Raw genomic sequence first — 44,475 nt, 5'->3', positions numbered from 1 at the left:
TATTAAAATCTAACGAAGCTTGACGGGCTTATTTGGGGCAAAAGGTGTCTAAAAACGTGGTTTGTTCACACAAAGAGCTGCTAATCTTCGTGACAATTTAGGTGGGCAAAGGTTAACTGCGTGATCAACAGGAGGGGGTTACGTCTTCTAACGAATCTAGGCAGCGCTATTAGGCCTTAATCGGATAGTTTGAAAATCTAACGAAGATGAGCAGCCTTATTGGGTCGAAAAGTGGCTCCAAGTGGCGGTTTGTTCACAGATAACGCAATATGGATTCGTTACAAATTCAAAAGTGGCATTTTTGGGGGAATAACGCATCTCGTCTTCGTTACAGTTTTCTGAGTTTCACTTGAATCCGAAATGGATGAAATCCCATATAAAGGTGAGAGTTTTGTGCAAAAATAGCAGGTTGTGCACAAAGTTATACACAGGAGAGCACGAAATGTGCATAACTAAGTAAAAAGCTTGTAAATTCGCCCTTTTTCGGTCTATATTGCTGTGGGGTAAACGTGGATATTATTTTCAACATCTATCTGTGGATAATGTGTATAACGTGGACAAAATTGTGAATTTATTTTTTAAAACAATGAAAATAAATGAAAGTGAGTAAATAAAGCAATTATTTCAATCTATTATAGACAGAATTGACTAACAATTATCCCACTGCTGTGGATAACGCTGTGAATAATTAAATGGCTAATAATTAATAAAATTAATTATAAATACCATAAAAAGTATTTTATTTGCGGTACGCAACACATATTGCGTTAATTACTAATCACTATTTCGGTGAAAAAATATTTTTTGTGCGTTATCTTAGGGAGGAGAGAAATACGCGAAAGAGCCGGGCTGGAATGGAGATAACAAAAAATGATACGAGTTGAACAGGTCAGTAAATTATATAGGGGCAGCAAGGTCGTAGAAAACGTCTCCTTACATGTGAAGGAAGGCGAAATATTTTCCATTATAGGTACCAGCGGCGCAGGAAAAACAGCTTTGATGGAACTATTGCTGGGTCTAAGTCCAATGGATGAAGGCAAAATAACGATATTGGGCTACGATGTACAGACGGAATCTGCAAAAATTAAAAACTTTATTAATTTTTTTATGCGCAGTACTTCGTTAATCGAAAAGATGACCGTTTTCGAAGCATTAAAAACTTTTCAAAGCTTGTATAATCGGAAAAAAGATATACCTGAACTGTTGAATCTGTTTCAATTAAAAACTTTTGCACATAAAGAAGTCAAAAGGCTTTCAGGCGGATTGAGACAATTGACAATGCTGGCAATAGCTGCTGTGAATGATCCGCGTATTATTTTTTTGGATGAACCGACTACCGGCCTTGACGGACAAGCCAAGCGGCAATATTGGAGTCTGCTGAACAGCTTGCGCCAGGCTGGCAAAACAATCGTTATTATTTCTCATGATCTGACAGAGATTCATCAGTACAGCAATCAGGTCGCTGTTATGAAAGCTGGAAAGGTTATGCAATGCGGTTCTCCTTCGCAGCTTATTAAAAATTTGCCGGGAGGCGGTTTGACGATGGAGGCTGTTTATATGCATTACGCTGTTGAAAAAGAAGGGAGGACGCCAATATAGGTGCCGGAGCGTGAGCGAGACAGTAAAAGTTATTCATTGCTTTATTCGCAGCTAATCGCTAAAAGGAACGAAATGCTTGCATCGCTATTTGGAAAATTAAATAGTGACAGGAGGGAGTTTAAAGAAGTAGAGGCTTCAGCTTGCAACAAGAGATAGAAAAGGGTGAGTTCCCATAGTATAATATGGGCACAACTTTCTAAGCGGAGGAACTATGAAAAACAATTTATCCATGCAAATTAGTAGTTATATGCTTAAGTTGGCAGAGCAGTGGTTTACGACCAGCTCAATGTTACAAAATGCGACTGCGTATATTAAGGAAAAAGAAAAAGAAAATTTATTTTTTGGCCAGCTTGTTCTTTGTCACTACTATATGTTTGAAGGGCAGGCGGAAGAGGAACGTATATTTAAAGCAGCGGCAGCGATTGAACTTGCGGTATTGGCGACAGATATACTAGATGATATTCAAGATCAGGATGCGCCTCATAAAATATGGATGAAGTCGCCTGAGCCGGTGGCCCTTCATATCGCGACGTCAATGCTTACGCTATCTCAGCAAGGTTTGCTTGAAAGCGCAAATGGGCCGCTAGTACAAGCAGAGCTTGCTTTATTGATGAATAAGCAGCTTTTGCAGGCAGCTAACGGCCAAATGAGCGATATTTTGAATGAAAGTGCTGATGAGGACGATTATTTGGAAATGGTTAGAGCGAAGTCGGCCTCCTTGCTCGTGCTTGCGAGTATGGCTGGTGTGCTGCTGGCAGGCAAGCCTTGGAATGAACGAGTAGCGCAATACGCTTCTGATCTTGGAATTGCTGCGCAGCTTCGCAATGATTTGAGAGACCTGCTGCGCTGGGATGACAAGAGTGATTTTTTGCAGCGCAAAAGAAGCTTGCTGACGATGTATCTGTTAGAGGATGAGCAGGAAGAGCTGCAGTGGATTCGTGATTATTACGAGGATAAATTGACCGTAAATGATATTGCGGATAAGCGGGAGCAGTTCGAGGAAATTTGCCATCAATCGGGGGCAGTTTTGTATGGATCGGTGATGAGCAGAAAGTACTATGAAAGCTTCAAAGAAATAATAGATGAAGTAAATGTGGACGATTATTGGAGAAATCAGCTTTTAAAGCTGGTCAACGAATAGATTATATACTATAATACCACGCAAAAGCTATTTCGGAAATTACGAAACACGTTTGCGTTTTCCGCTCTATTTATTGTTGATATAGTAGAAATGTACTAATAAACATGTACTATATCAATAGTAGAAGCGGAGGAGTTCAAATGTTAAAGGAAACAATTCGTCAAATGGCAAAGAATGGTGTAAATTTCTCACTAGCTAACGGGGCGCAGCCTCAGCTTGCAGGTGTATCGGCTCTTGAGCAAAAAGCATTACTTGGTGAATTGAAGGACAAACAACATAAGAACAGTGGCTACGCTTTTGTGTGGAACTGATACTATAATTTTTTAAAAGTTTGAAGGGGAAGAGGATTACATGAAATCAACAAGGTTAAACAAAATAAATGTAATCCTTTTCCTGTTTTTAGTTGCAGCAACAGTAACTTATTTGACGGCGGTGATTTTACAAACGCCGTCTATTGGCGTTGTATTGGACAAGCAAGGTCCGGAGCTGTATGTTGTTGACTCCATAGAGCCTGCCGGTCAAGGCTATATGATGAAGATGCACATTGGCGACCGTGTTGTCGAAGTGAATGGAGCGCCTGCTCATTTGTATCATTATGTAACAAAATATTTGTCTATCGAGTATGCAGATAATGTGCTGCTTGAGAAAGCTGACGGAGAACAAGTATTTATCGAGTTCTCAAAGCTATGGTCAGGCGAGCATTCTATGCCGGAGCTGCTTGTACAGCTGTATATACCAGGAATTTCATTGATCTTGTTTTTTGCATTTTCAGTGTTTCTTTATATGAAACGCAGAAACGACCCGGCAGCTATTACCCTTATATTGTTTTTTATTTCAATCGGCATCAGCTATTTTAGCTCTGCTGCATCCTTATTGCGAGATCCAGTTGGAATATCGATTATTTATGTCGTAATCCCGAATATTCCATTACTGTTTATGATATTTATGAATCGCTATGTTAAGCGTTTCGAGGTTGAGTTCATCAGCAACAAAATACTGTATGTTCTTTTTGCAATTATTTCCATCAATAGCTTAGTGAGCCTGTTCTATATATGGACCTCCGTGTTGACGATTGAAACCTTTACTTATATTAAAGGGACATACAGCGCTGTAGTGTTTCTAGGAAATTTGGTGTGTGTCTACAAGCTGGTTGAGCATTTTATCAAGCATCGCCGAACGAAACTGAAATCGTTGTTTACGATTACACTTGTCTCGCATTTGGTAGCCTTTACGCCATTTGCCTCCATGAATCTGCTGCCTCAGCTTATCGGGGCCAAGCAGCTGCTTCCTCCAGCCTTTACCGCATTATTTTTATTTGTGCTGCCTGCGGTATACTTTTATTTAACGACGTCAAATCAATTGTTCGACATTGATTTTATACTTACCAGATTCAAGTATTACACAGCCCTGGCCTTTATCCCGGCCGTTATAGTTGCAGCAGCGGTCACAGTAGCGGTACTGCAGGAAGAAAGAGCAGTATGGCATATTTGGTTTTTGACCTTTGTATTTATATATGTGGGCATGACCTTGTTTTTATATGTAAAAGAACAAATTGACCAGCGCTACCGGCCTAAGCTTTTTAAAGCGATGTACAGCTATCAGGACAGCTTGGATCGTTTTTCCCGCAGCATAGCAAGAGTAATGAATAAGTCGGATTTGGAGACAGTGCTAAAAGGTGAAATTTCCGCCTTGCTGCCTGTCAGCAAAATTCAATTTGTTATGGTAGATTTGACTGAGCATACTGTAACGCCTATTGGCGATAGCCTTGAGGATAGTGTTACAAAGGATTTTTTGTTGAATACGATAGATTCCTTTAGCCTTGGAGAGTTAATCAGCTTGCCGTACGGATTGGGGTTAATAATCGGCAGACAGCGCACGAGAAGCCATATTTTATGGATCGGTGCTAAGACGAATCACACGAGATTCAACTCGGATGAAATACGCTGGCTGAAGACGATATCCAATTATGCCAGCATCGTTTTCGAAAATTTATTTTTAATAGAAGGCTTGATTGAGGACTTGGAAACAGAAGTGCGCAAGGAGCATACAACTTCGCCTTGGGTGCTGCGCCTGTTATTTTGCTTGTCCGAAAACGAACGCCGCAAGCTGGCTGCAGATTTGCATGATTCCGCCTTGCAGGACCAATTGCTTTGGTATCGCAAGCTGGAGGGCGTTATAATGGATTACAAGCTGACGCGAGATTTAAATGTTGAGCTGACCGACATTAAAGAAGGCTTGCTGGACGTTATTCATCAAATTAGAGAAACGTGCAATGAACTGCGCCCGCCGCTGCTAAAAGAAATGGGCATTGTGGAAGCAGTTGAATCGATTATTGAGCATACTCAGATGCGAGTAAATTTTGAAGTCATATTTAAAGCAAAGCCGATTACAGAGCCGATGCATGAAGAAGAGATTACGGCTATTTATCGAATCGTGCAGGAATTGCTCCGCAATGCGGACAAGCACTCACAGGCCAAAGTCGTCATGATGGAACTTGAGGTGCGCAATGGCTTTATTTATTTCCACTACCAGGACGACGGAATTGGCATGGATGTCGAGAATATGGAAGAATCATTCAAGCATATGGGATTATCGGGCATTAAGGAAAGAGTAGCCAGCCTGGAAGGGGAAATTACGTTCTATTCTGAAATGGGCAGAGGTTTGGATATTACAATATTATTTCCTGAAATGTTATCCCACAAGCATTCCGAAAGGGGGATTTCTCGTGATTCGTATCTTATTAGTTGACGATCATCCTTCTGTTGGCGAAGGCACGAAGACGATGATTGAGCAGGACGAGGAGATGAAAGTAACGGTTGTTTTGTCTGCACTGGAAGCTCTTGATATTGTGCAGGTGGAGCACTTTGACCTTATATTATGCGATTTGAACATGCCGGGCATTAGCGGATTGGAGCTGACGAAGCGGTTGCTGCAGCTCGATCAGGAACGCAAAATTATTATTTATTCCGGTTATGAAATCGGTTCGCATTTTAATTTGCTTATTGAATCTGGCGTATCCGGTTTTATTTCCAAAACCGTATCTCGCGAGCAGCTTCATAATTCAATTCGCTGCGCGATGCGTGGTGATGCAGTTATTCCGATTACGCTGCTTAAGCAGCTTCGAAGACAAGAGGTTTCACTTCCTCGGGCAGAGATGTCGGTGGAGGACATTTCAATAAATGAGAAGGAGCTTATGATTTTGCAGGAGGTTGCGGCAGGAATAAGCAATAAGGAGCTGTCGGCACTGCTGCATGTAAGCCAGCGCAATGTAGAATACCAGCTTACCAAAATTTTCGATAAGCTCAATGTACGCTCGCGCTCTGAAGCGATAAGAGAAGCGAAAAGACTTGGTTTAATTACGATGGAGCAATTATAACTGTACTAGGGAGTTCCTCGCGCTGGCTGCGAGGAATTTTTTTGTTGAGGGCCGCTGCAGCCTTAAAAAATAGATATGGCCACACGTTCGCGGACACACATTCCGCTATACAGCTCTAAACGGTGCTTTTCTACGATTTATGGACCAATAACGGAACGCCTGTCACTTTACGGCCTCATAATTGCGATTTTGGGCGTAATAACGGAACGTCTGACCAGAGAGATAGATTTCAGCTAGGGAGGCTGCAACTAGTTCAGCTTATCAGCAAGGCTAACTGTGTACGTTTCAATACGCTCAACCATCATCTCATCCGTTAAATGGGTAATGCCGAGTGCAACCCAGCCCTGATAAACTTCTGGGGGACCAAACAGCATATCAATTAGGGACAAAATATCCCAATAAGGGTCATAGACAAACGAATTGCCGCTTACAAGCTTATATTCGTGCAAAAAACGATCTGCTGCTGCAACGCCGTGCAGCATAACTAAATTAATGCGGCAATGCCCGATATCTATGCCGGCAGGACCAATGCAGCCGCTCGTCCAATCGACAATGCCTGTTATTTTCTCATCGCTCCATAATACATTGGCAGGATGAAAGTCTCGATGAATAAAGCAGGAAGCGACAGATGGTGCCGGCTGTTTTAAACGCTGAAGCAGCTTATGCCATTGCTCCTGCTGCTTGCTCCAAGCAGGCGCTGTGAAGTGAGGAATGTTTTGATATGTTTTATAAGTCCAATAGGATGAAGGAGGTTCAGCCTGGTGCACACCTGCTGCAGCAGCTGCCAGCTGTCCCAGCCAGTCTTCCATTTGACGCGGCTGCAGCAATGGCGTTCCTTCCAGTCTCGTCATTAGCACAGAAGGCTTGCCGCAATGCTCGCCTGCAGCATCACAGGCAATGATTCGCGGGGCAGCAATTTGCCACTTCTCGCATATCTGCAGGGCGGAAGCTTCCTGGAGCGCTGCATCAGGCTGCTCGTTCAGCCAATCTTCATCATCGATCTGCCGCATCACCAGCCGAATAAGCTCGTCATTTGCACGCAGCGTTACTCCATATATGTGAGAGGAAATACCGCCAGGCAGCTGTTCGAGCATTACAATTTGCGTATTACCAGCAATAGGCTGAAGCTGCTGGCATATCCATTGCTTTGTTGCCTCTGAAAGAGTGTTGACTGATCGCTCCATAAACGAAATTCTCCTTTCAATATTACCCTCCAAAAACCTATAAAGGTTAAAATCGGCCGCAAAGACGGACGCTTCTGATTGTCCAGTCCAAACTCTGCTCTCCGTTTTCCTTCCTATTGCTTATGAAAGGTTACCCCAATCAATGAATCGACAGACTTAGCTTGATAGTTAGCCATCAATTAAAGCTTCCCATTGCTCCAAGCAGCTAGTTAATTCAGCCTGCTGCTTGTCAATTTCCTGCTGAATTTCTTGGATTTTTACATAGTCATGAAAGATTTCCGGGTTAGTAAGCTGTATTTGCAGCTCGGCAATCGATTCCTCCAGCTGCGAGATAGAAGCTTCCAGCTGTTCAATTTTACGCTGGCGGCTGCGCTCCTCGCGCTTTGCTTGCTTATCAGCTTCATAGCTGTTTGTCTGTGCTGAAGGGCTAGCAGTCGACATGATCGGCGAAGACTTTGCATTCGCTACGCGCTGCTGCTCAATTTCAAGCGCTGCTTCTTCTAGTTCGCGCTTTTTTTCAAGCATTTCGTCATAATTTCCCAGGAAATGCTCAGTGCCATTTGGCTTCAATTCGACAATACGCTCTGCCATTTTATTGAGGAAGTAACGGTCATGTGAAATAAACAGAAGCGTTCCCTCATAATCGACTAGCGCAGCCTCCAATACTTCCTTGCTGAATAAATCCAAATGGTTAGTCGGCTCATCCAATATTAAAAAATTGGCTTCTGCAAGCATAAGCTTCGCAAGCGATACGCGCGCTTTCTCGCCGCCGCTCAGCGCAGAGATGCGTTTCAGCACATCCTCGCCGCTAAATAGAAAGTTGCCTAATATCGTGCGGATGCGTGCTTCTTCTACATGCGGATAAGCGCTCCACAGCTCTTCCAAAACAGTGTTATTGCGGTTTAAGTGCGTATGCTCTTGGTCGTAGTAGCCGATTTTGACATGGGCGCCAAATTGCAATGTACCTGTTCTTGGCTTGTGCTCGCCGACTATAATTTTGAGCAGCGTTGATTTTCCAATCCCATTGGGACCAATAAGTGCTACAGTTTCTCCTCTTGTCAGCCGGAAGGATACGTGCTCAAAAAGCGGCTTGTCTTCATCATTGAAGCCTATCGACAAATTATCCGCAGTAAGAACTTCTTTTCCAGTCATACGTTCAATTTCAAAGCTGAAGCTCGCCCGTTTAAGATCTGCAAGCGGTCTGTCGACTCTATCCATGCGTTCAAGCGCTTTACGGCGGCTCTGTGCTCTCTTGGTAGTGGAGGCGCGTACAAGGTTGCGCTGAATGAACTGCTCCATTTGAGCAATTTCATCCTGCTGCTTTTCATAGCGCTTCAAATCGGATTCATATTGGGCCGCTTTAAGCTCAATATATCGGCTGTAATTGCCGGTATAGCGTTTTGCAGCATGACGCTCAATCTCAATGATGGTTTGCGTGAGCGCATCGAGAAAATAACGGTCATGAGATACGACCAGAATTGCTCCAGAATAAGCGCGGAAATAATTTTCGAGCCAGGTAAGTGTTTCAATGTCCAAATAATTGGTGGGCTCATCCAGCATCAGCAAATCGGGAGCCTGCAGCAACAGCTTGGCCAGCGCCAGTCTTGTCTTTTGGCCTCCGCTTAATGTTTCAATCAATGTATCTGGCGGGAACTGTCCAAAGCCCATTCCGTGCAGAATGCTTTGAATTTTAGTGTTGACTTCAAAGCCGCCCTGATCACGAAACCAATCAGAACGCTTGGCATAGCGATCAAGAATTTCCTCGTACTTTTTTTCATCGGCATGAAGACGGGGATCAGCGATTTGCTGCTCGAGATCACGAAGCTCCTGCTCAGCAGCTATAAGGTGCTGAAATACAGAACGCATCTCAGCCAATATCGTTTTGTCCGTTTGCAGACCGCTGTTTTGAGCCAAATAGCCCAGCTTTGTTTCCTTGGACTTATGTATGTCTCCAGAATCACAGCTAAGCTCGCCTGCAATAATTTTGAGCAGAGTAGATTTTCCAGCTCCGTTGACACCAACTAATCCTATGCGATCCCGTGCTTGAATTTGAAAAGAAATATTAGTTAATACAGCATTAACGCCGTAGCTTTTTGAAATGTTAGAAACCTGCAGCAGCATCTTTTTAAAAGCCTCCAATATAGTCAATATTGTTCAAAGAACGGCGAAGCCGTTTATCCTGTTGTAATAAATTATAATCTTTACTATGCCGGAAAAATAGTTCTCTTCGTAGTGTACCATAAACTAGCATCTTCATTGGCGAAAGTTGTATAACAATGGTACACTACATATAGATGAAATCATGGCAAAAATGCGGAACGGATGACCAGTTATGGAATCTATACATAATGAGCCGGCTAAGCAGGAGCTGCGACGCTCGATGAGCCGGATGAGAGACAGCCTTGAGCTCGAAAAGCGAAAAGCTGCTGGAATGGCAGCAAGCGGCCATCTTATACAATGGCTTAAGCAGAGAAACAGCACTTCTGTAATGATATATATTGCTTTTCGCAGCGAGCTTGAGCTTACTGAGGCCATGCAATGGAGCTGGGACAACGGCATAAAGGTAATTGCGCCGAGAAGCATTGCTGCAGATCATTCGTTAGAGCTTTATGAAATAAACAGCTTGGAGCAGCTGCAGGCCGGAGCATATGGTATTATGGAGCCTGATCCTGCTGTATCCAGAAAGATAGACTTGTCAGAGCCGCCGGATGTCGTTGTAGCGCCCGGCATCGCTTTTGCTTCCAATGGGGGAAGGCTTGGTTACGGTGGCGGGTATTATGACCGTTTTGCGCAGAAGCTTCGACAAGGCGGCAAGGCGATTGAGACGATTTGGGTGGGGGCTGCATATGAACAGCAGCTTGTCGATCATCTTCCAACCGATAAGCATGACCAGTTTATGGACTGGCTGGTAACAGAGAACGGGATGAGAAGTATATTAATGAAGAAATAATATTAATCTCATTAATCATCTCTCCACGAACATGTTATAGTAGAAGAGATATATATTAAAAAAGATAATTTATCACAAATAAAAAGGCTTAACTAGAAAAAGGATTTATGTTTATTTTATAGAAATATTTATTGAGGATGGGAGGAAAGTGACATGCAGTGGAAGGTTGCTTTGTTAACGGCTAGTGACAAGGGGTCAAGAGGCGAGCGGGAGGATACCAGCGCTCAGGTGATACGGGAGCTTGTTGAGGAAGAACTCGGCGGCGTTATTGTTGACTATCGTATAGTACCTGATGAACAGGACGAAATCATGGCTGCGCTAATAGAGATGACAGAATACTATCAGGCTGATTTAGTGCTGACTACTGGTGGAACAGGTCTTGCTCCTCGTGATATTACGCCAGATGCTACTTTGAAGGTTATTGACAGGGAGGTTCCAGGCCTGGCTGAAGCCATGCGGATAGGCGCTTTGCAAAAATCAAGAAGGGCGATGCTGACAAGAGGAGTGTGCGGCATTAGAGGCACCTCGCTTATTGTAAACTTGCCGGGCAGCCCCAAAGGTGTACATGAAAGTTTGATTGCTATTTTGGACCAGCTGCCGCATGCGCTTAGTATTGTATCTGGCAAGTATGGCGCATTGACGGAGCATATTGATTAATGTATAGTCAAATAATTGTCATACAATGAAGTTTCATGCCATGCTAAGGTTATGTTATTATACTGATAGCTGCAATTAATGATCGTTATCTATTGTTTTATATGGAAGTGACCAAAGTATTATAATAGGTATACGGTATGAGAATAGTTAGCCTGCATTAACAGTGCTAAGGAGGAATAAAGATGGGTGGAATAGGTGCAACAGGGATTATATTGCTTGTGCTGGTAGCGCTCCTGCTTTTCGGTCCGAACAAGCTGCCTGAACTGGGACGAGCTGTAGGCCGCACACTGCGCGAATTTAAATCCGGAGCAAGAGAAATTATGGATGAGGATGACAGCAAGAAACGAGTGGAGGTCAGCCAAACCGAACAAAAAGATAAGGACAATAAGCGGTTGCCGGATTAATCGGGCCCGCTTTTTTATTGAATACAATAGAGGCTATCATAGAGGAACGCGCATGAGGAGGTGAGCCGTTAGCAATGGGGGCAAAGGAAACAAGCAACGCAAAGTCTGCTGCAGAGAGTATTGCCGAAGGGGGACTTATGTCCGTTTTTGATCACTTAGGCGAGCTTCGCAAAAGATTAATTTATATTATTGTTGTATTGGTGCTCGGGCTTGTTATTGGCTTGCTGCTCGCACAGCCGATATACAAATTTTTAATGAGCCAGGATCCTGCCAACACGATTTCACTACATACCTTCTCACTATGGGACGGTATTAGCATGTATATGAAATTCGCGTTTATTATTGCGCTAATCATAACATTGCCATTTACAGTCTATCAGCTATGGTCTTTCGTTAAACCAGCTTTAAGGGAGAATGAGCAGCGCTCAACGCTCAAATACGTGCCGCTTGCATTATTTATGCTTTTGATCGGCTTGGCATTTTCGTATTTTGTCGTTTTTCCGCTGGCATTTAACTTTACCCGTATGGTCGCAGGCCAGCTGGAGCTGGAGGAAACATTCGGTATAGCCCAATATTTTTCATTTATGTTCAATATCATCATTCCAATTTCCTTATTGTTTGAGCTGCCTTTAGCCATTATGTTTTTAACGGCGATTCGCATAGTTAATCCGATTAGATTGCGTAAAATGAGAAGAATTGCTTATTTTGTAATGGTGTTCATAGGCGTGACCATTACACCGCCAGATATTATATCGGACATTTTGGTCGCCATCCCGCTAATCTTATTGTATGAACTAAGCGTATGGCTGTCCGGCATGATCTACAAAAAGCAGCTGGAAGCTGATAAACGCTGGGAAGAAGAGTTTGATCGAACGGCTGGGAGCTAGGTTAGACAGTAGTAAGTGAGTGCGGTAAAAATAAGTCAGATAGAAGCTAAGCCAAAAACGGAGAAGATCGCCAACCGCCATGATAATCAGGCAGGGGAGGCGATCTTTTTATGTATTGCCTGCTTTGCGTATGCTTTTTGAGGCTAACTGTATTTCATGTAGTTAGTTTTAGGTGATTTAGCTTTTTTATGATACTAAGGGGAAAACTCGGGTTGTTGGAAAAGCTCTGTAGCAGCTTAATAGCCCGGATAACAGACCTAAAGCGGTAAGCGGGAAACCATCGATTCGTTGTAGTATTTAATATCCGAGCAAAAGTCGTAATGCCATCTGTTTAGAATTGTAACGGAACTGAGAGGCTCTACTTAACAATAAAAAGGTGTTTTAAAACTGTAACGGAACTGTAAAGCGCTATAGGTGATCTTTTCCCTGTTTTGGTAGTGATTTTGAGTAAATAAGGTTTCTCAGTTCCTTTAGATTTTAGAATAAGCTGATTTCCATACAATAGCGTGTCTAAGGAGGGTGTCGATTAATTGCGATAGGGCAACAAGCAATCGAAAGGGATGCTACTACGATCAAGTTTGGGATTCCGACCGCTGTTGTAGTCCAATTTTTTTGATTAAACAACTCCTGTAAAGGATAAAGTTGGCCTACAAAGGCGGACGCTGCCGCTTCTCCATTCCCAATCTTGCTCTTCGTTCCCCTTTCTTATTACTTATCAATAGTTGCCAACAATTAATCGACACCCACCTAAGTTCTAATGTGGGTTATACCACCTGACCATTTCGTTTACTTAATTTTTTTTTATACAGCTGCAAGTTTCTATCCACTGCGAACATAAATTTGTTCTACAATTTTTTAGAATGTTTAGCGAAACGCAGCATACTTATGTACGAGGCTTGCGTATGGACACAAATTATTGGCGCAATGTTGTGAAAATTAGACTGTAGGACTTGAAATTACATACAAAAATGAGTATTATAAAAATGATTGTTAGCACTACACGCTTACGAGTGCTAACAGAATGAACATAAGCTATATTTTAGAAGGAGGCTATTTTCAATGATCAAACCTTTGGGTGAACGCGTACTAATCGAACCAATCGCGAAAGAAGAAACAACTGCAAGCGGTATTGTATTGCCAGATACAGCAAAAGAAAAGCCGCAAGAAGGTAAAGTTGTAGCCGTTGGCAGCGGTACGCTAAAGGACGGCGTGCGTGTTGCATTGGAAGTAAAAGAAGGCGATCGCGTTCTATTCTCCAAATATGCGGGAACAGAAATCAAGTATGAAGGCAAAGAATACTTGATTATGAAAGAAAGCGACATACACGCAATTTTCGGCTAAGACCGTCTAACGATACTTAATAATTAAAATCAGGAGGTTAACGATAATGGCTAAAGATATTAAATTTAGTGAAGACGCTCGCCAGGCAATGCTGCGCGGTGTTGAAGCTCTGACAAATGCAGTTAAAGTTACGCTTGGTCCTAAAGGACGCAACGTAGTTCTTGAGAAAAAATTCGGCAGCCCGCTCATTACTAATGACGGTGTGTCTATTGCTAAAGAAATCGAACTAGAGGATGCATTCGAAAACATGGGTGCTCAGCTAGTTAAAGAAGTTGCTACAAAAACTAACGATGTTGCTGGCGACGGTACAACTACTGCTACTGTTTTGGCTGGCTCCATGATTCGTGAAGGCTTGAAAAACGTTACTGCAGGCGCAAACCCTATGGTTATCCGCAAAGGTATCGAAAAAGCAGTTAAAGCAGCTCTTGTTGAGCTGAAAGCTATTTCCAAGCCAATCGAAGGCCACCAATCGATCGCTCAGGTTGCTGCTATTTCTTCCGGTGACGATACAGTTGGACAATTGATTGCTGAAGCTATGGAAAAAGTAGGCAACGACGGCGTTATTACAGTGGAAGAGTCCAAAGGCTTTGAAACTGAGCTTGAGGTTGTAGAAGGTATGCAATTCGACCGCGGCTACATTTCTCCATACATGATTACTGATACTGACAAAATGGAAGCGGTACTTGATAACCCGTACATTTTGATTACAGATAAAAAAATTACGAACATCCAAGAAATCTTGCCTGTGCTTGAAAAGGTTGTTCAATCCGGCAAGCAGCTTCTAATCATTGCTGAAGACGTTGAAGGCGAAGCGCAAGCAACTCTTGTTGTGAACAAATTGCGCGGAACATTCACTTGCGTAGCAGTTAAAGCTCCTGGATTTGGCGATCGCCGCAAAGCAATGCTTCAAGATATCGCAGCTCTAACTGGCGGTCAAGTGATTACAGAAGAGCTTGGTCTTGACCTGAAATCAACTGACGTTTCTCAGCTTGGTTCCGCACGTCAAGTTCGTATTACAAAAGAAAACACAATTATTGTTGACGGCAGCGGCGACAAAGCTGATATTACAGCTCGCGTTAAGCAAATCCGTACACAATTGGAAGAAACAACTTCGGATTTCGACCGTGAAAAATTGCAAGAGCGTCTAGCTAAGTTGGCTGGCGGCGTTGCGGTAATCAAGGTTGGTGCGGCAACTGAAACTGAGCTTAAAGAGCGTAAGCTTCGTATTGAAGATGCTCTTAACTCTACTCGTGCTGCTGTTGAAGAAGGTATCGTATCCGGCGGGGGTACAGCTCTAATTAACATTTATGCTGCAGTTAAAGCAGTTGACGCTTCTGGCGACGAGAAAACAGGTGTGAACATCGTTCTTCGTTCACTTGAAGAGCCAGTTCGCACAATCGCAGCTAACGCTGGCGAAGAGGGCTCTGTAATCGTTGACCGTCTGAAAAAAGAACAGCTTGGTATCGGCTATAACGCTGCTACTGGCGAGTGGGTAAACATGATCGATGCAGGTATCGTTGACCCTGCTAAGGTTACTCGTTCCGCTCTTCAAAACGCAGCATCTGTTGCAGCTATGTTCTTGACAACAGAAGCAGTTATCGCTGACAAGCCAGAGAAAAACGCTCCTGCAATGCCTGATATGGGCGGCATGGGTGGAATGGGCGGCATGATGTAATATAGGCTGAAAAGCCTTGATGTTTAAGGGGTTTGGAGAGTGGGGAACAGCAAATCCCCACATTTTCCCTACGTTATGTAAAGTGAATAGAAGCTTCTCATTAGTTGACCAAACTATTGAGAGGCTTTTTTTGTTTTCCTTTATCATGTATTAATAAACTTGTTTAGATGTTTCAGCAAGAATTACAATCATTGCGGTTTATCTTTTACGATTAAGGGTATAGATTGAATAGGAAAATCTATATCCCAAGGGTGTTTCTTTTTTCATATGTTGTTAACCGTATAACCAATTTTCAATGGTGGAAGGATGTATGTTTATGCAAAAAACTGTTTTAATTAATAAACTGGATATTCAACGTTCACATATGTCGTTCATTCTTCCTATTGGTTATAATGACAGAAAAAAGAATGATTTTTCACAAATGTTGGAAAAAAGTGGATATAGCTATTTTCAAATGGATGAAAATTTAAGCGGAATGGACATTTACGGAGAAGGAATTGTAGTTAATGGAAAAGAGCTTGAACAAAACTTTCTTCCTTATGTCGGAAATAAAATTTTTCCAAGCTCTTTAAAAGAGCACGGATTCCACAGATATACAAAGCCATTCAAAGAGGAATTTAATTTTAAACTTAGAAGTACTCACATGCCGTTTTTTATCCGTAGTTTAGATATTATTTTAGGACCTTTCGGAATAGCTTTTTTGACTGTTAGAGTCCAATTAAAGACCTTAGGAACAGAGCTTTCAGATGTTCTCGATTTTATGAATCATTTCAGGGCGGTCGAAACGAAACTGAAAGAAGAACAAGGAGCGGTTATCGTCAGTAGTGAAAGCGGCATTCATTTGTCCATTAATGAACTTTTGTTTGAACATCTTTGTCCATTTTTGAAAGGGTTTATACTGCATGAAAAAAAATTGAAGGGGTATTTTGGTTCTTTCCCCTTTTTTAATGACGAAAGAATGTATGCTTCAGCATTTCTGTTTAGCAAGGAAGGATCCCAAATGACCCACGATCAATTGTATCGAATGGGAACTCTGGATGGGAGGACCCCTACCGGGGAGGAGTTCATCTCAGCAAATAATCCTGAATATATCCAACGTTATTTGGATCATCACTTACATGATCGATGGGCACCCAATTCCTATACCATAGTGACTGAACATGCATATATAACAGCAACAAGCGTCCTACCTAAAGATATGTCGAGGGAACTTAGTCAATATATGGGAACCCATTATTATAACTTTCTTTTGCATTACTTCTATAAAATTATGTTACTTCGAATTTCTTATGAATACAGTGAAATCGATTGGGAAAAAGATGATGAATATGTCAAATCACTTATCAAGTTCATAACATTATTTTCCTCCTGGTACTTCTTCCAAGAAGTGAGTACAAGATCTGAAGGTAAAGAACTTTCGAAGATGTTTCGGGAAGCATTCAATATCGACAACCTTTTTAAAGAAGTGAACAAAACACTGCATGAACTATATAAAAGTCAAGAAAAAGATGCATCCGCCAGAATGAATATGCTCCTGTTCTTTCTAACTGTTTTCACTGTGGTTTCTGGGATTTATGGTATGAATTTGGTTATCAAGGACTGGGAATCCCCTATTGGTTGGAAGGAAATTTCTACGTACACATTTCTTGAATGGGTATCTCTAATTACTGCAGTGGGCGGGATTGGACTCTCGGCTTATTTAATTGCAACGACTTCCGGCAAGTTGTTGATGAGCAAATTGCGGAAAAAGAAATCAAAATCTCGTATATTATGATTATTAGTTTCGAAGCGAGCTGGATTCCACGATTTCGAATTACTTGGAATGGTTAAGCCAGCAGCCTTATGCGAATCGAATTATAGGCTTTCAAATTATGGGCATGGAGACGGGAGAGTGGTTTTATAACTCCAACGATCTTAGCGTTGGCAACGGCGAGGATTATTCGGCTCCGATGGTTGTGGCGTTCAGGCAGTAGCTGACGGATAAGTACGGATCGGATGCGGCGCTCAAGGCGGCATGGAACGATCCGGGAGTCACGCTGGCAACTGCACCAATTCCGACGGCTGCCGAAAGGGACTATACGGCGGAAAACTACTTCAGGTCGATGGCAACTGAGGGGAAAGCGATTGATTATCAAACGTTTTATAGCGAAGAGATAGCGGGAATGAGCAATTACGTTGCTGGCCTTTTCAAGCAAAAAACGGATTCTAGAGTGCTTGTAGGGGCGATGTACGGCTATCCGTATATGTTCGCGACCTATGTTCGTCCTTCGAATCACGGTCACCAAGCGTTTAGAAAAATATTGGAGTCGAACGAAATCGATTCATCGGGTCGCCGGTACAATACAACAATAGGCGCATGGGCTTAAGCGCCGAACCGATGGGCGCATTTGATTCTCTTGCGCTTAACGGGAAAATGCTGATCGTCGAAAACGACACGAGAACGCACGTCATCGATAGCACGCCATATACGGACGACCAAACCTATCGGCCTAGGGTGTTCAGCTTGCAGGAAACGCTCGATGTCACGAGACGGGAAACCGCCAACGAGATCATTACCGGGGGCGGACAGTACTGGATGGATCTGTTTTCGCACGGATGGTGGAACGATGAGGACATCTGGGACGAGAATCAGAAGCTCATCGCACTGCAAGGGAGCAAGTATCTGATTTCCGAGGACAGAACCTTTAGGCCCGATGTCGCGGTCATTTTGGACGAAGAGTCTTACAGTTATCATACCTTGATTACGAATTACATTACGCCTACCAATAACCCTTATGCTCCCGCGGATCAACCCGATAGCGGGTTTGGTCATTTGCTCGCGAGACAGCAGAGGGAATTGGCCAAAAGCGGCGTGAAATACGGTACTACCTCATGTCGGACGTCGACAAAATCCCAAGCACCGTTAAAACTTATATTTTCCTGAACGCTTACCGGGTGACAAATGCTCAAAAGGCCAGCATCGATAGTTTGAAGAAAGACGGCAACGTTCTGGTCTTCATTCGTGCGCCTGGCTATTTCAACGACACCGGTTCGGATGTAACGAATATTTCCAATCTGATCGGGATGACCATGAGCAAGGCGGCGCACACCAGTCCGGCAACCCAAATCTTCGATTCGTCCGACCCGGTCACGGCAGGCAGCGGAGTGTCGGTATACGGCGGCTGGAAAATAGGCGGAGATACGGGCGAGGTCGAACCCGTCTACTCCTACACGCCGTCCTTTTACGTAACTGATAGTCAAGCCGCGGCAATCGGACATTACGACACGGATCCAGGGAAAATTTCTTTCGCCAGGAAGGACTTCGGGAATTGGACTTCGATCTTCAGCGCGTCAGGCTCTTTGCCGGCCGGTCTGATCAGATCGATCAAGGTGAATGTCGGCGGCGCGCATTCCTATTACAACGAGGGGACCGATAACGTTCGTACCGACGGAAGAATTATAATGATGCACGCTAGCGTCGGTAACTCGGGCATCATAACGATTTATTTACCTCGTTCTTCCAGAGTCGTTGACCTTATAGCTAATCGTACCGTTGCCACGGGCGCAACGTCGTTCAGCTTCTATCTGGGAGAAACGCGAACCGCTCTATACAATATTTTGCCAAACGATATCCTGATAGAAGAAGTCGAGAGCGGAACGATAACCAAATCGGGCTCTTGGTCGGATAACATGAAATATGGATACAGCGGCGGCAAGGCCGTCATTTCCAATCAAGCAGGCGACAGCATCTCTTACTCGTTCAACGGCACGGATCTCTCGCTTAAAGCTTCTACCGGTCCGAACAGAGGCAGAGTAAACGTCGTCATTGACGGCATCAAGTACCCGTATATGGAAATGTATTCCCCGGATTTCGAATATAATAAGGAATTCGTTATCGCGCAGGGGTTGCCTTCCGGGTCTCATACGATCGAGATTACGGTAGACGATAACAAGCATAGAAACTCTTCAGGCACCGCAATTGCGCTGGATGCCTTCGTAGCGGGGGAAACGGTAACCGGGTCCGGATCAACGCCGGCTCCGTTTCCGGTTCAACAAACGATCTTTACGACACAAACTCCGGTTGCCTATGCTTCGGATGCCTTATATGAACTGGGAACGAAATTCAAGACGACGGTTAACGGTCATATTTCTCGAGCGCGGTTGTACATCCATGAATACGAAGGCGGCAATCATACCGTAAGGATATGGAAAGCGAGTGACGGCACACTGCTTGCCGGCCCCTATCAATGGAATGTAACCGCTGGAGTCCGCGGCTGGAGAGAGTTTATATTGCCGACTGCTTTAAGTGTAGCAGCTAATGAGGATTACATTATATCGATTACCAATAGTTCCACGGATAAGGTTTATGCATTCGCGGAAAATGGTTACGGCAGTCCGATCGTTAACGGCCATTTAGTCACCTGCGCTGGCAGCGGCGTATTTTCCGGCACGTTGGGTACGATGCCTACCGCGACTTACGGCCAGAGAAACTATATCAGGGATGTTGTCTTTCTGCCGGGATGACCGATCCTACGCCGATTACCTATACTGTAACCCTTAACAAGGCGGCACAGGCACTAACGGCAGCGGAAGTTATGAAAGTGGTGCAGTCGTTGCGATAGACGTAGGAACTCGCAATGACTGCAGCTTTAAAGGCTGGACTACAACAGTTGGCGTGTGCTTTGCTGATGCCAGCAGTGCGACGACCACCTTTACCATGACTGCCAATAATTGACCATTACGGCCAGTTGGAGTGAATTCAGAGGCGATCCGGGTGATAAGTTCAGTATTGAATAGGACAAATAAATGTAATTTCATTATGAGTCTTAATGACGATCAAAAGTTAGAAGGCGAGCAGACCCTGCTCGCCTTTTTGTATTGTGTGTGCCCAGTGGCACGCATCTCCAAGCCAGTGAAAGCCTGGCCGCAGGAAGAGCCCCAAAAACCAGATCCTTTGTCTCTGTTCAGATAGAAAATCGGCCAAAACCTTTCGAATCAAAAATAATGAAGTAATGAAGTAATGAAGTAATGAAGAAACAATGAATCAGTGAGCAAAAAATGCATCATGAATAATGTGGAAATGTGAATCCTCAGAAGGAATGCTGAATATTTCAATTAAGGTTGAATTGAGCTTGCTTTAGGTTATGCGAGATATCCCAATATCAGGAGGAGTTTGAGAAATGACCAATCGATGGAGGAATAACCTGGAGCTATGCGAAGTCTCCGAAGCGAGTATTATTATGTCGGACTCTGTGTCTTCTAGAGGCCGGCATGCGGTTCGTATACTAACGGAAGAAATTGAACGAAGAACGGGTATCCGCGTACCTGTTTCGGATTCTGTTCCTGTTGATCAACGGCCAATTATCTCTATTACAATGATCCATTCTCAAGTTTCCCCTGGCGGCAGCACTTACTCAACTTCCCCAGCCTACGGTCAGGAAGGCTACCGGATACAGATAAGTCATTCGAGCACAAGACGGTTAATCGAAATTGAATCGGCGGATGACAGAGGGATGCTGTTGGTGTTGGAAAGCTGCTAAGAATGATGTATCTGACAACAAACAAAATCGAAGTTCCAACTGATGTGGACTTGGCTGAAACTCCGCATTTTTCCCTGCGAGGACATCAATTGGGCTACAGACCGAAAACCAATGCGTATGATGCCTGGACGCCTGAAATTTATTCGCAGTATATTAGAGAGCTTGCATTGTTCGGAACGAATAGTATCGAAATTGTACCGCCAATCACCGACGATGAAAGAATAGGACCGCTAATGAAGTATGACCCGTTGTTTATGACGCGCCATGTGTCGGAGGTGTGTGTTTTCAACGATTCATAAATCTGGGCCGGGTGGATTCAGGGGCGAGGCTTTTATCTTCACGCCAAGGTACAGAGAAAAGGCCCAAAAAATGGGCCTGGGGGGAAAGTATAAGAAGGTAACTTACTTGTTGGGGGCATTCAGAAAATTAGAAGCCAAATCCACCGAATCCGCCGCCAAATAAACCACAAGTACAAGTAATGATAACTAAAAGAATGAAGAGTACAAGAATAAAGCCAAAGTTGTTATGACCAAAACCAACACCACCTACAGCACCCACTAAGCTCTCACCTCCTGTGTGTTAGTACACGATAATATATGCACTTTTATCACTATGTGACTGGGTGTTTGTAGTGGGTCATTTAAACCGTGATAGTAGTTTAGATGACATAACAAAAGCTCACAAAAAGATGTTGCTGAAAGGACTGTTTGGATTCTTCGATTGGGACGATGTCATAAAAATTGAACGGCATCCTGAAGCAAGTATGGTAAAATTATATTACATCAACAATGCTCCCACACGCCTTTTTCCAAAGCCCTTGAGCGGCAATATAATTAACTCAACGTGCAAAAATTATTACGTGGATTGTTGAAGTAAATTATTGAATCGGAATAGGAGACATTTCAATGTATTTTAAAAGATCACTCTTCTACATACTTACTTTGTTCCTTCCATTTTCGATCGCAGTATGTGATAAGCAGTCACCTACACAAATGAATGGGCCTGAATTCAAATTACAAACTTCTAACATTGAGATTTCCGAAATCAAAATGAGATCAGTAAGTATGAATGAAGATGAAAGGGAATACTTGGGTGTGGAATATGGGATCGTAGTAATATTGAATGACATTCCATTAGAAAATGAAGATGAAATTGGATTTGGGCTGGTTTTTAAAGGAAAGACACAAGAAATTCATGGGCATAATGGAGGGGGATGGATAAAAGGCTTTTCAGTTTTGGAGGAAGAGTCTTCATCAAAAAAAATATACATTCCGATGGCTTACTACTCCAATCATATGGAATTATCCGGCCAAGAATATCTTTTAAGTGAAGCTGCGAAAGAGGATTTGGAAATAGAAGTATTTTATAATGAAGAGTTTATGTTCTCTTTGGATGCTCCAAAATTTAGCTAGCTTCTTGATTATTACTATATAACTTGCTAGTATAGTAACTGCGGCTTGATGAACATGCAGCAGGAGTATTTCCTAGAAAGTAAAAGGGATTCTAATAGATTTTGAAAGTAACTTGAGCGAGTTACAAGCATCCTTGGTTATTCCAGGGTTGCTTTTTTGCTATGCATATAAAAAAGAAAAGACAGGAGTAGTAGAGACTATGAAAAAAATGAAGTTAGCATTTTTAGGCTGCGGATATTTAAATGAAATTGTTGCAGCTGCTTTACATAACGGTTATCTTCCAGAATATGAGCTTGTTGGGGCAATGGGGAGGAATCCGTTGCGGACAGAGGCTTTTGCCGATCGTCATAGCTGCAAGCCTTGCCATAGTATAGAGGAGCTTTTGGCACTAAAACCGGATATTATAGCAGAGGCTGCCTCTCCGCAAGCAGTGAGAGAGTACAGCGAAACCATTTTAAAAGGCGGATCCAACTTGGTAGTATTGTCTATCGGGGCTTTTGCGGACGCTGAGCTATATAACCGTGTAAAAGCAACCGCAGCCGAGCATAATACAAAGGTTTATATTGCTAGCGGTGCAGTTGGCGGCTTTGATGTTCTCCGTACAGCAGCTTTAATGAGCCCGATCAAAGCAACCATGACATCTAAAAAATCATTACGTTCCTTGTATTACACTCCGCTTTTCAAAGAGGAGCTAATGAATATTACAGAGCCGGAGCAAGTCTTTAGCGGAAATACGAAAGAGGCTATTGAAATGTTACCGTTTCACTTTAATGTGGCGGTTGCTACAGCGCTTGCCAGTGCCGGCCCTGAACAGACAACTTTGAATATCGATGCAGTTCCCGGATTTAGAGGGGATGAATATAAGATCGAGATTGAAGGCGAAGAAGTAAAGACAGATCTTAATATTTATTCCAGAACATGTAACATTGCTGGCTGGAGTGTAGTCGCAGTGCTGCGAAACATCGTATCACCAATTGTATTTTAATAGCTCGGTGAGAAAGTCCTTTTCATTTTGATTCTAACGGTTGTACCAGTGGCTATTTGCATCAAAAAGAGGCGTTTGGAATTCTAACGGTTGCACCAGCAGCTAATTTAGCAAAAAACGCAAAAATTTATTGAAATACACAAAATAAGCGCTGGCACAACCGTTAAAAATCCAGAGTATGCAAAAACATCGAAATAAGCTCTATTACGACCGTTAGAGTAAATGTACCTGGAACCCTGAACCTCTTTTTGCTATTTAAAACAACCATCTGAAAAAATTTATAATTAGACGTGGAAATAGCGTTACTACTTCTAGAAACAGATCAAGAACAAAAGATGAGCGTTCGGTGTGTTTCTTCATTTTACTCATATCATCATTCTCCTAATTAAAAAAGTAAGGGGACAAATACAAAGAGAAATACAATCAGGGCGATTATGCTGCTGATTCGGCTCATGAGCAAATAGGCATCACTCGGTTCTGAAGCGCCTTTGACCATCCAGCCATAGCGAAGGTACCAGCCGAAAGCTGGAAAAAGTATATTCAGAATTGCCAATATGACAAAAAGAATCGCAAAGATAATCATGAGCATCATCTCCTTTACGAATAATACGCAGCGGTTAATCGGAATGTTTCAAATATTCATTTTTGTTTATTTATGTATATTTCAAAGTGATGGATGGGATGAATAGGACAAAACGGGACCTTGTCGGGCCCCGTTTTTATGAAATCAATTTATTCAGCTGCCATTGCATCTGCTTTTGTATTGTGTACCGTACCGAATGGATGTTCAGGCGGTGCATATATGGTATATAGCTTCAGCGGTTTATTGCCTGTATTGGTTAAATTATGCCATGTTCCAGCTGGGACCATAATCGCATAATCCTCATAAACATTTGTTGAAAAGGTTAAATTGTCGCTCGTATTCCCCATCTGAACGATGCCTTCCCCCTCTTCAATACGCAAAAATTGATCGACATTCGGATGAACCTCCAGGCCGATGTCTTCTCCAACATTAATGCTCATTACAGTTACTTGCAAATGATCACCAGTCCATATAGCGGTCCGAAATGTATCATTTTGCTCTGCAGCTTCCTCAATATTTATAACAAAGGGATTTTTTCCATAGTCCTTTAATTCAATACGATTATCCCTGATTGCTAATTGACGATGAAACTGCCAGTATTCATAGTTTATTTGCTGAGGTGCCGCCCAAACGATAGGGGCTCTTCCACAGTTATAAATATGTGGACATGGATAAGCATATGGATACATGAATGGGGTGTGATACAACCTGCTCATTCCCTTCAAAGAGTAATACGATATCCTATGCCCAGGGAATGCACAATGTTAAAAAACAAGGGGAACTTTTAGGCTTCCGTGTTTTTATATTTATTAGCCGGTCGGTATTTCTCCACCGAGCGCTTCATAGGCATCCAGCGTGTTTTGCAAAGCTTTTTTCTCTTTATCGGTAACGACGTGATCATAATAGTATTGGCCTTGGTGCCTGACCGTCGTTTTTTTGGAGGATATAATCTTCTTTACCATTTCCCAATCCTTTGTCCCCATGTTTGTGTCGTAATACTCCCACACTTTAGTATCATTGTCTCTTTTAATATCGGACCCGGGATAGAGTTCAAATTTTTCGTCATCCACCTTAATAATGTATTTATCTACATAAACCCATTGGTCACCAAAATATTGGATTTTAAGACGAGGAGAAATAACGGTGTTATCATCATATTTACCAAAATAAATATGAAAGCTTTTTGCATTCACATATTGAGTCGTTGTTTTGTCCCGATACCAAGTAATCCCGTTTACTTCATCACGGTTACTGCGCATTTTTTGAGTTGCGGCGGCAATTCGCTTCTTTTTTTCAGCCGCTTCTTTTTCAACTTTCTTTTTTTGCTCAGCTTCAGCTTTTTCTTTTTCAGTCGTTAGCGTGTTGATCATCTCTTGCACAAGCTGTATTTCTTGAGCCTCAGGATGCTTATCCGCCAGTGTTTCCATTGTTGAGCTGATGTTTTCGAGGTCTTTATTTTCAAAATAATGTTTGGCTCGTGCCAAAAGCTTTTCAGGACCATTTTTTAGTTCTTCTATTTCCTTTTTCAGCTGTTCGTTTTCTTCTTGAAGTTTTACAATTTGCGCGTGTGAATCCTCCAAGGCTGCCGAAAGATTAGGACCTGTAGCACTACATCCAGTCAAAATAAGTATAAAAATAATAAAAAGAGAAATAAAACTTCTCACATACTCACCTTTTTAATTCCCCATCGGCTGAGGTACTTGTTGGGTAATGTTAGCAAGTTGATTATACTCCAGCGCTAAAAGTTTTACTATATGTGGTAGTTCATGCGGAAACAAAAATGGGACTCTAAGAGGTCCCGCGAGTTGCTATAAAGGAAGATTGGACAAATGCACGTGGGCAGGGTATCCACTGGAGGCGCGATAGCGTCCGCCTTTGTCTGCGCGAAATATCCGCTTATTCATTAACTTATAACAAAATTTCGTGAAGACAACAGCGGCCGTAAGGGATACCCTGCCAGCGAGAAATTAATTGTCCTCATTCATAGCTTTCTCAACGGGAACATCAAAAAGGTCCACGTTTTTCATCTTGACTGGAATGATGATTTTTGCTTATGCTCCTTCATAAAAGCAGACGGGGGTACGCCTATCGCTTTTTTAAACACTTTATTGAAATAGGATTGCTCGCAAAAGCCGAGATAATTGGATATTTCTCCGATGGTCATATGAGACTTTGTAAGCAAATCACGAGCGGCGGATAGACGGATTTGCTGTATGTATTCGGTAATGGTTTGTCCCGTTACGGTATGAAATACCGTACTAATATAGCTGGGCGTGCGATCGACAAGCTTGGCGAGCTTCTTCAGCTCGATTTTTTCACGGTAATGGTCTGCGATATATTCTTGAATTTGCATAACCAAATTGTTGGCAGCAGGGTTTTCCTGGTGGGTTAGCTCAATATTAAGCAGTGTAAGCAGCTCTAATAAATTATAGTGGCATGCGACCTGATAAAAGTTATGTTTACGTAGCCATTGCTGGGTAAGCAGGGAAAAGCGCTGGCTATAATAGGCTTGATTAAATATTGCGGCTTGGCGGCCCGACGACTCTTCTAGTACCGGAAGAGTGTAAGATTCCTTTTCGTAATGGAAATGTGCGACATACATTTCGTGTTTCTGCTTAGCCATATGTCTGGCTGAACGGAGAGCTCCCATCGGAACGTACAAGGCATCCCCTTTGCATAATGTGAATTTTTCTCCATTTACAAAATAGTCCATCATGCCATCTGTCATAAAAATAAGTAGATGATTTTCTATCGTTTTCTCGGTAACCTTCCAATCCAAATCACAATACTCATAGTATACAGCGATTGGCTCCAACACAGGCTTTCCCCCCTTGTAACGACGTCTTTTTAGGCTAAGGTCGCTTAGCGTTTCTTCTGTCATTCTAAGAATTTATAAGTTTTCACTATAAACTTGCTCTTAGAATTCTCGAAGAAACCGTACGTCCTCGATTAAGGACGACAGGGTCGTTCTATCTTGATAATATAGCATATTCAAGCCAATAGAAACGCAGGGTTTTAAAAATTACGAAACGCGCGATCGCCATAAGGACGGCGACAGCCGTTTCACCTTGAAATATAAGAATTTATAAGTTTTCACTATAAACTTGTTCTTATATTTCTCCGGAATGAAACGCGCGATCGCTATAAGGACGGCGACAGCCGTTTCACCTTGAATCGTAAAATTACTCAAAAAACAGAAACGTAGTTCATTGTTTGAGGCAGCGCCATCCTCTATGATTAAGGCATTCTACTGGGATGAAGGAGGGGCAGCAGTGTCATTTACTCCCGTTAAGACACCAGAAAAGCAATACCGCGGTGTAAATCTATGGTTTTTAAATGACCGCTTGGAGGATGAAGAGCTGATCAGGCAGCTGGACAATATGGACAAGGCTGGATGTGGCTCGATTATCGCAAGAACCTTTGACGGCTTGAACACGGAATATTTGAGTGAGGAATTCCATGCCAGAATGCGTACCATTGTCGACCATGCCGGCAAGCTTGGAATGAAGGTTTATCTGCAGGCCGGCTATATGCCGGGCGGTATTCCGGAATTAAAGCCGGAGCATCGGGCTTGTGTAGTAGCAGCTTTGCATGACAATGAGGAAATGGAGCCGGACGATCAAGTTCTGTATAAGGATAATCAGTTCACATATGTCAGAAGATTCAGAAATAATTATATCAATTTGCTGGATCATGAAGCAGTCAGCTCTTATTTGCAGCAAGCCTACGATGAGGCATGGCAGCAGCTGCATGAAGATTTCGGCAAAACTGTTTTTTCTGTGTGGGTAGATGAGCCCGAGTTTTCCCCGGATCAAATGCCTTGGTCGGAGCCAATGCTTATTCGATTTGAGGAAATGTGGGGGTATCGTTTGGAGGAGCATATACCTGCATTGTTTCAACGTTCAGATACTTCGTATAAGGTGAGATATCATTACCGGCGAACGCTGCTGCTAATGTTTATAGAGGCTTATTTCGAGCAGGTCTCTCATTGGTGTGACGAAAGAGGGCTTCAATTCAGCGGACATCTGATGGGAGAGGATAGGCTGGACTCGCAAATTGGTTTTACCGTGTCAGCTATGCCGCTGTACTCTTATATGCATCTGCCAGGCATTGATCATTTGACAGGTAATCTCAGATGGACAGCACTGGATCGATCCGGCGAGATGAGCATTCCGTTTATTATGACACCGAAGCAATGCTCGAGCGTCGCTCATCAGGAAGGGAAGCAAACGGTTCTGTCAGAAATGTATGGAGTTAGCTCGCAAGGGCTTACGTTCCAGGATCAGAAGCGGATCGCTGAATACTTGGCCGTTCTAGGCATTAATCATCGCTGCTTGCATGGCTCCTTCTACTCCATGCGCGGCAGACGCAAGCGCATCTATGTCCCGCATCTGTCAGAACAGCAGCCTTGGTGGGACGAGTATGCATATGCAGCCGATTATTTCGCCCGTCTCAGCTATGCGCTGCATCAGGGACAATTCGCTGCTGATGTGCTCGTTCTGCATCCAATCGAATCTGCTTATGGCCTCTATGAGCCGCATGACTTCGGCGAGCGGAAAACAGAAGATGTGTTTGCTATGAATGCTCATTTGACGGAGCTAAGCGGCAATTTGCTTTCGGCTCAAATCGGCTACGACTATGGCGATGAGCATGTGATGGAGCAAAAAGCGTATGTCGATGCAGACGGTCAGCTTCACATTGGACAGATGTCGTATCGAATCATTATTTTGCCTATGCTTTTCACATTGCGCGAATCAACGCTCCGCTTGCTTGAGCAGTTTGTTGACGGGGGCGGGATATTGGCATCGACTTCATCGTTCCCTGAGCTGGTAGATTGCGAGCCGTCAGAAGCGCTTCGCCGCTTGAAGGATAAAGCGATCTTGATAGATCACTCAATAGAAGCCTTAAAAGCAATGGCAGATAAATGGCTTGACCGCAAAATTCGGATTACTGCTGAACAAGGCTTGGAGTCCATATGGATACAGGAACGGAGTCTTGAAGATCAGCAGATGGTTTATATGATCAATACGAATGAGAAGTGTAAGGTTAACGTTGTTTTACATGCAAAAGAGTACCAGTCGGCCGAGCAATATCATCTGGATAATGGCGAGCTGAGCAGACTGCGGAATGAACAAATTGGCTGCGAAGGGGTGAAGGTAAGCTTCGCGCTGGAGCCTTGGGAATCGAGAGTGCTATTGTTTAACCCGGGATCCGAAGCGTTTGCGAGTCTAACAACTTCAACCGTAACTGAACAATTAATTACAGACACCATAGTTATTCCTGCTGGGCAGATGACGATGAAGCGGGTGAATCCGAACGCGCTGACATTAGATTTTTGCTGCTATAGAAAAGGCAGTCAGCTGTATTCCAGCGCTATTCCTGTTATTGCGGTTCAGGAGATTTTAACGGAGGAAGACTACGAGGGGCCAGTTTCTTTATGCTTTGAATTTCAAGCTGAGTCCATCCCTTCGTATATAGCAGCGGTTATTGAGCATGCGAAGGACTATACGATCAGGGTGAATGATAGAGATGTCTGCTATGAGGGGCTTCCTTATTACACAGACCCGTCTTTCCTTCCCGTTGATATTAGCTCTTATATTGTTCAAGGCAGCAACCAAATAGAAATTTCGCGGGAATTTAAGCCTTTGAAAAAAACGAATTTTTTTCACGCCAATCGCTTTCAAAACATTCCCGGTGTAGAGCTGGAGTCGATCTATCTAATCGGAGATTTTGCAGTTTACGGGGCTGTGTCAGACAAACCACAGCGTGATCGCTGTATTCGCTTGAAACCGGATATGTATATCGGAGAGGAAACTGTTAACGATGGCGCAAGCTGGCCCGAGGCAGGCTACCCTTTTTATTCAGGAGCTATGATGTACAGGACAAAAGTTTTATCAGATCGACTGGAGGCATCTGAGCGAATTGAGATTGCTCTATCTGGTCTGGAAGCTTGCATGGCGGTCATTCGAATCAATGGTCAGGAAGCCGCCAAGCTGGCGTGGAAACCGTTTAATGCAGATATTACAGCAATGGTAACTGCGGGAGAAAATGAAATCGAAATTATAGTCATCAATACGCTCAGAAATTTGCTGGGGCCGCATCATCATCCAAAGGGCGAGATGGATTACAGTTACGGCGAAGAATCGTTTTCCGGCCGCCGTTTGCCAGAGAAAGGAATGCTATACCCTGGCTGGTACAACAAGAGGACAGAGGATACTCTTGCTTGGACGGATGATTATTTCTTTATAGCTTATGGGTTAACTGGCATACAAATCATTCGATATTCCGCTGAACAGGCAAAATAAGAAAGGAGAGAATTTATTATGGGTATCATTCGTAAAAAAGCTAGAATCGGGATTGTTACGATTGGCCATAGGTTGTATTGGAGCCAATTTCCAGGGCTGGAGGAGGAATTGAAGGGGTATGGCAGACAGTTCGAGCAAATTATAGAAGGCTATGAGGTAGAGATAGTATCAGCAGGCTTCGTGGATGATATGGCCACCTCCTTTACAGCGGCAGAAAAGCTGAAAAACAGCGATCTCGATTTGCTCTTTTGCTACTTAAGCACGTATGTAACGTCAGCTGTCGCAACGGGTGTCATTACGAATGCAGAGGTTCCAACTGTGCTTGTGGCCCTGCAGCCGCGTCATGCGCTTGACTATGCAAATACGACAACGTATATGCAGCTTGTGAATGATAATGTATGTGCGCTCCCGGAAGTAAGCGGAGTGCTGCTGAGAACAGGCAAGCCTGCCGCGGGCATGGTCGTGGGGACGTTGAACGAAGACCCTAGAGCGAGAAGGGAGCTTCAGGAGTGGTGCCGGGCAGCAAGTGTAAAGCGTGCGTTCAAGCGTTCTAAAATAGGATATTTAGGCCACACTTACGAAGGCATGTACGATATGCATTCTGATCCGACCGCTTTTACTGCCTCTTTCGGCGCTCATGTGCAAATGCTTGAAATGTGCGATCTGGCCAAAATGGTCCATAGTGCAACCAAACAGCAGATAAACGATAAGCTCGATGAAATTCATAGCGTATTTGAAATTGCCGAGCCTTATATTGATCCGATTACAAGATTAGTGAAGCCGGAGGATTTGGAGTGGGCGGCCAAGGTGGCGGTTGGCATGGACCGCTTGATTGTAGAGCAGAACCTTGTGGGGATGGCTTACTATTACCGCGGACTGGACGGCAATGAGTATGAAAGAATCGCTTCCAATATGACGCTCGGCAATTCGCTGTTGACGGGCAAGGGAGTGGCGCTTGCCGGTGAAGCCGATCTGAAAACTTGTGCGGCGATGCTGATCATGGATCGGCTTGGAGCAGGGGGCTCCTTCTCGGAGCTGCACCCTTGTGATTTTCATGACGATATTGTTTTGGTCGGCCATGATGGTCCGCATCATGTCAATATTAGCGATGGACATCCTATTATTCGCGGCCTTGACCTCTTTCATGGCAAGAGCGGCTCCGGTATCGGCGTGGAATTCAGCATTAAGGCAGGACCTGTTACGCTGTTGTCCATTTCACAAAATCAAGACGGAAGCTATCGACTTATTGCTACAGAAGGGGAGTCGATCAAAGGAGCGATTCCGCGCACAGGAAATACGAATACGAGATGTAACTTCAACAGAGGCACAGCAGAATTCGTGGAGTCCTGGTGCATGGCAGGTCCGACACATCATTTCGCGCTGGGCGTTGGCCATGTAAACAGTCAATTGAAAAAGACAGCCAGCTTGATGAATCTGGAATTGCATATCGTTTAAGCAGCTGACATAGAGAGCTGTTCCATAAGTAGGGGAAGGGTTAGTCCCCGAACGGAGCAGCTTTTTTCTTTGAAGGGGAAAGTTTTTGCATGATATCTGCCGATTAAATATCTGTATAAAACCCTACTAGATCAGTATTTGACCAACTGTGAAATGAGCTGGACGTTATTTATGATTATAAATAGAAGGAGCAAAACGTTACCAATCGCTCCGAACATAACAAGCTAGCATTAAAAACCTATACTGGGAGGTCTTTTCTTTGAAGAAATTGGTTAAAGTACCACTGCTGCTTTTGCTTTCGCTTATTTTTATCGTATCTGCTTGCGGGCAAGGAAGTAACATTAAAAACGGCAATCAGCCGTCAGCTGATTCGGGCTCCACACAGGCGCCTGCTTCTGATCAGCCGGCTGCCACCTCTAAGGAGCCGGCAAGCTTTACGATTTTTTTCTCTGACCATAACATTCCGATGCCTACTGGAAAATTAAAAGAGCTTGATGTAATCAAATATATGGCTGAAAAAACAAATGTCGATGTTAATCCGGTAGCCATTACACATTCCGGGTACGCTGAGCAGCTGAAGCTGAAAATTGCAAGCGGTGACATTCCAGATGTGCTTCAAACATGGGGGATTGCAGGCGATGAGACAGTAGCCAGCGGCAAAGCGCTCGTACTGAATGATCTGCTGAAGGAATATGGCCCGAATTTATTAGAAAGAATACCGCAATCCAGTTGGGATGCGGTAACCGTCCAAGGAAAAATTATGGGCATACCGCAGCCGACTGCAGCTGCTGCCGCCAAAATGATTTTTGTTCGCAAGGACTGGATGGATGCTTTGAATTTAGACATTCCAAAAACGTCAGATGAGTTCCTCGATATGCTGCGTGCATTCCGTGACAACGATCCTAACGGGAACAAGCAGAAGGATGAAATTCCGTTCTCGATGCGTGAAAATTTGAGCTGGGGCGATAACCTATTCGGCATGTTTGGTGTAAACCCTGATTCGACGATCATGTACGAGAATGAAATGATTCCTGGCATCATTCATCCAAATATGAAGCAGGCGTTGGCATTCTTTAAAAAAATGTATGAAGAAAAGCTGCTGGACATTGAGTTTTTAACAAATTCAAGCCAAATCTGGACACAGAAGATTAATTCCGATCTGGTTGGAGCATGGGTGCATAATTCGCAGAACGGCTATCATTGGAGAAATCAGCTGCTCGAGTTTTTGCCGGATAAAAAGACGGAAGTCATCGCGATTCCAACACCTCAAGGAGTAGGCTATGAAGGCCCGGTTGGCGTGAAGGAGACGGCTGTCAATAAAACATTTATTATTTTTGATACGGCGAAAAACCCGGAAGCGATCATCAGCATGTACGATTGGCTAATCTCTGACGAAGGGCAAATTTGGTCGGCGCTAGGCTTGGAGGGTCAAACCTATACGAAAAATGGCGACATTTATACTTATGATATGGAAGCCGACAAGGCCAAAAATTGGGATTGGCGCGGAGCAGCATTTGGGATTCATGGCTTTAGCGAGAAGGTAGAGAAAGCAAGGCAAGGTGAGGAAGGCTTCCAAGCAATGAAGCAAGGAATCGACGTGGCCCTGAAGGAAGGACTGCCTAATCCTACCGCTGCAATGCCTGTTCCGAAAGCTTACAATGACAATCCGGAGCTTAAAAACACAGGCTCGCTATGGCTGGAGGCCGCAACACTAATTATTCTTGGCGATAAGCCGCTCGACTACTTTGACGAGTTCGTAGCACAGTGGCGCAGCCAGGGCGGCAATGACGCAATTAAGGAAATGACCGATTGGTACAATGAAAATAAATAATAGAACGGTTAGACAAGTGTGAAAAGTAATGGGATCAGCACTGCTCCAGTGCTATCCCTGGACTTTATCACCTGATGAGAAATAGGAGAGTATCGATTAATTGTGGGCAACTATTGATAAGCAATAAGAAAGGGGAATGGAGAGCAAGATTGGGAATGGAGAAGCAACAGCGGTCGGAATCCCAAACTTGATCGCAGTAGCATCCCTTTCAATTGCTTGTTGCCTTATCTACAATTAATCGACAATCTCAATAGGGTGGAGAGGGGAGAAAGCATGGCTGAGCAGTACACTTTAGAACAGAATTCGCTGGCAGCTTCCAGTATGAACAAATCACGATTATCTTCATTTTTCAAATATGTGCTTCGTAACAAGCCGCTTTATATGATGTTAATACCAAGCTTTATCTTCTTTGTTGTATTTCGATATGTCCCCATTTTTGGCAGCGTCATCGCTTTTCAAGATTTTAATATATTCAAAGGAATATGGCAGAGCGATTGGGTTGGGCTTAAATGGTTTGATCAGCTGTTTTCTTATCCGCAGTTCAAAAGATTGCTGGTCAATACGTTGATTATTAGTTTTTACCAGCTGATTTTTTCCTTTCCGGCGCCGATTTTACTTGCATGCTTGCTGAATGAAGTGCGGTTATCTATATTCAAGCGCACTGTGCAGACAATTGTGTATTTGCCTCACTTTTTGTCCTGGACGATTGTATTCGGCTTTATCTACATGCTGTTATCGCCGCAGATGGGGATGGTTAATGGTATTATTGCTGATTTGGGCGGCGAAAAAATTCATTTTCTGCAAAATAACAGCTACATTCGCTCCATTATCGTTGGTGCAGGCATGTGGAAGGAAATGGGCTGGAATTCCATCATTTTTCTGGCGGCTATCGCAGGTATTAGTCCTTCCTTATATGAAGCGGCGCGCATGGATGGAGCGAATCGCTGGAAGCAGTTCGTTCACGTCACGTTCCCGGGCATCCTTCCGGCGTTTGTCATTTTGCTTTTATTGAAGGTGGGTCATGTGCTTGATTTAGGCTTTGAGCAAATATATATATTTTTGACCCCTGCCAATTATAACGTAGCTGACGTATTAGACACGTATACGTACCGGGCAGGCATTATGAACGGCCAGTACAGTCTGACGACCGCGATCGGATTTTTCAAATCGATTGTCGGGTTTATATTGTTGATTGCAGCTAATCAGATCAGCAAATGGTTGACAGATGAAGGATTGTACTAGGAGGTAAGAGGATGAATAAATTAATTGGAGCGAAAGCTTTCGATATTGCGAATATTATCTTTCTGTGTTTGATCAGCGCAATTGTAGTTATTCCGCTGCTGCATGTTATTTCCGGTTCGCTTAGCTCGACTTATGCACTTACCCATAACATGGTAAGAATTTGGCCGGTTAATATGAATCTGGATAATTATGCGCTTGTCATACGCAATACGTTGTTTTGGAATGCGCTTAAAATAACGCTGATTGTAGTAGTAGCGGGCACCATTATTAATTTGGCGCTTACAACGCTTACTGCCTATCCGTTGTCCAAGACTGATCTTAAAGGCCGGAAACCCTACATGCTGTTTATTATTTTCACAATGATTTTTAATGCTCCTGTTATCCCGATGTATTTGGTTGTTAAATCGATGGGAATGATGAATTCCATTTGGTCATTAATTATACCAGCGGCGATATCGGCCTTTAACCTGATTTTGTGCATTACCTTTTTTCGCGGGCTGCCCGAGGAGCTGTTCGATTCAGCCAAGGTAGACGGACTATCAGAGTATGGCATCGTCTGGCGGATAGCCGTTCCATTGTCGGCACCGATTATGGTAACCTTGCTGCTCTTTTATGCCGTAGGCCACTGGAATAACTATTATACACCGCTGCTGTATATAACGGATGCCAGTCTTCGGACATTGCAGCTTTACCTGTACGTATTGGTGGCCCAAAATAATACGACGGATGCACTAGCCGCGTCGGGCGGCTTGGACTTAATCGATACATCGCCGCAAGGTCTGCAGATGGCCACGATCGTTACCGCAACGCTTCCGATTGCGCTCGTCTACCCATTTTTGCAAAAGCATTTCATTAAGGGTGCACTGCTTGGCTCGGTGAAAGGTTAATCTTTACACAATCTCTTCCACGTACTAATCTTTAAAGAGCATGTGGAGAGGAGCATGAGGACATTGTTTAATAGAATTCGCTCAATTAGGAAGAAATTTATACTTATCCTGATCATAGTGATCTCGCTGGCAACGATTTCGATTGGATGGCTCGCCATTAATCAAATGTCCAAAAACATAAGAGTTGATGTGGAGCGATTCAGCAGCCAGATTCTGACGCAGGTGAATCTAAACATTGACCGATATTTCAATCAATATGAGCAAGGCGTTTTTCTGCTCGGCTCAAGCACGGAGTTTTCCAATTGGCTTCAGGCGGAGGTTGGCAAGACAGCTGATGTTGTGCTTCGCTTCCGCAGGGTAGAAGAAAAATATATTAATCCTTTGATTGCCAGTCATCCAGAAATAATGTCGGTTACCTTTCTTAACGAAAACGGCAATGAAATGCACTATTCCCGTTCTCCCGGCTTGAAAAAAGGCTATACAGCTATGAACGAGCCGGAGCTCCTGGATGTGCCTTTCTCCAGAAAGCTGTCCGCTTATATTAGAAATAGCAAAGATTATGTAAATGCCAACGGCGGGATTGAAGAGCTGCAGGTCATTACCTTGGTGAAAAAGCTGCGCTACGGCAATTCGAACGGATTTATTAAAATCGACATCTCCTTGCAGCCTACTTTGGCTATTTTAAATGAAATCCAGCTTGGAAAAACTGGCGTCGGATTTATCGCCAATGAAGATGGCGTCATAATGGCTCATCCGAATGAAGAGCTGATGATGACAAGCATGGATGACGAATGGAGGGAGCCTATTTTCAATCGCCCTTCAGGAGCATGGTTTCATCAATCAGCAGGCGAGATGGTCATATTTGAAACGATTCCCTATACTAATTGGAAAAGCGTCGCTGTCGTTCCTTATAAGGAGCTTGCTCAAAGTGTCTACCGGACTCGCGATTTGATCATTATGATTGTTGCTGCCAGCTTGATTGTTGCAACCTCGGTCGGAATCGCGCTCTCCTCCTCTATTACTAGCCGCATATTACGGTTAAGAAGGGTAATGTCGCAAACCCAAACAGGCAATTTGCAATCGCGGGTTGTACTGGAGGGGGATGACGAGCTCACGGATCTTGGCAGATCCTATAACAAAATGCTTGATCATCTGGAATCTTCTATCGTACAGCTGGCAGAAAGCAGGGGGCATCAGCAGGAGGCTGTTCTGTCTATTTTACAATCGCAAATTAATTCTCATTTTTTGTATAACGCATTGGAATCTATTAACTCGATGGCGACTCTAGCAAGCCATAAGGAGATTAGCAGCACGACCTTGTCGTTATCGAATATGCTGAGGTACACATCCAACTATCAGAACAACTGCGTTACGATTAACGATGAAATGAATCATTTGTTAGACTATCTGAACATTATGAGCACCTTGTATGAAGATGATATTACGTGGGAGCTTCATTGCCCCTCCGTGCTGGGAGAAGCGCCATGCTTAAAGGCTATCGTACAGCCTATTGTAGAAAATGCGATCAAGCATGGCGTTGAAACGACAGGGCAGGCTATCCATATTTGTGTGAGAGTGGAACATGACGCTTCCGATGGCATTATTCGCATTCTTATTTCAGATAATGGCACTGGCTTTAGTGCAGATCGGCTGGCAGATATCCGACAGCGCTTATCCGTAGCGGCTGAAGTCGATAATTACAAACGGCAGAAGTCATTAGGGCTGTCCAACGTACATTACAGACTTAGGATGTATTACAAGCCTGTCTGGGCTGGGTTGCAGGTTGGCAATTTGGAGCAGGGCGGCGCGCTGATCAAGTTAACATTTCCTTTTATACAAGATGAAAAGTCAGAAGCACAGGAGATGATCTCATTATGAATCGTGTACTTATTGTGGATAATTCACCTCTCATTCGCAGCAGCTTGAGCAAACAAGTGGAAGATAGAAATGATCAATTTCTAGTGGCGGGGACAGCTTCCAATGGCCAGCTTGCTTTGGATTGGCTGGATCAGCATTATGCAGACATTTGCATTACAGATGTCAGGATGCCTGTGATGGACGGGATTGAACTGCTCAGACAAATACGCCAACGATATCCATGGATGGTATGCATTATGGTGTCAAGCTATGATGAGTTCAGCTATGCAAAGGAAAGTATTCAGCTGGAAGCGGTAGATTACATCCTTAAGCCGATTGATCCTGATATTCTTCATGCTACGTTATTGAAATCGGATGCCAAGCTGCAGCAATCTCGCTACAATGCAGCGCATAAATTACTGCTTCAGCATTTGCCTAGTCATAGGGATCTGTTAACGAAATGGATGGATGCGATTAAAACAGTACAGCATGAGACAATGCCTTTATTAATCGTAGATGCTCTCGATACGCTTATGCAGTGGACACAAGGCAGGCATTATTTGCTGAATGCCCTGTCGATGGCGTGGCTTAATTTGCTTGCTGAGGAAATGAAGCTGGAAAACTTAGAAATCGCTTTGTTTGAAGGTGTTGATCGCGGGTTGGGAGAGCCTCTATTGGCTATTGATCAGGTCAGGCATTATTTCCGTTTGTGCGCGGTTCGCCGGCTTGAGGAAGGGGCGCAGTCTTTTTTGGAAATGGCCGGAAATGCGCTGGATCAGCCGAATCGAAAAGTAATCGAGCAAATGAAAGAGTTTTTGCAGCAGCATTATAAGGAAAAAATCAATTATCAGCAGCTGGCCGCATCCGTTATGCTGAGCCGCAACTATATGTCCGATTTGTTTAAACAGGAAACAGGAATGACCGTAGGCAGCTACACGGTCTATTTGCGTATGGAGGAGGCGAGACGCTTGCTTCAGAGCACCCTGCTCAAAACGTATGAGGTGGCTCATGAGGTTGGCTATGAGGATTATATTCATTTTGCCAAAGTGTATAAAAAGCATTTCGGATATAGTCCAATGGAGTATCGCAAAAAATTGGGCGTTTAATTATATAATCGATTGGAGATGTGGGTAATGAGTAGATGGCGTAAAAGTTTTGTATTTTTGATAGCGCTTACTTTTGTTTGGTCCAGCTGCATTCCAGTTACTGTTCAAGCAAAAAAGGATGAGCTGCAGGCTCATTGGGCTAAATCTGCCATGGATCGATGGGTATCAACGGGAATCATTAAAGGTTATAGCGATGGTGCCGTTAAGCCGAATAATCCTCTCTCTCTTGCCGAAGCTTTAACGATTATTAACCGTGTATTAGGCGGTCCTTTGCATACTGATGATGAGCTATTAGAAAATACTCCAATTGTAGATGTTCGCTCTGACGCTTGGTACTTTAGCGAGCTGCTGAAGGCACAGTCCTTAGGCTATGTACAAGGCTTTCCTACTGGGAGTCTAAAACCTGAACGCAAGGCGACAAGAGAAGAGGCCGCTATGCTGCTGGCTCAAGCATTTGAATTGCAGTACGCGCATTCCAGTTCAAGTGCAGCCTATCTAGATGCTTCTAAAATAAGCCTTTATGCTAAGTCAGCCTTGGAGGCTTTGTTGGCGGAAGGCGTATTGAATGGCTACGCGGATGGCTCACTCCGGCCTCATGCGGGCATTACGCGGGCTGAATTTATTACGATGCTTGACCGAATAGTCGAGGTATTGCTCTATCAGCCTGGACAATATTCGGATTTGCAAGTGACAGGCAATGCTGTTATTAATAAAGCGGGCGTTGCGCTTGCTAAATCCAGTATCGAGGGCAATCTTTATCTCACATCGGGCATAGGGGAAGGCGAGGCAGCATTAAACGATGTAAAGGTTGCTGGAAATGCGTTTATTGCCGGCGGGGGAGATCATTCTATTGTGTTTCGTCATTCGACGCTTAATAAAGCGGTCGTTAATAAACGCTCTCTACCCGTGCGCATAGTATCCAGTGACGAGACACGCATTGGTCAGCTTCTAATTGAAGGCAGCGATGTTCTTTTGGAAGGGGAGTATGAAGAGGTCTATACCGGTGCCAATAGTAAAGTAACTATCCTTCCAGGGGCAAGCATTAAGAAGCTAATCCTTGCTGGTGAGGCACAGGTTATCATTCAGAAAGCTGCTGTTATTGCGGAGCTGCTCGTGGAAGAAGCTGCTGAGGGAGCTGTTATTACGAGCGAAGGTACCATTAAGACGTCCTCCATTCTTGCTGGCATTGAGTTCAATGGCTCAGCTATAAAAGCTGGGCAGTCGTTGCTAGGAACTGCGTCGGGAATAATTAATAGTTTTACTCCTAGTCCCAACCCTAGCCCAAGTCCTAGCCCTAGCCCTACTCCTGAGCCGGAGCCTGATTATGTTATTGCTGAGTTTACATTCGACGAGGAACTGGAAGGCTGGGAGAGCAGAAGTCATTTTCAAGCAGGCTTCCCTGCTCCAACTATTGAGCATTCAACAGCAGTAGGCGGAGGCGCTCTGCAAATCAATGCGCAAATAACGGAAATATCAAAATGGCAGGACTTGAAGCTGTGGAGGTCTATCCCGGATATCGGGCAAGCGACTACCGTTACATTCGATGTCTACATGGATATGTCGCTGCTTGATCTTCAATTGTACGGGAATGTCAACATTAAGCCTTATATTGCGGTTGATCCGGGCTGGATCCGGTTTGGCCAAAATGATAGTGTGTCCAAGGTGAGTGAGCTTGAACGAGTAGTGGTAAACGGCAAGGAATATGGCAAGCTGCAGGTATACAGCAGGCTGGTTGGTGGTCATGAGGCCGGGGATATATTAAATGTCGTTTATACCTCCGATGGCCTTATGTATAACGGACCCATTTACATTGATAATATCAAGGTGTTGAATAAGCCTCTTGGCGGTGAGGAGGGTGAGGCTCCGGGCGTGCTGCCGGACAATAGCCAGCCATTGATCGATACACAAGACTTCGATAAGAGCCCGGTCAAGCTTGTAGATCGCAATGCGACGGCTGAGACCAGATCCTTGTTCGCCTATCTTACCAATATAAGCGGCAATAATCTTTTATTTGGGCATCAAAACTCTACGACACGCGGAGCAACGATTACGAAAAACAACGGGACACAATCTGATGTAAAAGATTCAGTGGGCGCTTTTCCAGCAGTATATGGCTGGGATACAAATTCCCTTGAGGGCTACGGCGAGCCGTATACGATAGAGTCTATGAGAGAGGTTATGAAGCTTGCCTACGAAAGAAATGGCATTATTACGTTGAGCTCCCATATGCCTAACTTCGTAAGCGGTGGTAATTTTAATGATAAAACGAGAGTGGTCGAGCATATATTGCCTGGCGGCAGCCATCATCAGCAGTATTTAGCTTTTCTTGATAATATTGCAGAGCTTGCGAGTGGCCTTGTTGATTCTGAGGGAACCTTAATCCCTGTTATTTTTAGACCCTTCCATGAGCATAACGGAAGCTGGTTCTGGTGGGGGGCTCAGCACGCAAAGAACGATGAATATATGAATATATATCGCTTTACCGTTGAGTATTTAAGAGATATCAAGCAGGTTCGAAACTTTTTGTACGCTTTTTCTCCAAATGGATTTTTCAATGGCGACCCGGAACAGTATTTATACCGCTATCCTGGCGATGAGTATGTGGATGTGCTTGGCTTTGATATTTATGACAGCAGCTATAATCAGCTTTTTAGAGATCAGCTCGTCCAAGATTCACGTATGCTTTCGCAATTGGCTGAGGAAAAAGGAAAAATCGCCGCGATTACGGAGCTGGGGGTTAGCAATGGTCATAGCTTAAGCGGTAATCCGAATCTGAATTGGTGGACGGATTGGTTGAATGATTTAAAGGCCGACGAGGGGGCAAAGCGTATCGCTTATGCCTTGACCTGGACGAACAGTGCGGCTAATTCCTTCTGGGTACCATTCCGAAACCACCCTCTATACGGGAACCATGAAATGCTGGACGATTTTATTTCATTTTACAATGATGATTTCACTGCATTCGGTGATCGTTTAACAGGAGTCTACAACCTTGATGTTCAGGCTGATTCTGCAGCAGACCCTTACTTCTATGTCGTAAGCCCGACAAATAATAAAATAGTAAAAGGACCGATTACAATAAGAGCGGGTGCTTACCATGCTCCTGTAGCAAGTGTAGCCTATTCGATTAATAGTGGGCCAGAGCAGCTAATGAACTTGAATCCGTTAACCGGCTATTACGAAGCGGAGTGGATTCCTGCCGCAGAACATAATGGACAAACGGTAACGATTAATGTAAAAGCAAGCTTTACGAATGGTGCCGTTCTAGAGCGTCAATTGCAGGCTACTATATTAATGGAGTCAATTGTAAAGGAACTGGACTTTGCTGATCCAACTGATGCAAACTGGTTTTCGAACGGCGGAACCTATAAAGCCGGGTTTGGCGTACCGGCGATGCAGCATAATGCGCAGCTTGAAGCGCTGCAGCTGAATGCTGACATAAGCGGAAGCAATATTAATGAAGCATGGCAGGAGCTGAAGGTGAAGGTAGAACAAATTCAAAGCCTTGTTCCTCTGGCTAATGTGAATAAAGTTAAATTTGATATTTTGATCCCGACAAAGGAGCTTTCGCCAACACTAAATCAGACAGGGGTTACTTTAATGCCGAATATTTACTTGTTCCCTACTACATCCATAAAATATGGAACAACAAATGCCAAGCCACTTTTGTCCGATTTGCCAAGAGTAACGCTGAGTGGGGAGCAGTTTGCCAAGCATTCGGTAAGCATCGAGATGAAAGGAACGGATAAGGATTCCGCAACTGCGATGGTATTCGCTATCGTATTTAAAAAGCTGGAATACACGGGACCCATTTATCTAGATAATATTCAGTTTATTTATACACCTGAGGAGGCTCTAAGAGATCCGAGCGTGCTAGATAATTTTGAAAATTTTGACGGCGACAACAGTCTTTTGCGTGAAGTGTATACAAATGCCGGAGATGTGAGCAAAATATCATTAGTAGAAGCTCCGAAGCACAGCGGCAGCTATGCGATGAAATTTGATTATCAATTAGCTTCTAATGGGTATACAGGCGTTATCAAAACGTATGGAAATGCTGATTGGAGCGTCTACAGCAAGCTGAAATTCTGGTATAAGCCGGATGATTCAGGGCAAAAGCTTGTTGTCCAAATTAGAGCGAATGGCATTCCATTCGAGATCTATCCATCGCTTCTCGGTACAGAAGAACAATTGGTCGAAATTCCGTTTAGTGAATTCCATCCAGCGCCGCATGCGCCTAATCAGTCTGCCGTGCTGGATGCAGCCGCTTTGAAAAAGGTAGAACGGTTCGGGATTTACGTGAACGCTGCAAGCCCTGGGTTTACGGGAAGCGGGACGCTTTACTTTGATGATATACGGCTGACAGTTGACTAAAAATTTGATTACTTATTTTTAGGGGACCCTTAGGGGTCCTTTTTAAAAATTCCAAAAATTTATCCATTAACATTCGTAGTGTAGATCCAGGAAGTGAGTCTTGATTGTAGTTGGTTAAACCAGTGATATGCTGCTGGTGCTGTGTTTTACGAGTGACGAAACAGACTCGGAATGACAAGCTAGAATAGATATGAAAAAAATGTAATCTATGTATGAATGAATCCTGCATAAGTACATGATTTTTCTGATGCCAAAGCTAGTTTGGAGTAAACTCCTGCGAAAATACAGGATTTTTATCATTTTCAGCAAAAAAGTGCTTGATTGTACATATCTCCTGTATAATCGCATCATTTTTGTAATTACGGAACAAATATGGAAAATATGATGTATTTCTGCATCGTTATTTTAAGTCAGCTGCTGTATATTCTCGGTTTTGGATGACAGGGTCGTTTTTCTTGAAATATTGGAAAGTATTAGTTTCACCCTACTTGTGCCTATATTTCATTGGTAAACGCGCCTTTCCAAAGGACGGTGAAGCCGTTTATCCTTGATTGGCGTGTAGTTCGTATTCAAAGTATGCTTCTTTAACAACTTTCTCATTCCCTCACTTTCCCATAATGAAAAAAAGCGTTGCAGCAAAAGCTAACAGCGATATCGAAATTTTCCGCAAAGGTTGGTGCTGCTTATGGTTGCTCCATCAGAAAATCAGCTTGCTATGCTTCGCAGTCGATTGGAAAGAGAGCGCAAGCAAATTGAAGAACAATTGGTTAATAACGAACATTATGGGTTAGGTGAAGCCTTAAAGGAAACGACGGGAGAGCTTTCTCCGATCGACAATCATCCAGCCGATTTGGCTACCGAGCTTTTTGAGCGAGGCAAGGATATTGCATTGGGTGAGAAAAAGGAGCATCAGCTTCAGCGGATCGAAGCCGCGCTAAATGCGATAGATGATGGAACTTATGGAAGCTGTGCCACATGCGGCAAGCCAATTCCACAGGAACGGCTTGAAGCGCTGCCTTACACGATTTATTGTGTGGATCATGCTCCTCGCGACCTTATATCCGATCGGCGTCCTGTAGAGGAAGATATTATGAGACCTGCATTTGGCCGAACAAGCATGGATGAGCAAGAGGTAGCCGGTTTTGATGGCGAGGATACATGGCAGATCGTTGAACAGTGGGGAAATTCAGATTCTCCTGCTATGTCTGAAAATCGAGACGTTGAGGATTATGAACATGTTGGAATCGAAGCGCTAGAAAATGACGGCTATGTTGAAGCACTTGAAAGTTTTCTTGCGACAGATATAACCGGCCGTCATGTTTCTTTTGTCCGCAACCGAGAATATGAGCAGTATTTGGACAGAGGCGAAGGGGATAGCAGCTTGGAGGATTTTGAGAATTTCGAGTAAGTTATAATTCGAGAATAAAAATACTCAAGTTAAGCTTCACACGGGTTTATTGCGTGTGGAGCTTTTTAATTTTCGGAAAATAAACAAAATATATAAAGAAGCTGAGCGTTATGTTAAAAAAGTAATAGAAAAATAACCAGCAAGCTATAGCTGGAGGTTCGGTAGCCTAAACTTGATCGCAGTGCCGCCGTTCTATTGTTTGTTAAAAGTTACATGGTACGTTGATAGCGAAAAATGAGGACAGACGTTCCGCTATTGCGTGAAAAGTGGCTCTTTTCAAGAGGCTAAGTGACAGAC

General features: G+C 43.6%; 36 protein-coding genes and 1 pseudogene. 30 read left to right on the top strand and 7 right to left on the bottom strand.

Annotation, left to right across the window (positions count from 1 at the left end; all coding sequences use genetic code 11):
* Window positions 1–870: 870 nt before the first annotated feature.
* From ACRRU2_RS24995 to ACRRU2_RS24975, 5 genes are all read left to right on the top strand, one after another.
* A complete protein-coding gene (locus ACRRU2_RS24995; protein WP_331697958.1) occupies window positions 871–1,599 on the top strand; it encodes an ABC transporter ATP-binding protein in 729 nt (242 codons plus the stop codon).
* A gap of 211 nt (window positions 1,600–1,810) precedes the next feature.
* Complete coding sequence (locus ACRRU2_RS24990) at window positions 1,811–2,740, top strand: polyprenyl synthetase family protein (RefSeq protein WP_331697957.1); 930 nt, start codon at window positions 1,811–1,813, stop codon at window positions 2,738–2,740.
* Between the two features lie 140 nt (window positions 2,741–2,880).
* A complete protein-coding gene (locus ACRRU2_RS24985; protein WP_331697956.1) occupies window positions 2,881–3,051 on the top strand; it encodes a hypothetical protein in 171 nt (56 codons plus the stop codon).
* Window positions 3,052–3,091: 40 nt separating this feature from the next.
* Window positions 3,092–5,488 carry an ATP-binding protein gene (locus ACRRU2_RS24980; protein WP_432505860.1) on the top strand — a complete coding sequence of 799 codons (2,397 nt, stop codon included), beginning with the start codon at window positions 3,092–3,094 and terminating at the stop codon, window positions 5,486–5,488.
* On the top strand, window positions 5,466–6,116 hold the full coding sequence (locus tag ACRRU2_RS24975) for a response regulator transcription factor (RefSeq protein WP_331697954.1): 651 nt from the start codon (window positions 5,466–5,468) through the stop codon (window positions 6,114–6,116). Before ACRRU2_RS24980 ends, ACRRU2_RS24975 begins: the two co-directional genes overlap by 23 nt.
* A 248-nt stretch (window positions 6,117–6,364) precedes the next feature.
* On the opposite strand, the gene ACRRU2_RS24970 is transcribed toward ACRRU2_RS24975, so the two are convergent.
* Together ACRRU2_RS24970 and ACRRU2_RS24965 are read right to left on the bottom strand one after the other, a co-directional pair.
* The gene (locus tag ACRRU2_RS24970; protein WP_432505857.1) at window positions 6,365–7,300 is read right to left on the bottom strand and encodes an aminoglycoside phosphotransferase family protein; all 936 of its coding nucleotides are present in this window, start codon (window positions 7,298–7,300) and stop codon (window positions 6,365–6,367) included.
* Between the two features lie 168 nt (window positions 7,301–7,468).
* Window positions 7,469–9,421, bottom strand: coding sequence for an ABC-F family ATP-binding cassette domain-containing protein (locus ACRRU2_RS24965; protein WP_432505855.1), 1,953 nt, complete (start codon window positions 9,419–9,421; stop codon window positions 7,469–7,471).
* A gap of 211 nt (window positions 9,422–9,632) precedes the next feature.
* Here ACRRU2_RS24965 and ACRRU2_RS24960 point away from each other — a divergent pair, with 211 nt between their 5' ends.
* From ACRRU2_RS24960 to ACRRU2_RS24895, 14 genes and pseudogenes are all read left to right on the top strand, one after another.
* The gene (locus ACRRU2_RS24960) at window positions 9,633–10,250 is read left to right on the top strand and encodes a 5-formyltetrahydrofolate cyclo-ligase (RefSeq protein ID WP_432505853.1); all 618 of its coding nucleotides are present in this window, start codon (window positions 9,633–9,635) and stop codon (window positions 10,248–10,250) included.
* 153 nt (window positions 10,251–10,403) lie between these two features.
* Entirely contained in the window at window positions 10,404–10,907 is a 504-nt protein-coding gene (locus ACRRU2_RS24955) for a MogA/MoaB family molybdenum cofactor biosynthesis protein (RefSeq protein ID WP_331697950.1), read from the top strand.
* Between the two features lie 182 nt (window positions 10,908–11,089).
* The gene (locus ACRRU2_RS24950) at window positions 11,090–11,311 is read left to right on the top strand and encodes a twin-arginine translocase TatA/TatE family subunit (protein ID WP_331697949.1); all 222 of its coding nucleotides are present in this window, start codon (window positions 11,090–11,092) and stop codon (window positions 11,309–11,311) included.
* 74 nt (window positions 11,312–11,385) lie between these two features.
* On the top strand, window positions 11,386–12,198 hold the full coding sequence (gene tatC, locus ACRRU2_RS24945; RefSeq protein WP_432505851.1) for a twin-arginine translocase subunit TatC: 813 nt from the start codon (window positions 11,386–11,388) through the stop codon (window positions 12,196–12,198).
* 1,059 nt (window positions 12,199–13,257) lie between these two features.
* Entirely contained in the window at window positions 13,258–13,539 is a 282-nt protein-coding gene (groES, locus tag ACRRU2_RS24940) for a co-chaperone GroES (RefSeq protein WP_028609403.1), read from the top strand.
* 46 nt (window positions 13,540–13,585) lie between these two features.
* Window positions 13,586–15,214, top strand: a complete 1,629-nt coding sequence (groL, locus tag ACRRU2_RS24935) for a chaperonin GroEL (protein ID WP_331697948.1) — start codon at window positions 13,586–13,588, stop codon at window positions 15,212–15,214.
* 316 nt (window positions 15,215–15,530) lie between these two features.
* A complete protein-coding gene (locus tag ACRRU2_RS24930; RefSeq protein WP_432505848.1) occupies window positions 15,531–16,988 on the top strand; it encodes a hypothetical protein in 1,458 nt (485 codons plus the stop codon).
* Between the two features lie 43 nt (window positions 16,989–17,031).
* The gene (locus ACRRU2_RS24925) at window positions 17,032–17,187 is read left to right on the top strand and encodes a hypothetical protein (protein WP_432505846.1); all 156 of its coding nucleotides are present in this window, start codon (window positions 17,032–17,034) and stop codon (window positions 17,185–17,187) included.
* A gap of 189 nt (window positions 17,188–17,376) precedes the next feature.
* Entirely contained in the window at window positions 17,377–17,580 is a 204-nt protein-coding gene (locus ACRRU2_RS24920; protein ID WP_432505844.1) for a hypothetical protein, read from the top strand.
* Between the two features lie 11 nt (window positions 17,581–17,591).
* The gene (locus tag ACRRU2_RS24915) at window positions 17,592–18,137 is read left to right on the top strand and encodes a hypothetical protein (protein WP_432505842.1); all 546 of its coding nucleotides are present in this window, start codon (window positions 17,592–17,594) and stop codon (window positions 18,135–18,137) included.
* Complete coding sequence (locus tag ACRRU2_RS24910) at window positions 18,086–19,717, top strand: DUF4082 domain-containing protein (protein WP_432505840.1); 1,632 nt, start codon at window positions 18,086–18,088, stop codon at window positions 19,715–19,717. The genes ACRRU2_RS24915 and ACRRU2_RS24910 overlap by 52 nt, the downstream gene beginning before the upstream one ends.
* A gap of 52 nt (window positions 19,718–19,769) precedes the next feature.
* Window positions 19,770–19,928: pseudogene (locus tag ACRRU2_RS24905) on the top strand (InlB B-repeat-containing protein); the annotation flags it as partial.
* Between the two features lie 445 nt (window positions 19,929–20,373).
* Complete coding sequence (locus ACRRU2_RS24900) at window positions 20,374–20,733, top strand: hypothetical protein (RefSeq protein ID WP_432505838.1); 360 nt, start codon at window positions 20,374–20,376, stop codon at window positions 20,731–20,733.
* A 2-nt stretch (window positions 20,734–20,735) separates the two neighbouring features.
* Window positions 20,736–21,032 carry a hypothetical protein gene (locus tag ACRRU2_RS24895; protein WP_432505836.1) on the top strand — a complete coding sequence of 99 codons (297 nt, stop codon included), beginning with the start codon at window positions 20,736–20,738 and terminating at the stop codon, window positions 21,030–21,032.
* Between the two features lie 127 nt (window positions 21,033–21,159).
* On the opposite strand, the gene yjcZ is transcribed toward ACRRU2_RS24895, so the two are convergent.
* Window positions 21,160–21,291: a sporulation protein YjcZ gene (yjcZ, locus tag ACRRU2_RS24890; protein ID WP_331697909.1), complete on the bottom strand. Its 132-nt coding sequence runs from the start codon at window positions 21,289–21,291 to the stop codon at window positions 21,160–21,162.
* 347 nt (window positions 21,292–21,638) lie between these two features.
* Here yjcZ and ACRRU2_RS24885 point away from each other — a divergent pair, with 347 nt between their 5' ends.
* Window positions 21,639–22,145, top strand: a complete 507-nt coding sequence (locus ACRRU2_RS24885; protein WP_432505834.1) for a hypothetical protein — start codon at window positions 21,639–21,641, stop codon at window positions 22,143–22,145.
* Between the two features lie 199 nt (window positions 22,146–22,344).
* Window positions 22,345–23,130 (top strand): aspartate dehydrogenase domain-containing protein, encoded by a 786-nt coding sequence (locus tag ACRRU2_RS24880; RefSeq protein ID WP_331697907.1) that lies wholly within the window; start codon window positions 22,345–22,347, stop codon window positions 23,128–23,130.
* 385 nt (window positions 23,131–23,515) lie between these two features.
* Here the strand turns inward: ACRRU2_RS24880 and ACRRU2_RS24875 are convergent, their stop codons facing one another.
* The 4 genes from ACRRU2_RS24875 to ACRRU2_RS24860 form a co-directional block, all read right to left on the bottom strand.
* A complete protein-coding gene (locus tag ACRRU2_RS24875) occupies window positions 23,516–23,713 on the bottom strand; it encodes a DUF6199 family natural product biosynthesis protein (RefSeq protein ID WP_331697906.1) in 198 nt (65 codons plus the stop codon).
* Between the two features lie 149 nt (window positions 23,714–23,862).
* Window positions 23,863–24,420, bottom strand: a complete 558-nt coding sequence (locus ACRRU2_RS24870) for a cupin domain-containing protein (protein ID WP_331697905.1) — start codon at window positions 24,418–24,420, stop codon at window positions 23,863–23,865.
* A gap of 102 nt (window positions 24,421–24,522) precedes the next feature.
* Window positions 24,523–25,377: a septum formation initiator family protein gene (locus ACRRU2_RS24865; RefSeq protein ID WP_432505831.1), complete on the bottom strand. Its 855-nt coding sequence runs from the start codon at window positions 25,375–25,377 to the stop codon at window positions 24,523–24,525.
* A gap of 359 nt (window positions 25,378–25,736) precedes the next feature.
* Window positions 25,737–26,531, bottom strand: a complete 795-nt coding sequence (locus ACRRU2_RS24860; protein WP_432505829.1) for a helix-turn-helix domain-containing protein — start codon at window positions 26,529–26,531, stop codon at window positions 25,737–25,739.
* A 454-nt stretch (window positions 26,532–26,985) separates the two neighbouring features.
* Between ACRRU2_RS24860 and ACRRU2_RS24855 the strand changes: the two genes are divergently transcribed.
* From ACRRU2_RS24855 to ACRRU2_RS24815, 9 genes are all read left to right on the top strand, one after another.
* Entirely contained in the window at window positions 26,986–30,018 is a 3,033-nt protein-coding gene (locus tag ACRRU2_RS24855; protein WP_432505827.1) for a glycosyl hydrolase, read from the top strand.
* Between the two features lie 18 nt (window positions 30,019–30,036).
* A complete protein-coding gene (locus ACRRU2_RS24850) occupies window positions 30,037–31,473 on the top strand; it encodes an L-arabinose isomerase family protein (RefSeq protein WP_432505825.1) in 1,437 nt (478 codons plus the stop codon).
* Window positions 31,474–31,732: 259 nt separating this feature from the next.
* Window positions 31,733–33,304 carry an extracellular solute-binding protein gene (locus ACRRU2_RS24845; protein WP_432505823.1) on the top strand — a complete coding sequence of 524 codons (1,572 nt, stop codon included), beginning with the start codon at window positions 31,733–31,735 and terminating at the stop codon, window positions 33,302–33,304.
* Window positions 33,305–33,577: 273 nt separating this feature from the next.
* Window positions 33,578–34,546: an ABC transporter permease gene (locus ACRRU2_RS24840; RefSeq protein ID WP_432505821.1), complete on the top strand. Its 969-nt coding sequence runs from the start codon at window positions 33,578–33,580 to the stop codon at window positions 34,544–34,546.
* A gap of 11 nt (window positions 34,547–34,557) precedes the next feature.
* Window positions 34,558–35,433: a carbohydrate ABC transporter permease gene (locus tag ACRRU2_RS24835; protein ID WP_432505819.1), complete on the top strand. Its 876-nt coding sequence runs from the start codon at window positions 34,558–34,560 to the stop codon at window positions 35,431–35,433.
* A 63-nt stretch (window positions 35,434–35,496) separates the two neighbouring features.
* The gene (locus ACRRU2_RS24830; RefSeq protein ID WP_432505817.1) at window positions 35,497–37,311 is read left to right on the top strand and encodes a sensor histidine kinase; all 1,815 of its coding nucleotides are present in this window, start codon (window positions 35,497–35,499) and stop codon (window positions 37,309–37,311) included.
* Window positions 37,308–38,396, top strand: coding sequence for a response regulator transcription factor (locus tag ACRRU2_RS24825; protein ID WP_432505815.1), 1,089 nt, complete (start codon window positions 37,308–37,310; stop codon window positions 38,394–38,396). The genes ACRRU2_RS24830 and ACRRU2_RS24825 overlap by 4 nt, the downstream gene beginning before the upstream one ends.
* Window positions 38,397–38,423: 27 nt before the next feature.
* Entirely contained in the window at window positions 38,424–42,770 is a 4,347-nt protein-coding gene (locus ACRRU2_RS24820; protein WP_432505813.1) for a glycosyl hydrolase, read from the top strand.
* Window positions 42,771–43,455: 685 nt separating this feature from the next.
* Window positions 43,456–44,178 (top strand): TraR/DksA C4-type zinc finger protein, encoded by a 723-nt coding sequence (locus ACRRU2_RS24815; RefSeq protein WP_331697893.1) that lies wholly within the window; start codon window positions 43,456–43,458, stop codon window positions 44,176–44,178.
* Window positions 44,179–44,475 lie beyond the last annotated feature (297 nt).

Origin of the sequence: Paenibacillus sp. GXUN7292 (assembly GCF_050864975.1) — a bacterium.
Lineage (GTDB): Bacteria > Bacillota > Bacilli > Paenibacillales > Paenibacillaceae > Pristimantibacillus.
The sequence above is the reverse complement of the archived record's forward strand: the minus strand, read 5'-3'. Positions and strand labels throughout refer to the sequence as shown.

What these genes read in the sequence shown, in the direction of transcription:
- ACRRU2_RS24875 (WP_331697906.1), bottom strand. Translation starts at nt 23,713, where the DNA reads ATGATTATCTTTGCGATTCTTTTTGTCATATTGGCAATTCTGAATATA.
- groL (WP_331697948.1), top strand. Translation starts at nt 13,586, where the DNA reads ATGGCTAAAGATATTAAATTTAGTGAAGACGCTCGCCAGGCAATGCTG.
- ACRRU2_RS24960 (WP_432505853.1), top strand. Translation starts at nt 9,633, where the DNA reads ATGGAATCTATACATAATGAGCCGGCTAAGCAGGAGCTGCGACGCTCG.
- ACRRU2_RS24840 (WP_432505821.1), top strand. Translation starts at nt 33,578, where the DNA reads ATGGCTGAGCAGTACACTTTAGAACAGAATTCGCTGGCAGCTTCCAGT.
- ACRRU2_RS24930 (WP_432505848.1), top strand. Translation starts at nt 15,531, where the DNA reads ATGCAAAAAACTGTTTTAATTAATAAACTGGATATTCAACGTTCACAT.
- ACRRU2_RS24835 (WP_432505819.1), top strand. Translation starts at nt 34,558, where the DNA reads ATGAATAAATTAATTGGAGCGAAAGCTTTCGATATTGCGAATATTATC.
- ACRRU2_RS24880 (WP_331697907.1), top strand. Translation starts at nt 22,345, where the DNA reads ATGAAAAAAATGAAGTTAGCATTTTTAGGCTGCGGATATTTAAATGAA.
- ACRRU2_RS24955 (WP_331697950.1), top strand. Translation starts at nt 10,404, where the DNA reads ATGCAGTGGAAGGTTGCTTTGTTAACGGCTAGTGACAAGGGGTCAAGA.
- ACRRU2_RS24950 (WP_331697949.1), top strand. Translation starts at nt 11,090, where the DNA reads ATGGGTGGAATAGGTGCAACAGGGATTATATTGCTTGTGCTGGTAGCG.
- ACRRU2_RS24895 (WP_432505836.1), top strand. Translation starts at nt 20,736, where the DNA reads ATGATGTATCTGACAACAAACAAAATCGAAGTTCCAACTGATGTGGAC.
- ACRRU2_RS24995 (WP_331697958.1), top strand. Translation starts at nt 871, where the DNA reads ATGATACGAGTTGAACAGGTCAGTAAATTATATAGGGGCAGCAAGGTC.
- ACRRU2_RS24900 (WP_432505838.1), top strand. Translation starts at nt 20,374, where the DNA reads ATGACCAATCGATGGAGGAATAACCTGGAGCTATGCGAAGTCTCCGAA.
- ACRRU2_RS24910 (WP_432505840.1), top strand. Translation starts at nt 18,086, where the DNA reads ATGTCGGACGTCGACAAAATCCCAAGCACCGTTAAAACTTATATTTTC.
- ACRRU2_RS24985 (WP_331697956.1), top strand. Translation starts at nt 2,881, where the DNA reads ATGTTAAAGGAAACAATTCGTCAAATGGCAAAGAATGGTGTAAATTTC.
- ACRRU2_RS24980 (WP_432505860.1), top strand. Translation starts at nt 3,092, where the DNA reads ATGAAATCAACAAGGTTAAACAAAATAAATGTAATCCTTTTCCTGTTT.
- ACRRU2_RS24990 (WP_331697957.1), top strand. Translation starts at nt 1,811, where the DNA reads ATGAAAAACAATTTATCCATGCAAATTAGTAGTTATATGCTTAAGTTG.
- ACRRU2_RS24885 (WP_432505834.1), top strand. Translation starts at nt 21,639, where the DNA reads ATGTATTTTAAAAGATCACTCTTCTACATACTTACTTTGTTCCTTCCA.
- ACRRU2_RS24970 (WP_432505857.1), bottom strand. Translation starts at nt 7,300, where the DNA reads ATGGAGCGATCAGTCAACACTCTTTCAGAGGCAACAAAGCAATGGATA.
- ACRRU2_RS24920 (WP_432505844.1), top strand. Translation starts at nt 17,377, where the DNA reads ATGAGCAATTACGTTGCTGGCCTTTTCAAGCAAAAAACGGATTCTAGA.
- tatC (WP_432505851.1), top strand. Translation starts at nt 11,386, where the DNA reads ATGGGGGCAAAGGAAACAAGCAACGCAAAGTCTGCTGCAGAGAGTATT.
- ACRRU2_RS24850 (WP_432505825.1), top strand. Translation starts at nt 30,037, where the DNA reads ATGGGTATCATTCGTAAAAAAGCTAGAATCGGGATTGTTACGATTGGC.
- ACRRU2_RS24915 (WP_432505842.1), top strand. Translation starts at nt 17,592, where the DNA reads ATGGGCGCATTTGATTCTCTTGCGCTTAACGGGAAAATGCTGATCGTC.
- ACRRU2_RS24820 (WP_432505813.1), top strand. Translation starts at nt 38,424, where the DNA reads ATGAGTAGATGGCGTAAAAGTTTTGTATTTTTGATAGCGCTTACTTTT.
- ACRRU2_RS24815 (WP_331697893.1), top strand. Translation starts at nt 43,456, where the DNA reads ATGGTTGCTCCATCAGAAAATCAGCTTGCTATGCTTCGCAGTCGATTG.
- groES (WP_028609403.1), top strand. Translation starts at nt 13,258, where the DNA reads ATGATCAAACCTTTGGGTGAACGCGTACTAATCGAACCAATCGCGAAA.
- ACRRU2_RS24965 (WP_432505855.1), bottom strand. Translation starts at nt 9,421, where the DNA reads ATGCTGCTGCAGGTTTCTAACATTTCAAAAAGCTACGGCGTTAATGCT.
- ACRRU2_RS24825 (WP_432505815.1), top strand. Translation starts at nt 37,308, where the DNA reads ATGAATCGTGTACTTATTGTGGATAATTCACCTCTCATTCGCAGCAGC.